Annotated in this window: 34 protein-coding genes and 4 pseudogenes; 18 read left to right on the plus strand and 20 right to left on the minus strand. The window is 42.5% G+C overall.

The genetic code is table 11. The features are described from left to right. The first annotated feature begins 171 nt into the window (after positions 1-171). Positions 172-615, plus strand: coding sequence for a hypothetical protein (locus tag AC5590_RS22690; RefSeq protein ID WP_169265667.1), 444 nt, complete (start codon positions 172-174; stop codon positions 613-615). Positions 616-855: 240 nt separating this feature from the next. Here AC5590_RS22690 and AC5590_RS22695 read toward each other — a convergent pair. Further along, positions 856-4578, minus strand: a pseudogene (locus AC5590_RS22695) (tetratricopeptide repeat protein). Between the two features lie 308 nt (positions 4579-4886). On the opposite strand from AC5590_RS22695, the gene AC5590_RS22700 reads away from it, so the two are divergent. Beyond that, on the plus strand, positions 4887-6647 hold the full coding sequence (locus AC5590_RS22700) for a serine/threonine-protein kinase (RefSeq protein ID WP_248277252.1): 1761 nt from the start codon (positions 4887-4889) through the stop codon (positions 6645-6647). A gap of 458 nt (positions 6648-7105) precedes the next feature. On the opposite strand, the gene AC5590_RS22705 is transcribed toward AC5590_RS22700, so the two are convergent. From AC5590_RS22705 to AC5590_RS22720, 4 genes are all read right to left on the minus strand, one after another. Next, complete coding sequence (locus AC5590_RS22705) at positions 7106-7306, minus strand: NblA/ycf18 family protein (RefSeq protein WP_169265668.1); 201 nt, start codon at positions 7304-7306, stop codon at positions 7106-7108. Between the two features lie 597 nt (positions 7307-7903). Continuing rightward, positions 7904-8569, minus strand: a complete 666-nt coding sequence (gene nblB, locus AC5590_RS22710; RefSeq protein ID WP_169265669.1) for a phycobilisome degradation protein NblB — start codon at positions 8567-8569, stop codon at positions 7904-7906. 103 nt (positions 8570-8672) lie between these two features. After that, positions 8673-9140, minus strand: a complete 468-nt coding sequence (locus tag AC5590_RS22715) for a CBS domain-containing protein (protein WP_169265670.1) — start codon at positions 9138-9140, stop codon at positions 8673-8675. A gap of 114 nt (positions 9141-9254) precedes the next feature. Continuing rightward, complete coding sequence (locus AC5590_RS22720) at positions 9255-10298, minus strand: M42 family metallopeptidase (protein ID WP_169265671.1); 1044 nt, start codon at positions 10296-10298, stop codon at positions 9255-9257. Between the two features lie 87 nt (positions 10299-10385). Between AC5590_RS22720 and AC5590_RS22725 the strand changes: the two genes are divergently transcribed. Next, positions 10386-10994 carry a pentapeptide repeat-containing protein gene (locus tag AC5590_RS22725; RefSeq protein WP_169265672.1) on the plus strand — a complete coding sequence of 203 codons (609 nt, stop codon included), beginning with the start codon at positions 10386-10388 and terminating at the stop codon, positions 10992-10994. Between the two features lie 137 nt (positions 10995-11131). Here AC5590_RS22725 and AC5590_RS22730 read toward each other — a convergent pair whose 3' ends face one another. Beyond that, positions 11132-11341 carry a hypothetical protein gene (locus AC5590_RS22730; RefSeq protein WP_169265673.1) on the minus strand — a complete coding sequence of 70 codons (210 nt, stop codon included), beginning with the start codon at positions 11339-11341 and terminating at the stop codon, positions 11132-11134. Positions 11342-11435: 94 nt separating this feature from the next. On the opposite strand from AC5590_RS22730, the gene AC5590_RS22735 reads away from it, so the two are divergent. From AC5590_RS22735 to AC5590_RS22755, 5 genes and pseudogenes are all read left to right on the plus strand, one after another. After that, a complete protein-coding gene (locus tag AC5590_RS22735; protein ID WP_169265674.1) occupies positions 11436-12206 on the plus strand; it encodes a pentapeptide repeat-containing protein in 771 nt (256 codons plus the stop codon). 124 nt (positions 12207-12330) lie between these two features. Next, on the plus strand, positions 12331-12954 hold the full coding sequence (locus tag AC5590_RS22740; protein ID WP_169265675.1) for a TenA family protein: 624 nt from the start codon (positions 12331-12333) through the stop codon (positions 12952-12954). 485 nt (positions 12955-13439) lie between these two features. Further along, positions 13440-13859 (plus strand): pentapeptide repeat-containing protein, encoded by a 420-nt coding sequence (locus AC5590_RS22745; RefSeq protein ID WP_169265697.1) that lies wholly within the window; start codon positions 13440-13442, stop codon positions 13857-13859. A 122-nt stretch (positions 13860-13981) separates the two neighbouring features. Further along, positions 13982-14328 (plus strand): annotated as a pseudogene (locus tag AC5590_RS22750) (dihydroxy-acid dehydratase domain-containing protein); the annotation flags it as partial. A 78-nt stretch (positions 14329-14406) separates the two neighbouring features. Next, positions 14407-14658 (plus strand): annotated as a pseudogene (locus AC5590_RS22755) (dihydroxy-acid dehydratase); the annotation flags it as partial. Positions 14659-14661: 3 nt separating this feature from the next. Here the strand turns inward: AC5590_RS22755 and AC5590_RS22760 are convergent. Further along, a complete protein-coding gene (locus AC5590_RS22760; RefSeq protein ID WP_169265676.1) occupies positions 14662-15900 on the minus strand; it encodes a hypothetical protein in 1239 nt (412 codons plus the stop codon). 110 nt (positions 15901-16010) lie between these two features. Then, entirely contained in the window at positions 16011-16673 is a 663-nt protein-coding gene (locus AC5590_RS22765; protein ID WP_169265677.1) for a hypothetical protein, read from the minus strand. A 754-nt stretch (positions 16674-17427) separates the two neighbouring features. On the opposite strand from AC5590_RS22765, the gene AC5590_RS22770 reads away from it, so the two are divergent. From AC5590_RS22770 to AC5590_RS22780, 3 genes are all read left to right on the plus strand, one after another. Next, complete coding sequence (locus tag AC5590_RS22770) at positions 17428-18171, plus strand: hypothetical protein (RefSeq protein ID WP_169265678.1); 744 nt, start codon at positions 17428-17430, stop codon at positions 18169-18171. A gap of 523 nt (positions 18172-18694) precedes the next feature. Then, positions 18695-20047 carry a S8 family serine peptidase gene (locus tag AC5590_RS22775; protein ID WP_211178484.1) on the plus strand — a complete coding sequence of 451 codons (1353 nt, stop codon included), beginning with the start codon at positions 18695-18697 and terminating at the stop codon, positions 20045-20047. Positions 20048-20068: 21 nt separating this feature from the next. Further along, positions 20069-20455: a hypothetical protein gene (locus tag AC5590_RS22780; RefSeq protein WP_169265679.1), complete on the plus strand. Its 387-nt coding sequence runs from the start codon at positions 20069-20071 to the stop codon at positions 20453-20455. Between the two features lie 83 nt (positions 20456-20538). Here the strand turns inward: AC5590_RS22780 and AC5590_RS22785 are convergent, their stop codons facing one another. From AC5590_RS22785 to AC5590_RS22795, 3 genes are all read right to left on the minus strand, one after another. Then, positions 20539-21699: an NAD(P)/FAD-dependent oxidoreductase gene (locus tag AC5590_RS22785; protein WP_169265680.1), complete on the minus strand. Its 1161-nt coding sequence runs from the start codon at positions 21697-21699 to the stop codon at positions 20539-20541. Between the two features lie 96 nt (positions 21700-21795). Beyond that, on the minus strand, positions 21796-22677 hold the full coding sequence (locus tag AC5590_RS22790; RefSeq protein ID WP_169265681.1) for a hypothetical protein: 882 nt from the start codon (positions 22675-22677) through the stop codon (positions 21796-21798). Between the two features lie 50 nt (positions 22678-22727). Next, entirely contained in the window at positions 22728-23591 is an 864-nt protein-coding gene (locus AC5590_RS22795; RefSeq protein ID WP_169265682.1) for a hypothetical protein, read from the minus strand. Positions 23592-24270: 679 nt separating this feature from the next. On the opposite strand from AC5590_RS22795, the gene AC5590_RS22800 reads away from it, so the two are divergent. Beyond that, positions 24271-26193, plus strand: coding sequence for an iron uptake porin (locus AC5590_RS22800; protein WP_169265683.1), 1923 nt, complete (start codon positions 24271-24273; stop codon positions 26191-26193). Positions 26194-27234: 1041 nt separating this feature from the next. Here AC5590_RS22800 and AC5590_RS22805 read toward each other — a convergent pair. After that, positions 27235-27609 carry a helix-turn-helix domain-containing protein gene (locus AC5590_RS22805; RefSeq protein WP_169265684.1) on the minus strand — a complete coding sequence of 125 codons (375 nt, stop codon included), beginning with the start codon at positions 27607-27609 and terminating at the stop codon, positions 27235-27237. 146 nt (positions 27610-27755) lie between these two features. Between AC5590_RS22805 and AC5590_RS22810 the strand changes: the two genes are divergently transcribed. Together AC5590_RS22810 and AC5590_RS22815 are read left to right on the plus strand one after the other, a co-directional pair. Next, on the plus strand, positions 27756-28031 hold the full coding sequence (locus tag AC5590_RS22810) for an O-methyltransferase (RefSeq protein WP_246163114.1): 276 nt from the start codon (positions 27756-27758) through the stop codon (positions 28029-28031). Positions 28032-28149: 118 nt separating this feature from the next. Next, the gene (locus AC5590_RS22815) at positions 28150-29529 is read left to right on the plus strand and encodes an ATP-grasp domain-containing protein (protein WP_169265686.1); all 1380 of its coding nucleotides are present in this window, start codon (positions 28150-28152) and stop codon (positions 29527-29529) included. Between the two features lie 502 nt (positions 29530-30031). On the opposite strand, the gene ilvD is transcribed toward AC5590_RS22815, so the two are convergent. Beyond that, complete coding sequence (gene ilvD, locus AC5590_RS22820; RefSeq protein ID WP_348982715.1) at positions 30032-31957, minus strand: dihydroxy-acid dehydratase; 1926 nt, start codon at positions 31955-31957, stop codon at positions 30032-30034. A gap of 147 nt (positions 31958-32104) precedes the next feature. Here ilvD and AC5590_RS22825 point away from each other — a divergent pair, with 147 nt between their 5' ends. Continuing rightward, positions 32105-33433: an ATP-grasp domain-containing protein gene (locus AC5590_RS22825; protein WP_169265687.1), complete on the plus strand. Its 1329-nt coding sequence runs from the start codon at positions 32105-32107 to the stop codon at positions 33431-33433. Between the two features lie 86 nt (positions 33434-33519). Here the strand turns inward: AC5590_RS22825 and AC5590_RS22830 are convergent, their stop codons facing one another. Then, the gene (locus AC5590_RS22830) at positions 33520-34437 is read right to left on the minus strand and encodes an isopenicillin N synthase family dioxygenase (protein ID WP_169265688.1); all 918 of its coding nucleotides are present in this window, start codon (positions 34435-34437) and stop codon (positions 33520-33522) included. A 377-nt stretch (positions 34438-34814) separates the two neighbouring features. Between AC5590_RS22830 and AC5590_RS22835 the strand changes: the two genes are divergently transcribed. Further along, the gene (locus tag AC5590_RS22835) at positions 34815-35609 is read left to right on the plus strand and encodes an aminoglycoside adenylyltransferase domain-containing protein (protein WP_169265689.1); all 795 of its coding nucleotides are present in this window, start codon (positions 34815-34817) and stop codon (positions 35607-35609) included. A 314-nt stretch (positions 35610-35923) separates the two neighbouring features. Here AC5590_RS22835 and ychF read toward each other — a convergent pair whose 3' ends face one another. After that, the gene (ychF, locus tag AC5590_RS22840) at positions 35924-37015 is read right to left on the minus strand and encodes a redox-regulated ATPase YchF (protein ID WP_169265690.1); all 1092 of its coding nucleotides are present in this window, start codon (positions 37013-37015) and stop codon (positions 35924-35926) included. A 66-nt stretch (positions 37016-37081) separates the two neighbouring features. Next, complete coding sequence (locus AC5590_RS22845; RefSeq protein WP_169265691.1) at positions 37082-37267, minus strand: hypothetical protein; 186 nt, start codon at positions 37265-37267, stop codon at positions 37082-37084. 173 nt (positions 37268-37440) lie between these two features. On the opposite strand from AC5590_RS22845, the gene AC5590_RS22850 reads away from it, so the two are divergent. Continuing rightward, a complete protein-coding gene (locus AC5590_RS22850; protein ID WP_169265692.1) occupies positions 37441-38922 on the plus strand; it encodes an aminotransferase class I/II-fold pyridoxal phosphate-dependent enzyme in 1482 nt (493 codons plus the stop codon). A 415-nt stretch (positions 38923-39337) separates the two neighbouring features. On the opposite strand, the gene AC5590_RS22855 is transcribed toward AC5590_RS22850, so the two are convergent. Then, positions 39338-39934 (minus strand): sugar O-acetyltransferase, encoded by a 597-nt coding sequence (locus AC5590_RS22855; RefSeq protein ID WP_169265693.1) that lies wholly within the window; start codon positions 39932-39934, stop codon positions 39338-39340. Between the two features lie 325 nt (positions 39935-40259). Between AC5590_RS22855 and AC5590_RS22860 the strand changes: the two are divergent. Continuing rightward, a pseudogene (locus AC5590_RS22860) lies at positions 40260-40772 on the plus strand (transposase); the annotation flags it as partial. Positions 40773-40890: 118 nt separating this feature from the next. On the opposite strand, the gene AC5590_RS22865 reads toward AC5590_RS22860, so the two are convergent. The 3 genes from AC5590_RS22865 to AC5590_RS22875 form a co-directional block, all read right to left on the minus strand. After that, positions 40891-41055, minus strand: a complete 165-nt coding sequence (locus AC5590_RS22865; protein WP_370460801.1) for a zinc ribbon domain-containing protein — start codon at positions 41053-41055, stop codon at positions 40891-40893. Between the two features lie 18 nt (positions 41056-41073). Then, a complete protein-coding gene (locus tag AC5590_RS22870) occupies positions 41074-42681 on the minus strand; it encodes a mucoidy inhibitor MuiA family protein (RefSeq protein WP_169265695.1) in 1608 nt (535 codons plus the stop codon). A 238-nt stretch (positions 42682-42919) separates the two neighbouring features. Beyond that, entirely contained in the window at positions 42920-43858 is a 939-nt protein-coding gene (locus AC5590_RS22875) for a LysR family transcriptional regulator (protein WP_169265696.1), read from the minus strand. Between the last annotated feature and the right edge of the window lie 256 nt (positions 43859-44114).

Here is a 44114-nt window from a genome sequence, read left to right on the forward strand (position 1 = left end):
AAATCTTTCCCTCTCCTTAATAAGGAGAGGGATGCCCGACAGGGCAGGGTGAGGTGTAAGTCATTAATGCAACGCGCATATCCGTTTGGCTAACTTTTTCCGTAATCTCAACCTCCGCCAATGTAATCTATATTTGTTTGTCCCTACAATCTTCAACAACCAAGGTTCAGCATGACTCAACTCTCTACCACTGAAATCGAGCAATATCGCGAAGTTTTGCCAAACGATGCATCTTTCCAGTCAGCGCTGACTCAGCTCGAACAACACAACGGCGACATTGACTCTTATTTAGATGAGATTTTGTTAGATAAATTCGGTGCGACGAGAGACTATCAAAAATCTCTGCGGGAAGTGACACTGAAGCGGTTGCGCAAAGAACTCTGCGGCGCTGATGATAGTTTCCGTACCAAAGTGCAGGAATACAAAAGAAATCCAGCAAGTGCGCCGTTACTCACAGGGTTGATTGTTTCTTTGCTAGGCATGACTGGATTGCCACTCGATCCGACTATTGCGACTGTTATTGTGTTGTACATTGTCCATGTCGGCATCGATATTTTTTGTGAGTATACCGAACCAGATGCTGATGCTTCGGGAAACCAACCACCAAAAAACTAATCCTGAACCACCTTATAGCTTTTCGCTCTGCAAAGCACAAAGCATAGCGTTTCTCGTTTTCTCGTTCCCTGGTTCAACCAGGGAATGCCTAGGATGAGGCTCTGCCTCATTAAACATCAGTACAATTATTGAATTTTGACTAGTGTGAGTGGAGGCAGAGCCTCTCTAATTACATTCCCACGCCGAGCATGGGAACGAGAAAGTCATTAATCTAATCGCATCATCAAGCCTGATTTCTAACTACTCTGGTAATCTCTCTAAATCCCGCCGTCCTACCTCTGCCATATATTCATCCTTATACTCAACACATATCTCCAAAGCTTTCTGCAAATTAGCCCTCGCCTCCGCGTAGTTTTCCTCTGCTTCTGCAAGCAATCCTAATTGCGCGTAAGTGTAAGCACACTTATAGCGATCGCCAAAATCGATATTGATTTGCAAAGCTTGTTGGTAATTGCGCCTTGTCTCCTCAAATTCTCGCAAATCTTGGGCTACCATTCCCAACTGGTGGTAGGTGCCTGCACAAGAGTAGCGATCGCCATATTCGATTTTGATTTGCAAAGCTTGTTGGTAATTGCGCCTTGCTTCTTCAAATTCTCGCAATTGTTGGGCTACCCTTCCCAACTGGTGGTAGGTGTTTGCACACTCGTAACGATCGCCATATTCGATTTTGATTTGCAAAGCTTGTTGGTAATTGCGCCTTGCCTCATCAAATTCTCGCAAATCTTGGGCTACCCTTCCCAACTGGTGGTAGATGCGAGCACAAGAGTAGCGATCACCAAAATCGATAGTGATTTGCAAAGCTTGTTGGTAATTGCGCCTTGCCTCCTCAAATTCTCGCAATTCTTGAGCGACTATTCCCAACTGGTGGTAGGTGCGAGCACAAGAGTAGCGATCGCCAAAATCGATAGTGATTTGCAAAGCTTGTTGATAATTGCGCCTTGCCTCATCAAATTCTCGCAATTCTTTGGCTAGGATTCCCAACTGGTGGTAGGTGCTTGCACACTCGTAGCGATCGCCAAAATCGATTTTGATTTGCAAAGCTTGTTGGTAATTGCGTCTTGCCTCTTCAAATTCTCGCAATTCTTGGGCAACTATTCCCAAGTTGTGGTACGTGACAGCTTTCCAAAGTTGTTTTTGTCTTTCTTCTTCACTGCCAAGTGCATCATTAATTTCCAAAGTCTTTTCGTAGGACTTTCTTGCTTGCTGGTACTGCTTTGTTTTCAGTTGACATGCGCCCAGTCTCTCAATTGCAAATGGTATCTGATAACCTAATTCTCCCTTGATGAATGCAGGTGGATACTTTTCCAAACGTTGACAAACCATTTCTGCCAACTTTAGCTTACTTTGGTTATCGTTAATCAACTCAAAGTATTTGTATAAACAAAAATATATGTTGATACTTTCTTGGTTATCTAAACATATTTGTAGCATATTGTAGAGATTTTCATACTCTAATTGACAGAAGAATATACCCAATGGCCGCTCTTGCACTTCCTTGGATTCCATCAACTCATTGTAAGAATCTGCCAAATCTTGATAGTGGTTTTTAAATCCCGATTGCAAAGCGGCACGAGTTTTCTCATCAAGAGTCTCTAACTTAGTTTTCAAAAAGTAGGGGAATATAGGTTGAATTGTCAGCAAGTCAGGTAAATTTGAATCTGAGGAAAGCAAACCCCAGTTAATTGCTTCTTGAATCGCCTCATCAAATTTCTCAAAATGATAATCTTTGAATGGTTCCAGTGCTTGTAATTTGTTGATATAGTTTGGAATAGTGCGGCGGAAAATAAACCCACTAAAAGGAGCCAAACACAACAGCAACTTTTGCGCATCTGGTGAAAGATTACTGTGGGAATATTCTACACATTTGAGAATACTTTTCGTCTTGTCCTCACTTCCCGTATCCAACTTCACATCAGCAAACTGCAACGCCAAAAGAATCTCCTTGGGCGATTGATTTTTCAAATTCGCCAGCACAACTTCCATCGCCAATGGATACCCCGCCAACAGTTGCATCAACTTCTGAAAATCTTCGTCTTGGCGAATAGCGGGAATACGTTTTTCAGTAACATGGCGTTGGAGAATTGCCTGTGCCAAGTCAGAACGTGCTTCTTTGTCTAGCCCTTGCAATTCATAAATATTGTTTTTAAAAGTCGTTGCTTGCAACCAATCTTCACGACTGCGGGAACCCAGAATCACCCGCGTTTTACCGCCTACTAAGCGCGTCAAAAAATCTTTGATTTGGTTGCGTTCTGTTTCTGGTAGAGTATTTTGAATCGCCAGGGGTTGCCCAGTCACCGACTCCAAATTATCCAGAATCAAAATATAAGATTCAGCCCGGAGTGTTTTCAGTAACTTTTGCTTTTTCGCTTCTGGCAGCATCCGATGAAAGTTGTCAAACCTATCATAAATTTTGTTGCCAATCTCCCAGATAATTTGCTCTAAATTCCACGCCTTCTCGTCATACCCAAAATAAAAGATATCTTTTGCAAAACACGTCCTCTGCCACCATTGGCGCAAATATCTTAGCAGAGTGCTTTTACCTGTTCCCCCCATTCCCTGCAACAACAAGATATTGTGTCGTAGCAATGACTTTTCAATTTTGAGAATCTCCAAATCTCGCCCGAAAAATCCATATTCTGGCGACGTGAAGCGATATCTTTCACCTTCAGTTTGCCAAAATCCCTCTTCTTCTTGTGGCGTGAACTGTCGCAGGTTCAACTTGACGGCTTGATTGCTGTAAACCACAGGTAGCAACCAATCTTCCAAATCAATGTGCTTGTTGAAATAAGCTTTGCGCTTCTTGTCATTAAAAAGTTCCAGCCTTCCCAGCCGTATCGCTTCGCTGATATCCTTATTATCAAATAGATGAGCATACACTTGCTGCATCATCAGCTTGGCAGCATCCACCATGACGGTATACCCCATCGCCACTACCATCTGCATCCCCGCAGCCATCAACTGACTTCCGAGACTGGTTTCTCTGTAATCTTCTGTTCCTGTTCCCCCGTTTTGAAGGGGGGATCTTGATTGTTCATTGTCGAGATCCCCCCCTTCCCCCCTTGCAAAGGTAGGTTTAATTTGTTTCCCCGACTGACAAGCATTGAGAAGACACACAGGAATTTCTTTACCCGTCAGCAGATTCGCCAACTCCGTCGCCTCCACCCGATCGGCATCGCCTTTGGTTTCTGCTTCCAAAAACACAAACGCCTTCACTCCCTCGTAGGGTTGCAAATCATTACGTCCCCATCTCAACTGATAAGCATAAGGATTTGCGGTTTCCTTTTGGATATCCTCATATTTCATCAGCGCACCGTGGGTGTCAAAGTGGATGATGTGATAAAACCCCGCGCCTTTTTCTTCCAGATGTCTTGCGAGTGCTTCATAAGTACCTGGGCGCAGTAACTCCACATTCACCGCCAATTGGCTATTTTCAATTGCGTCAATCAGTGGTCGCGAAATGGTACGATAACCAACATCTTGTTCTTCATTTGGTCGTGCTGTCACCACCAGCAAATTAATCACGGGTGACTGTGGAATGTTCGCTTGCCTTGCCCCACGTTTAACACTCTTACGCACCATCACACAGTCTACCGCCAATGGTCGCGGATAGCCAGGTTCCCAGTGCAGTGCTTGAAAGTCCGGAGTTTTCCCGACAATTTCTATCTGTAGGGGATTTTGCCCTTTGCGTAGCCGCTGATATTGACTGTAAGCATCTCTATCTCTAAAAATTTGGTTAAAGAAATTTTCCCCATACTTTTTAATACTGGCGGCTGCCCTCTCGGCTATGATCGTGTCGCTAAAGGGAAACTCCAACCACTCTTCAAAATACCACTCCAGTTCTGTTTATTCTTTAAAAGTGAATGGGTTAGTGATTGTAAGTGAATATTCTTCACCTTCAAATCTCAGAGTTACCTCAAAGCCGGTGTCGGTTTTCTCTTCTTCCCGAATCGTGATGACTGGCATGGTGTGACACTTTTAACACAAAAAGGATATTTAGTTATAGACTACACATTCGCTGTTTGCGTTTCCGTATAGCTGTATCATCTCCAGGGCAAGGCGGTTGGAAATTCTCTCTACTTAAGCTCACTCCTGGTTCGCACTATTTATTACACGTATAACGTAGATTTTTTGGTCTTTTTTGAGTATAATTTAATATAGATTAACTTTTTTATACTTTATTTTTTTGTGAAAACACTAGTAAATTTGTCTTTATTAACTTACAAGTTGTCAGCAAAGCTGGGTTCTCTACTATTAAACTTTGGAATCGATTTATGTCAGATCCCAACATTGGTCGTTTACTCGGCAAACGCTACGAACTCCAGGAGATAATTGGTACTGGAGCAATGGGTAGAGTCTATCGTGCTAAGGACATTTTGTTGGGTGGCGTACCTGTTGCTGTGAAGTTTCTAGCTCTATCGACCCAAAATCAAAATCTGCGAGTGCAAGAACGCTTTGAGCAAGAGGCAAAAACCTGTGCCATTCTTGGACAAAAAAGCATCCACATTGTCCGAGTCATGGACTATGGCGTAGACGAGAATAATACTCCGTTCTATGTTATGGAATACCTCCAAGGAACCAGCCTGAGCAATATCATTCGCCACCAACCACCCTGTTTACCAAGATTTTTGAATTTGGTGCGTCAAATTTGCTTGGGATTACAGTGCGCTCATAATGGTATCTTTGTAGAAGGCAAAATATGTCCAATTATTCACCGCGATATTAAGCCCAGTAATATAGTGGTCATTCAAGACCATAGTTTCGGCGAATTAGTCAAAGTTCTAGATTTTGGTATTGCCAAGTTACTACATGCCGATAGCAGCTATACTGACTACTATTTAGGCACTCTTGCTTATTCTTCTCCCGAACAGATAGATGGTCAGGAATTAGATAACCGTGCTGACATTTATAGTTTGGGAGTGATGATGTTTGAGATGCTTACAGGCAAAATTCCCCTAGTCGCATCAACCAACTCTTTTGGAGCATGGTACAAAGTACACCACTATCAACAACCACGATCATTCTCTGAAGTTGCACCCAATCTGCAACTACCACAGAGTGTGAAAAATTTGGTTATGAGTTGTTTAGCCAAGACACCAAGCTCACGTCCCCAAAGTATAAACGAAATTCTTCAGATTCTGCGATCTTTAGAACAGGGCGATGCTCCTCTCGCGCGGCCCCTTTCGGGCGATCGCGCAAGTGAAACTTTGCCAAATATAGATCAAGCTCCAACTGTCTGTGTCTTAATCAAAACAGATGTTGATACCAAGTTGCGTTCAGAAATAGCATTTAGAAATGGGGGAGGAACACAGACTCACAGACTCACAGAGTTAGGGAGTGTGGGAGTGTGGGAGTCTGAAAAAATATCCTTTCCTCGCTTTTTTGCTCCTTCCTCATCGTCATCCCACCTACTATCTTTGAATTCAACTCAGTATGACGACAACAGCCAAGCAGTGACGCTATCATCTGGATTGATACAGGAAATTGTACAGCAAGCTTGTTGGCCCTCGAATAAACCGATCGCCGATATCGTCTTTCCTAGTCCTCTGGGTTTGAATGGTAAGGAACTACCCGCCTTGTGGGTGATGCTACCGCATTTGGAAATTCAAAAGCGTTTGGTTTGTAAACGCTATAATCAATTTCTTTTTATAACTTCTCCTCACCCCATGCTGCTATGGATTACCCTGATCTACAACACTATGCATGGTGCAAAATGGCTAACATACTACCTTGATCTGAAGACAACTTTCGGGCAAAAAATCACTCGCCTACTCAGACAAACAGGTTACTACCCGATACTATTCTTTACTCGCGAGACACCAAATCGTTGTGTTGATGTATTACTCTCAAGTATTGCTTCTACACAACGCCTGTGGTTACATCACTGGGTAACGATGAGCAACAAGCTGGTTTCTTCTGCCGAACCACAATTTAGTAAAACTTTACTTAAAACTGAGTACGAAAAGATCAAACCCCATATTTTGGCAAAGATACAAGCAATGGATACAGATTCCTCGTTTGACCTTTTCGGCTGAAAGGAATATACTGCTCATCCATGTGATTTATACACCATCGTTCCATCCTTTTGTAAACTTTTTTTAAAAAAATATGTATACAATTATGAACAAAGTTATAAGAAATATAAATACAAAGAGGATGAATAATGCAATTTAGAGTAAACTAATGACTGGAGTTTACATGAGCTAGACGAGTTAAACGCTAGTTAATGGAAAACACGTGCAATGGCATTTATCCTCCAAACCTGCAATTTAGTAGCAGCGGAGTGTCGTAGATGCATAAAGCGAGTGTGGCCCAATGTTAAGCCAAACGATATACGTCACAAAGTGAAACTCACTTGCAAAAGATGAATGATCGTTGGTAAAATCTCTAATCGTAGTTGATCCTCTTAGTTGACGCCCCGGCATCCCCAGCTCATTTCCTCCTTGGAACTTAGCTAGAGAAGGAGGTCGCCTACTACGGCGGCGCTACTACTCTATGCGGCCCAGGTCGATCCCTCGTCTATTCCCCATTGGTGCTTAAGAAGCTGTTTATAAGTCGCTTCCCGAAGTACCATCTGCTCATAGAGCTTAACTAAAAAGTCTTTAGCTTGGTCATGGCTCATATGCTGCACCTGAGTGGCGAATGAGCGAATGTTGAATTGCTGTTCGAGGCTCAATTCGATTGGTTGATTCATGATGAACTCCTAAAAAGAAAAAGTAAAGGTGATATAGCCGTCGGCTGAACTAATAGGGTATATAGCTAAATTTTTATTTGTCCAAAATATTTTTACCTCCGTATTACGAACGATAACAATAGTTTGACAAATTGCCCATACCCTAATGGGTATTTTTTCGGTTGTGACACCTTGTTGTTAAGCCAACTGATATAGATCCCAAGTCTGGTGAGGCAGATTCCGGGAAAATATGGGTTTTTGAACCCTTTTTTTTGGAGAAACTGCCTTAGTTTTCCCTAGTTTGAGATTCGGGTTGTTTCAAAATGTAGAAATTTTTACATAACTACACTGATATGGACATAAGCTATTGCGCTCAAGTCCTGTGAAACCCTGTTTTTTTAAGGCATTTCAGGTAGGTAAGAATGAATTATATTCGCTCTACCTCATTGAGTGCAAGATGTCAATTACACAAAATAAGATAATTAGCCTCCTGAGTTAGAAACTTAAGAGGCTATAAGTATATGTATCAAACTGTAAACAGGAAAAAAGCTCAGTATGAACAAATTTTTAATGGTATGGAGCAATACGGTTCACTGAGTCATGCTAAAGACAGATGCTTCAAGCTTCGGGTAAAGATTTTTTGGCTTCAGTTGCAACAGCTTCTACCTCATCATTCGCCAAAGTTTCCAATATCGATTTTGCATCTGTACCGCCTAAACGATTTAAGGCTTGTACCAGCCTATAACGCACTTGCCAATCTGGATCTGTTGCATAGGGAGCCAACAAGGGAATAGCCTGCAAGTCTCCCAATTCGCCAAAAGAACTAATGGCTGCAGTTTTGACTAAATCATTTTCTGAAGAAAGTGCCGTTTTTAGCAACTCAAAACTTCTTGGATCGTTCAACTCTCCGAGTGTAGCGATGATGCTAAATTGTACAATCCACTCGTTGCTGGTTTGGTAAAGTTGTTGTAAATCGTCAAAAGCCTCACGCAGCCCAAGAGCACCCAAACAATCTGCTGCGGCTGCTTGAACATCAGCTTCGGGATCATTGAGCAAGCGATCGCGCAATATGTTTAGAGATAAATCTAAATCTTGTTTACCCAGCGTATCCAACTGACTCACAGCTGAGTACCGCACACGGGAATTGCTATCATTTACAGCATTTTGAACCAACTCAAAACCTAGCTTTGGCTCTAATTGACGAATTTGGTTGACTGCTCGCAAGCGATCGCCTAAATCTTGAGATTCCAGCAGTTGCTTGACAGATTCAGGAGTAATACTCATTTAATTATCCTAATTTTCAAAAATGTTTTCAAAAAATAGTTATCAGTTATCACTCATCAGCTCATTTTGGCTTGATAACTGTTTAGTGTTCACTGTTTAGTGTTCACTGATCTTGACTCGCTGCCATTGCTCGAATGATGTCACCACGAGTGAGGATACCAATAACTTGGCTCTCGCTATCAAGTACTGGTAGGCGGTGGACGTTGCGATCGTGCATGAGTTTAGCAGCTTCTGTGACAGTTTTGTCAGGAGTGATCGTGATCGGGTTTTTGCTCATGACTTCGCCAACAGTTTGCCCAAGTGCTTTGTGCAAGTCACGTTCGTAATGTCCAGGATTTTCCAAATAAATGACGCTATCAAGAAACATAATGTAAGCCGGAGGGGTTACACCAGTTTGTTGCCACATTAAGTCCGTTTCTGAGATAATACCGACTAACTTCCCAGCGTCGTTCACAACTGGTAGTCCACTAATGCGTCGTTCTGCCAGGATTTTTATCGCTTCCTGTAGAGGAGTTTCTAGTTGGACGACGATTGGATCACGGCTCATGATGTCGGCAACTGTTTTAGGCATTGGCTTGCTGTCACTTTGTTATTAATCTACCTGGTTTATTGTAAAGAATTGTGGGTGTTAAGCTTATCACGTTAATACATTGTTACTTATCGGGAAGTAGGGGAAGAAGAATAATTACTCAAATTCCGTCTCACAAAAGACTTGTAACAACTCAACACAGTTAGCAATTGCTCCTAAATGCGCAATTTCGTATCCGTGGGTGTTCTGTGTCGGAAATGCCAAACACGCAGCGCGAGCAACATGACCAAATTTCATCGCAATAGAAGCATCACTACCAAAACCACTGATTGTTGCTAGCTGTACTGACATATCTAGTTGCTTGGCGCAGTGACGCAGTTGTCCATTTAACGTTTCATCGTAAATTCCATATCCATCTTGAGAAAGTATCACAGGGCTTTCCCCGTCTTCAATGGGATATTCTGATGAGAGAGGACAAATTTCCAAAGCAATCAAAGCATCTAAGCGCTGGTTTTGAGTAAAGAAAAGTGCTCCAATTGCTCCCACTTCTTCTTTTGCTGATGCGACTAGATACACATCGACTGGTGGCTGTTTTACCTTTTCGGCAAGTGCTAATAAAATAGCAACTGAAGCTTTGTTATCCAAGGTGTAACTGGCTATGTAGTCGTTTAACCGTGTTGGACGTTTTCGATGCTTGCCAATAACCATTCTGGTACCTGGTCGAATACCAGCTGCTTCCAATTCGGTTGTGGTACATTTTGTCTCTATCCAGGCATTTTCCCATTTGACAGGAGTGTCTTCCTGCTGAACTTTTTGGGGTGATTCGTGGGAAACGTGACGGGAACCAAAACTGAGAATACCGCTGAGTGTTGCGTTATCTCCCAGTAAATCTACCACTCCTTCGCCATAAACCCACGGAAATGAGCCGCCTAGCCTGCGAACTTCGACTCGACCTTTTTCGCCAACTGTTTTCACAATTGCGCCTATTTCATCTTTGTGAGCAGTAATGGCAATCTGTCTAGTGGAATCTAGCCCTTGAATTTTAGCAATGATATTGTCAGCGCGATCGCACCATACTTCCACTCCTAGTGCCGCAAATTGCTGTATCAAGAATTGGTTAATTTCTGTTTCTGCACCACTGGGAGAATGATGCATGACTAATTCTTCAATTTTGTGAAATAAGCGATCGTAGTTGCACATCGTTATTTTAAATAGGTACTTTACTCAATTAAGAACTGCTATAAATAGTAGGCAAAAGCCCAAATTTATACAATTCAACCAGCACAAATGTATCACCAACAACGCCAAAGTTTGCTTTTCACTCTTTCGGCTATACTGACTGGAGCAACTCTTTTAGCTGGAGTTGGAATCTACGTAGTGCTCAAAGGCGTGGAAAGACCAATAGCAGTACCTAACCAAACAGCAAGCACAGAAGAAGACATTACACAAGCACCTGTCGATACATTAACTCCGCCTCCAGAAGACACATTGGTTTCATCACCACAAGACACACCAGTCGTAGCAATTCAAGAACAGCCAAACGAACTAGGAAAAAACCTAGGTGGTGTTGATTGGCAAGGAAAGGACTTACGCACCATGAAGCTACGTAATGCTAACTTAGGTGGTGCGAATCTTGCAAACACTACCTTGAGTGGTGTTGACTTGAGTGGAGCTACCTTGAGTGGTGCAAATCTTGCAAATGCTAATTTGAGTGGTGTGAATTTGAGCAGTGCTAATCTCAGTGGTGCAATTCTTGAAAATGCGAATCTGAGCAGTGCTAATCTCAGTCGCGCCGACTTGAGGGGTGCCAATCTTGATCATACTAACCTAGAGGGAGCTCTTTTGAGAGGAACTCTTCTAGAAGGTGTAAACCTGAGCAACACAATTATGCCTTAGGGAGTTGGCTCTAGGTAAGCGACTCACGTACATGATACTATGTAAGTGACGAGCATCACTTAAATAATTGATACTTATCACTTTCCCCAAATTTGTTTATCTCTTAGTTTGGGAGGGAAGACAAATCATTCTTGTATTTAGACTACAAGTACTGATTTCTTACTTGGCAGTTGTGAGGAATAACTTATGCGAGAAAAACTTTTACTAGCTGTTACTCTGACATTTGCCTTAAGTTTGTTTACAGAACTGAACTGGTTTTCTTCAGCCCGTACAGCCACAAACAGGACAAATTCTGATTTCTCAGCTTTCACTGTTACTTTACGTCGATAACAAGAATTATACGCCATAGCAACAGTGATATGACTAGGAAAATAAAAAAATATAAAAAGATATGTCTATGGAAACACTGAGCCTTCAGGCAAAGACATTGTGACGCCAATAATGAAAAGCCGAATTTTAGCCACCAGCGTATTTTTAACGCTTATCGGCTTAAATCAGGCAGTTCTAGCAGCAAATCTGGAACATGTCAGACAGTTACTAGCAAGCAAACAGTGTCAAAACTGTGATTTAGCCGGGGCTGGTTTGGTGATGGCTGATTTATCAGGAGCGGATTTAACTAAAGCCAATCTTGCAGGTGCGAATCTCAGCCGCGTTAACTTGAGTGGTGCTAACTTGAGGGGTGCAAACTTGAGTGGTGTTGGTTTATTTGGTGCTAACCTCACGGGAGCCAATCTTAGTGGGGCAAATTTGCAGAATGCTGATTTGCGACATGCCTATTTAGTTAACGCTCAATTAGATGGTGTGAATCTTAATGGGATTAATTTCCAAGGAGCAATCGGCATACCATCGCAAATTGCTACACATGAGAAATTTTATGCTTGGGGTGTTACCGAAGCACAAAAAGGCAATCAACAGCAAGCAATTGATTATTTCAATCAGGCTATTGTCATGAACCCTGATTATGCAGGTGCTTATCTAGCTCGTGGTGTTGCTCGTTACCAAATACTTGATCGACAAGGTGCATTTCAAGACGCTCAAGTTGCTGAAAAACTGTTTAGATCCCAAAACAATAGCAGTGGAATACAAACAGCACAAGCTTTTATCAAAGAACTGCAAACACCTTACGAAACTAAGGTAAAACCTGCCAAACCTGATTTCATTGATTTTGTAGGAAGTGTTGGCTCTCTACTACTCCAGTTTTTGCCATTTTAGTGATTAGTAGTCAGTGGATAGTAGTATTTGATCAAGTACCCGCAGTATCAGCTATCAGTTATTACTGTTAAGCGTTCCCTGTTGACTGCTCACTGTTTGAATGACAACTCATAACTTATGACTCATGAGTATTTCTAAAGAACTATGGCAAGCAAATCACGACATAGCCCAGGCTTGTCTTGAACATCCCTTTGTCCAAGGTATCGCTGATGGTACTCTTGAGCAGAAAAAATTTGCCTATTATGTCGGACAAGATGCTTTTTTCTTAGAAGCCTTTGCTCGTGCTTACAGCATAGCTGCAGCTAAAGCACCAGATTTCTCAGTCTTTACGACATTTCACTCCTTGGCTGATGGAGTTTTACAAGAACTGAAACTTCATGAGGGTTATGCAGCAAAGTGGGGAGTCAGTTTACATTCTGTAGAACCTGGAGTGACTACCCGTCGCTATACCGACTTTCTGTTAGCTACTGCTTGGAGTGCTGATGTAGGTTTAACTGCTGCAGCGATGTCTCCCTGTATGGGTTTATATGCTTTTTTAGGAAAACAATTAGCTGGTGATAACATTCCCAATCATCAATATGCGGATTGGATTCGTACTTATAGCGGCGCAGATTTTCAACCATTAACGCAACAATTAGAAGATTTGGTTGATTCGTATGCGAGTCGCACGACTTTGGTAGAGTCAACTTATCGTTATGCCATGTTATGTGAGCGAGACTTTTTTCAAGCAGCATGGGAATGTTTATAAATCGCCGCTTATGTTTGCTTCTCTGATTTGTGAAAATTACTTTTTCACTGAACTGCACCAGGCGCAGAGTACGCACCACCAGAAGAATAAAGAGAGATTTTCACGTCCCTTGTAGCGTACACGTAGGGCTTATGATTTAAGACTGCCATATCACATCTAGCTTCCTCTGTGAAGAATCAAGTTAACTGCGTCGTGGTTGGAATTATATATGAAGTGTAAGAGAACTACACTCATTAAGTCAAAAAACTTGACAAACAATAATGAACACAAATTGTCTAATATACAACTTTAATTGGTGGTAGTGTTTACGCCCTAACAAACTATTATTTGTGAGTTGTTTACCAATGACTTAGTTTGGATTATCATCATGATATTTTATCTATTAATGAGAGAATTTTTCACAACTCGACTTGATCACACAATTCACTCAACTTAGTCTGTTCTTTGAGGCACACTGCATGCAAGAAGTATTGTTAAATCGTGCAATGAGCGTTGATGATTTGTTGAAACGCTATCAGACAGGAGAAAGAAATTTCAAAGGTATAAACCTGATAGGTGGTTACCTAAATGGAGTCAATCTCAGCGGAGCAAGTTTAAAAGGAGCTTCTTTAAGTGAAGTTGATTTGAGTAAAGCTAATTTGGTTGGGGTTGACTTGACAGAAGCATCTTTAGTGAGAGCTAACCTTACGGGGGCTAACCTCACTGAAGCCAATCTGAGTGGAGCAAATCTTCATGAAGCAAAGCTCACAGGAGCTATCCTTGATGGAGCAGTCTTGAAAATGGCAGACTTGATAGATGCAGATTTCACCGCTGCAAATCTAGAGGGAGCTAATCTGTACGGGGCACACATGATGGGTACTCTGTTGCAGGGTGCGATTATGCCAGATGGTAAAATCAATAATTAGCTACGGTAGCTATCATATTTCGATAAACGCGTGAACATCAGCTCTAAAGTATCTGATTATGTTGAGATAATTACAAAGGAAATGTGCCAAGAGAAAGATGACGGCGCAAGGAAATTATCAAAATCTCAGAGAATTTAAGAAGCCAAGTTGTAACGCAAGGAGTGCAGCGATTGCCTACGGCAGAGCTACGCTTAACGCCTAAGTGATCAATGCTGCGTGCCGTTTGCCGTTGGTTTTTAAGATGAGGATTTCTCCAAAGCTATTGTTGGTATAGCCAATGGCTATAGTACTATTACCCCCTGCAATATGGGGATCAACAAATTAGCACTCCATAGCAGAAATTGGCGTCAAAAATGCCAAGGCAATGCCACAAATGTTCGGCACAATTACTATCAGCGATGGCGTTTCTATGGGAACTGAAGGGATGAAATATTCCTTGGTTTCACGGGAAGTCATCGCTGATTCAATATAAACCGCTTTTGTGCGATTTCAAACCTAGTGGTCGATATCTAGCTACAGATTTACACAAAGTGGGTGGTATCCCTCAAGTGTAGATCACGTTGCGCCAGAAGCAGCAGTTGGGGGCGCGGCGATCGCTCTTGTTAAAGAAGGCGATACCATCACCATTGATGCCCATGCTCGTTCACTACATTTACATATATCTGACGAAAAACTAGCCCATCGTCGTGCCAATTGCCAGCCACTTCCACCCCGTTACATCAGAGGTGTGCTGGTAAAGTATACCAAGTTGGTATCTTCCAGCAGTCTAAGTGCACTAACGGATTTTAATTTATTTTAATTTTTACATCCGTACACCGGGCTTGAGCCACTTTCTGTAGCTGAGGATGGACATGATCATTGTCAGCAACAAAAGAGGCGTTAAGGTTGATGACTCTGGTATACGCTGTACTGGAGGTGGTGGAGTTACACCGCCACCTGGAGGAGTTACACCGCCCCCTGGAGGAGTTACACCGCCGCCCGGAGGAGTTACACCGCCACCGCCAGGAGGAGTTTGAGCTACATTTCTTGAGGAATTATCATCTCCACCACCCAAAAGAAAAGGTAGAAGAATTAATGGAATACCAGCGAGTGCCCAGTATGGGAAACCCGCACCTCCGGCTCGTGTGACAACATCTGCTTCAGGAATAGGAGCAAATTCTTGACTAATCACGTCTCCCCCAGGCAATATTGGAACTCCCCCTGCAACGACGTCTCCTGGAACACCTTGCCCAGCAATCTGGTCAAACTCTGGAGGAATACCAGCATTTGGACGATTGAACGGACCTCCTTCTGGAGAGTATGGTGAGGAGAGGACATTAAGAAGCCTTCCTTCTAGTTGCTCCTCATTGCCACTATTGAGCGCACGCAACCCTTGAGAGACATTATTCACATAATATTGCTTGACCTCTGGTGGCAAATCTTGAGCCTGAATCTGCTGCTTCCAATTGGGAATTTTTGCGACCTCTTGCAACAGCAAACGCCCATAAGAGTATTTTAGGTTCAATAACCCACTGCGAGGATCAAGCGAGTTTCCAGATCCTTCGGGTGCCCAGTAAAAGTTCTTGGTAACCTGTCCCAAACCTGGTTGGGGTGTCCGACCAACTGTTTGCCCAAGAGTATACCGATACCCATCCATAATATAAGGACTGTCGTTTTGCCAGAATGAGGTATACGGTATCTTTTCAAGATTAGGATTATTTCCGTAGAAAGAGGCAAAATTTTGAAAGTTTTGCTGCCCTCCAGCGGCTCGGGTCAAGAGGTCATTGTAAGTAGGTCCGTTATTAGATTCCACTAATTGCTGTAGTACTGCTCCAGACTTATTACAAGCAGCACCAAATCCCACGTCACATCCAGGAATGACTCGCATTTTACTCAAATCCTGGCCGGAGAGTTGATACCGGAGATAATTTGACTCTAGTCCTGGCTGGACACCGTAATTGCCAATACTGAGCTGAGCCAAAGCCTGTTGAGGTCCACTCAGTATTGCCGCCATATAGGATGAGAACGCAATAAGACTTTTTGTAATACGAGATTTAAACAAGATGAACCTCCTGTTAATAAGGCAATAGGGGACTGAGAGAAAACCAATTTCTAATTCAAAAAGATTATTTGAGAGAGTTTTTTTAATTTCGTTTTGAATGTTGAATGTTTCTACACTCTCCCTCCATGGGATTTCGCCTGAGAAACCGGAGAAGAATCTAAATTTTGAGGCGAGTTGATGTTAATCGTGATTGCTGTGCCCTGAAGTTGTCCTGTAATGGGCTGATATAGCACAAATCCACGGCTTGCTACATCAAAAAGATACCCTCGACCTGACGCAGGCACTTTTCCTTGCTTGACGAGAGTTATAAAGGATTCTAAATACCTTTGGATACCTTGACGATCCCCTTGATTTGTATTCGTATAGTTTGAAATCAGGCTCATGAACAAGTCCAAGCTGCGAACATCCTGTCCCTCGCTCAGAGTGCCATTTTCTAGAAAGGAACTAGCCACAAGCGCTCCATTGACTTGTTGCACTTTGAACAAAGTGTAATAGCGCTTCTGTTTTGTTTGATCTTTGACATAACAAACCCAGGAACCATCTGGCTTCTGTGTAAAACCTGCCTTTGCAAGGTTATAAAATGGAGAAGGGCTTTGCTTATCTACTGCTGAAGGCGGTAATTTCTCGCCCCTATCGGAAGAACAAATATTTTGTTGTGTTGTTGTCTGTTTGGGAGTTGTTGGAGTTTCCAACGCTCCTGCAACAGATGGTATGGCTGCTAACGCAAACACAGACAGGCTGAATACACTCAGCGAACGGGTAATGACATTCATGGGGTTTGTGACAGTGTATAGCTCAAAAAAAGTGTTCCCTAGTTAAAAATAGGCAATATAAGACTTTTTGCTAAAGTGTCATACTCATAACATTTCAAATGCTAGGGTAGACAAGGTTGTAGATCTTCACATGGAAGACGATTATCTTAATTATCTGTGTAACAGTATGTTTTTATTATGTTAGTAAAGACAAAATTTACTAATTTGCATGAATTAGCAGAAATTGCTTATTAGCAGGTTAAAAGATTTTACTAAGGCATATGAGTTTGGTAAAAGACTGGGGTATGTGTTTCTTGTATTTTGACGTAAAAGCTAAGGTTGGTGTTCCCTAAAAAAAACTCCTCGCTTAAGTACATGGGTATTGTGTTTACAACCGCTTAACGCTTGCTATTTCAAATCATCTCTTCTTAATTTGTAACAAATAGTACTTGTTCTTAGCTTCTAACCTAGGAATGATAATTCATTATCATTAAAAAAAGAATTGTAATTTTTTTGTCTCAGTAGAGAATTCAATCTGTTTAAAGATATACTGCACTAATTCTTGAGACTACTCAATGATTTCACGAGACTGTGACAATAATCTTACGAGTAAAGATTAAGTACAAAGACAAACAGCTATTATCAATGCACTTCTATCTAGGGATAGAACACATTATCCCCTAAAGTTTACAATGAACCGGATAAATTTTTGCTTACATAGAATCAAGTTCATCAATTCATCATCTTGCTTTCAGTGTCCGTTGTGAAATACTCTATGACACTTCTAGTCGAACTCTATAAAGATATCAGTCTAGGCTTTCACCAGACGAAAGATTTTCTTAACCACAGCGTTAACTCTTTAACGACATCAGCACAACACATTGGCGAGTCTTGGCAGCAAAGAGCATCTCAAGCAACTAATCGCACTGTTGATACAGTGACGACAACCCTTGAGCAAGCTAAAGTTTCTGTTGAACAAACATTCCAATCAGCAGAGCAAGTCAAAAATACAACAACGGTGGCTGTTCAAACAGCTATTTCTTCTGCTATGAGTGATTGGTTTGAGCAACATCCTACACTTTTGCGGCTGGTTCAAATTCTTGGTTGGGCGGCTAACCACCCAATCATCAGTTTAGTGGTTCTGCTTTTTGCCCTTGCTGTTACTTGGAGCGTGATCAAAGCAATTGGTCGTATCGTTGAGTCAGCCAGTTTATCAGTTTTGCAAGTTCCTTTGAAATTACTCCAAGCTCTTGCAAAGCTCAGCTTTGTATCATTTACCAAACTTGGTAACTTGGCCTTTAAGCAACTGAGCGATAGGAAAACCACTGATATTATACCAACTGTACTACCTACAATCTCTCCACAAATTCACAAAGATAAGCAACAAAGATTGGTAGAGATTTCTACTCGACTAGAGGAAATTCAACAAGAACAAAATCACCTTTTACAAGAAGCCGCAGAGCTTTTGGCTTCAGAAAAAATTGATACAGAAGCACAAATGCAGCACTATATCAAATAAAGGGTGGCAAATAACAATTCAAAATGGACTGCTTGCTTGCACTCTACAAAATTTCAAATGAAAGATATTTTCAATTTGAAGATTTAAACCCCAAGTAAAACTGAGTAGCGACAGGGTGGGGTGAGGCAGCGCTGCCGGGGCATACCCTCAACACTTTTATACTGAAAATTTATAAATATATTTAAAAACTTGATTTTGGGAGAGCAAAATTAATTAGTTAATGAATAACACATTTTCGACACAAATCGGAAAAAATCGTCAAAAGTTCATAATATTTAAATTTTTGCTATTTTTATAAGCAGGTGAGAGACACATGGACGAGAATTTCGTCCATCTCCATAGTGGCTTTTTGGCAAAGCGGAGCTCTATTGGCAGAGAGTTTGCACATTTTTTCCTGCCAGTATACCTGAGCCGGGAAAAAATTTGTGAAAAAACAATACAGAAGATAGAGTCAAAATTCCGCAATCACACTATGGTAAAAAACTAAGCCGATGAAAATAAATTGAAGAAGAGGTAGATCGCAATGAATCCAGAAAATAAGATATCGCCAGCTTTCGAGCCATTTCTTGCCGAGATGGGGCGGGATGACAAGCGCGATGCGATTGTGATCTACAAAGCGCCACCAGTTGAAGGTTTGCCGCCACGAGGTCGTTTGCGTGAACTAAAAAATAGGTTGGTTGAGGTTCAAAAGCGGGCTGCTAATCAAGCAGCGGCAAAGCTTTTTGATGAGTACCACGAAGCAAGTCAAGACATGGGATATCAAAATGAACCTCTAGAGGTTTCTACTATCGGTTCTGGCGCAATGCCAATGGCGACAGTTGAAGTGACTGCCAAGACGCTAGAAGCCCTGGTGGAACAACCTAATGTGGTTGCTATTCTGCCAAATCAAAAAATTCATCTCATCCAACCCCGGAAAGTCGAGTATTCTGAGTTATTCACCGAGGAAAACAAAGATAACGTCACTTGGGGATTAAAACAGCTTGAAATTCCTAAATTATGGGAGACAACCACCGGCGAGAACATCAATGTGGCGGTACTAGATACAGGGGTGTATGCTGCCCATCCAGCACTCGAAAAACGAGTCAAAGAGTTTGTGGTCATTGATCCACTCGGTCGGCGGATTAGTGCCAAGCCAGCTTTTGACTCTGGACAGCATGGGACTCATGTTTGTGGGACGATAGCAGGAGGTAAAACCCCAAAAGGTCTCTCTATTGGCGTTGCGCCGCAAGCTAATTTGCTAGTTGGTGGTGTTCTGATCGGAGATACGACTTTACGAACCTTGTTGGAAGGTATTTCTTGGGCGATCGAAAAAGGGGCTGATATTATCAACATGTCCCTTGGTTTAAGTTATTACGAACCTTTGTTTGCTGAGGTACTTGACATATTGGTGATGCAGTATGGTATTTTACCTGTAGTCGCGATCGGCAACGAAAACCACGGTAACACTAGCTCACCTGGCAATGCTTATAATGCCTTCAGTGTGGGTGCAATAGAAAAACTGCCATTAGACAAGGTTGATGTCGCATTCTTTAGTAGCGGGGCGAGTCTGGTGTTTCCAGGAGACGCTCCAAACGTTTTGGTAACAAAGCCAGATGTTGTTGCCCCAGGTGCTCAAATCTACTCCTGCATACCGCCGACGAGAACACCTCACGGAACCTACGAATACAACTATATGGATGGTACTTCTATGGCAACTCCCCATGTTGCAGGCGTTGCGGCTTTACTGATGGCAGCTAAGCCAACAGCAACTGTAACAGATATCATGAATGTACTCAAGGAAACGGCAAAACATCCAGGGGGATCAGGTCGTCGTCCTGACAATAGGTGGGGTTGGGGTTTACTCCAACCTTGGGAAGCTTTGAGTGCTCTTAGTTGAGGACTATCAGGGAAGTGCATCATGTATCATAATGGCAAAAACAAGATTAGTTCTGAGTTTGCATGTCGGCTAAATAATCTAGCGCCTCAACAGAAGGTTAGCGTTATTGTATTTTTAAAGCTAGAAAATTTAGATAAGCCGATAAGCTTGCGGCAGTCACGTGCTGAACGCAAAGCAGCGATGGAAGGGATACGCAACTCAGCCAAGCAAGCTCTAGATTACATACGCAAAATTATACAGGACTTTGGAGGCACACAGTTAGCCGAAAGTCCTGATGTTTTAGGGACAATTCCTGTTGAAATTTCTGCGGCTGGTGTCGAAGCTCTTGCTGCGTCTGATGCAGTCAAAGCCGTGGTAGAGGAACAGGATCTTATCCCAGCAAACACTACCAACAGATTCTACATTTAAGGTTGTGAGTGTTATAAAAAGGAATTGCTGTTTTGCTGAGTACTTGTAGCAAGTGGCTTAAGCATTAGTTTTTATTATAAGCCCTAGGACAAGTTTTGAAAGCGAACAGGGGATAATTTGGTAATAATTTCGTCTTTCATTCCAAAGACCCAATTAGCAAAACGTTGTGCCAGAGGAGGCACAATCACAAGGGGATTGCTAAAACCAGAAAAAACGTGAACACTTTCGTGCTCTGGGATGAGGCCAATCAAGGGAAGTGCATCATTAGTGAATGACACCAAACAATGATGCCAAGTTCCCGGTAATTTGTTTAATTTTGGCAAAGTTTTTCCGATGCTTGCTCTTAACTCAGCTTCGCTTTGCTTGGAGTCAACATTGGTGTGAGGATCTGTGATGGCGCGGCTGATTTGACCAAGGCGAATACTACCATCTCGAAATTGAACTGCGCCTGCATCTAAGATAGGTGGTACTAGCTCAAGACCTGATTGGTTCCACAATTCGTCATTTTTAGTGGAATCTGCTTCTAATTGGAATCTTTTTAGATTTGCTGGCATGACTATGGTACGCAGTTGTATATCTACAGGCGGAGTTTCAATCATTTCTGCGTGAGTGAAATACAGCTTGATAGAAATGCCTGATGATTTAAGGAGTTCTCGGCTCAATCCACCAGCACACACTACTGTATTAGCAGTGTTGTATGTTTCTTTTGTTGTTGTCACTGCTTTTGGCAGTATTTTCACAACTTGGGTAATCGCCATTTCACCGCCTGCACGCAAAAAGGCGTTAATGTAAGCTTGGGTGGTTTTTCCAGGATGGATGTGACCGTGTTTGACAGTTAAAGCAGCCGCTATAGCCTCCTGATTCAACAGAGGTTCTAATTCACAGGCTTCCTTCAAACTAAGCAATTTGGGAGGGATCGCAAAACGAGTGTCGGACGCCGCTGCGCTTGCTGGATCTGTATCGGCAGAAATCGTCAACAATAAATCCAGTTCGCGGAACTCAGTATCAGCGTCCAACTCTTGTGAGAGAATGCGGTGACGTGCGATACCTTCGTCGCACAATTGGCGAGTGAGTGGAGTGGTACCAGACCAAAAAGCTAAACCACCATAACTATAACGAGTTGCATTGTGTGGTGTTGCATATTGTTCTAGTAAAAGCACTTTGCAACCTTTATTTACTAGTTCGTAGGCGAGTGCAGCACCCGTAATACCAGCACCAACAACAATCCAGTCGTAGGTTTTCATTAAATATCTTTATTAAGAGCCTTAAAAGATATTCTCTCTGTTTAGTGCTACTCCAACACCAAGCAATTTAATTATGAGATTATCATCCTACCGCAATTATTTTCCAACAGTAATCTTCATAGTCTTTCTATCTGAAGAACGATTTGAAGTCGCATCTTGACGTTTTGCTTGGGTAGGAACGCTCAGTAACTTAGGCTTCGTTGAGCTTAAAGTTAAGGTAGGTGAAGGTTCAGGTGCGGCGACTCTGGCTTGACCTTTTCTGAAAACTATTAAAGTGATATTTGCTTGATTCTTAAAAGAGCGTTTTACAGAACCACGAACAAACGTACTAGCAAATTTTTGACTTCCGGCAAAATTAGAATCTTTCAATTCAGAGGTGATTGTCACATTTTCGTTTTTCTTGCTTGTCAAAAAGTTATCATTCCCGGATGTGTTTAAACTTGCAGATAGAGAAAAGAACACTAAAGGTTTTTTTCCAATACTATCTGGGTTGGATAATAAATTGGCAAGATAGTCTGGAAGAGTTTGTTTCGGTATATCAGAAGTATCATATAAAAAGAAGGAAACTTCTCTAATAACGCTAACATTCTCTATATTTTGTGAAGCATTTATTAAGGTTTCTAAATCTAAGGCAGATGTAAAATTGAAAGAGAAAGTATTTCCTGCGTTTATCAAGAAATTACCAACAATAGTTGCATTAGTTTCTGCGAATCCAAAATAATCTCTATTTTCACCCGAAGCTGAACTAGTTGCAAAAGTCGATACTACTGTATCGTCAGTTTCTACGACTGCATTATTGTAAACAGTCGCTGTACCACCATCCGCATGAGCTGAGGTATCAGCCTGATTATTACTATTGACAGTGGAAAAGCTTTGACTCAAGTTTGTTAAAAAGAAATCTCCATAAGAAAGAGCAGAAGTCGCCGCCTGAGTAGGTGACACGGAGGGTTCAGAAGTAATTGTGTTTGGAGTAGCCATGAAAAAACCTCTTTGCAAATTTTTAGTATAGATCTTGACGTCATTTATATCTACAATTTAACCACTATTATTCCAGAAGAGTCCTTTAATTTTTTTGCTCGCGATCTACCTTTATGAACTATAGCTAGTAATCCCAAAAATAATAGTAAAGCTAAACTCGTTGAAGGTTCAGGTGCTGTCACTCTTGCCTGACTTCTCCTAGTCACAATCAAAGTAAGATTTGCTTGTTTTTCAAAATAGCGTTGGAAAAAGCCCTCATACTCAACTAAAGTGTGTTCTTCATTTCCTTCAACATCAGTTTTTTTATAATTTTCGGTTAAAGTAATATCTGAACTATTCTGATAGTTTAGATAATCATTTCCAAGAGTATTGATATTCCCACCAAGATGAAAGAAAGAAAGCGGAGTTTTCTTGATGCTGTCTGGATTGTCTAATAAATCAATAAGAAGATCAGAAAGAGTTTCTTCTGGTATGTCTGAAGTATCGAACAGATAAAAGGCAATATCCCCTTTTGCTTGAGCATTTTCTACTGGAGATGCATCTATTTGTGTCCCTAGATTTAGAAAAGAGGAGAAATTGAAAGAAAGGGTTTTACCAGCATCTATATCAAAATTAGCAACAATTTCCGAATCGCTTTGTACAAGTCCTGTGTAGTTTATACCTTCACCACTCACTGTACTAGCAACATCAGTAAATGCTCTTAGTGGAGAATTTGACGTTTCTACGGTTAGATAATTTTCCAAGCTTACAAAACTGTTCTTACCCATAGCAAGACCTTCAGTCTCACCATGATTGCGGCTGTTAAATTCTGTGGAAAGAATTCCATTGAAATCTGTCAAACTTAATTCTCCATCAGAAAAAGCAAAAGTAGCAGCTTGACAGGGTGAGGTGAAAAGCACAGAAGTCGCTACCAAGGGGGTAAACAGTAGCCTAAACCGCTTGGCAAATCTCAGATATTGCTTCATAAAATCCTCTTAATATTTAGTTTGCTTCTCTGTGTTGCGAGACTCTTGATAAGAGATACAAAAGGAGCGATCGCGATTCCGTAATTCTCAGGCTACTTTTACGAAAGCTACATAAAATCTATCTATGTATCAAAAAATGATACATAGATATTCACCCGATCCCTGTGCATGAAGCTTAAGTTATATCTTATACTCTGACTAGAGTAACTTTACTCATTTTTTTGTCAAAGATTTATCAACGCTTAATAAAAATTAACAATTTAACTCAAAAAAATACCGCAAATATACAGTAAAGTTTTGTCATAAGCAGGTGTTGTCATCTTTTGTATTTTGTAAGACAAAACATGAGACTGTGATAAATAAAGCAATACTTGGTGAAATGATTACTATAGAAATTACGAATAACAGCTTATTTGCATTATTGCTCTAAATAGATTTATCATAATTAAGCACTTGCGGTAATTACTCATAAAGTAATTAGCAAGTTCACTAAAAAAGACTCTTTTCATAAGGATTCATGAAAGCGAGGCAAGTAACATAGTGTTGCAAAGTTTGCCTTGATTTTATTTAATCTTTATTTTTCCATATCGCAGTCTAAATTTCTCTATTTAAGTGTGTGGGGGTTGCCATGAGAAGATTTTTACTAGCTTCTGTTAGCGGAGCCAGCTTTCTATGTTTAATTGCTAGACCATTATCTGCACAAGTAATACCGAATCCAGATATTGCTAATAACACATATATAATCAATGATGCAGCGGAACAATTACCAGATAATAACAGTACTTTCATTGAAGTTAAAAGTAAGATTCATTCTATAAAAAAACGTAGTCAGATTCAGGAAAAATTCATTGTATCTGCGGATAGCAAACAACAAAACTCATTTGCTTTGAATCAGAAGCAGGAAAGCAACGATTTAGGGCTAACTGCAAAATTTCCAAATCGAGTCCCCGCATCAAATGTGATAGCACAAGTGACATCCGTATCGCAATTATCTGATGTACAGCCTACGGACTGGGCGTTTCAAGCACTGCAATCCCTGGTTGAGCGTTACGGTTGTATTGCTGGGTATCCGAATGGTACTTATCGAGGCAATCGCGCGATGACTCGCTATGAATTTGCTGCTGGCTTAAATGCCTGTCTCAATCGAGTCAACGAACTTGTTGCCACAGCGACTGCTGATTTGGTAAAAAGAGAGGATTTAGCCACCTTGCAGAGACTGCAACAAGAATTCACAGCAGAACTTGCGACACTGCGAGGTCGGGTAGATGTTGTAGAAGCTCGCACAGCAGAGTTGCAGGCAAATCAGTTTTCCACAACAACTAAACTAAGTGGTGAAGCTATTATTGCAGCTATTGGTACTACAGGAGGCGCTCCTGGTAGGAATGATCCAAATATTATCCTGACAAATAGAGTGCGGTTGAATCTCAACACCAGTTTTACAGGCAAAGACTTACTGATTACTGGTTTGCAAGCTCATAACTTTTTAGGTGGTTTGGATGGTCGCGGTAGCCTTCAAGAATCTTTGGGATTAGCTCCGTCAGGATTTAGTGCCAGTAGCGCTCGTGTCAGTTTTGAACCGCAATTTCCTGGCGTCGATCCTAAAACTTTGTCGAGCACTGGTAGCAATGACGTTGAGCTTTACAAGCTGGTTTATATCTTTCCCATTGCTAAAAAATTAACTTTGTTTGCTGGAACTGCAGTGGAATCATCGGATGCCTTTGGTAGCATCATACCTTTTTATGGTGAAGGACAAGAAGCGATTTCTCGCTTTGCAGGTTTGAACCCCGTGGTGCGTGTCTCCGGTGGTACTTCGGGTACTGGTTTGGCATCGGCTGCAGGATTTATCTTTGACATATCAAAGCAGTTTGATGTAAGAGCTTTTTATGCGAGCGCAAATGCCAATATTCCTACTTCTGCTGCGGATGTTCCGGGTCTGCCGGGAGTTTCTAACACACCTTTGGGAGCAGGTGTGTTTGGAGGTAGTAGTATCGTGGCGACACAATTAACCTTTAGACCAAGTAGTTCCCTGGATATTGCTTTCAACTATGCCCACAGTTATCACGAAATCAACATCCTGGGTACAGGATTAAGCAGTAGTGATTTCGGTGCTTTGGCTGGTGTTTCATTGGGAACACCAGTTGAACTAAACTCTTTTGGCGGTACAGTAACTTGGCGTTTATCTCCAAAAGTTGCTTTATCTGGCTACGGTGCAGCAATGTTTGTTGATGATTCTTCGGGTCGTGTTGATGCTTCTACCACCTTCACAAGTTGGATGGCGGGATTGCACTTCAATGATTTATTCAAACCAGGAAACAATGCGGGGATTCTTTTTGGACAGCCACTTTATCGGACTTCTGCAGATGGTGATGCTAGACTGACTCCTGCTGGTGAGCGGCGGGCGGTTCCTTATCATTTAGAAGCTTACTATCGTTTTAAAGTCAGTGATAATATCAGCATTACTCCAGGAGCATTTGTCCTGTTTAATCCCGAAGGCAACAGTAGAAATGACACAACAACTGTAGGCGTACTCCGCACCACTTTCACCTTTTAACGCATTTGGACGGAATTCCCCATACAGGAGTGCGGTGGGCGAGGTTGCGCCCTCAATCAAGGGGACTCAATGTCCCTTTGATTGACAGTCTACAATGAGTGTACCTAACGTGGCAACGACGGATGAAACGGGAAGCCCTGAACACGAATAAGACCGTCCTTATGCTAGTTGGAAACGGGGGAAGCCCCATCTTCAACCGTTCGCGCAGCCTGCCGTCAGGCATAGGTAAGATGGGGTACTTCACAGGAATTCAGAACGCACAACTCATAATTAGAATTTCTTCTGAGTTGTGCGCTCTGTATGCCTTTAGCTTCTTCGCCGTAAGGGTTAGTAACTGTAACTAAAATGGAAGCTTGAATATAGCTCGTAAAGTAATCCCAAACTTTATGGATGGGATAGTGGGATTGCCGTTTATCCCTGTAGTTTTAGCACTTTGGACTAAGACTACAAACGTAAATGTCTATTTTTGACTACTTGTGAGTAGCTTTGTACAGATTTTTATGAGCGGTACGCAAATAATTTATCTGTACTTATAGCAGGGAACACTTCCATCCTGAGTCCTGTGTCCTCCGGACACGCTCCGCGAACGGACTGCGCTTGCGCTTACGATAAAGCTCAGGGCAACGCAAGCTCCCTGAGTCCTGTGTCCTCCGGACACGCTTCGCGAACGGACTGCGCTTGCGCTTACGACAAGCTCAGGGCGGCGCAGTGCATTGCGCTTAACGCTTAACGCTTAACTGATTAAAGGTTGAAGAAACCCAATAATGCTTAATCTACGACCACGACGCGTTGTTTGTTCTAGGCGCTTTTGCTCTCCTCGTTGGTAATAGGTATAACCAGGTTCGCTCCATGCACAAAACCCTGATTCATCCAAATACTTTACGTCTATTTCTCCAGTTGCAGCATATCTAAGTCTGCTTGCTTTATTTCTCTGATTTTTGGGTCTTGTTTCCCTTTATGACAATTTCAAACCTCTTTTCCAAATGATCCCCTTTTTTTAAGCACCCGTCTTAATCTGTCGGGACTCAATTTAATAGAGCGTTAAGCGTAGCTCTGCCGTAGGCAATCGCTTTCTAACTTTTGGGCTAACTGAAGACTGTTATATGTACGTGGTTCCCTTTTTAGGCATTCTTCCAAAAAAACTATGTCCTCTTCCTTGTACTTCGATTTCCCACCTCTACCTGGCAATTCCCAAAGTCCTTGTATACCAAGCTTTTTCCATTTGTGTAAAACGTCTCTAACTGTTTGTGTATCCCAGTTAAAGTGAGCAGCAATCTTTTCTACATAAGCGCCGTGTGCATTTAACCTGATTACGTCTGCTCGTTCTTTGACTTTGTGTGGTACATCCGCAGTTCTCAGATTTAACAGGGTTTTATCTTCCTCACGAGTTAGAAATACCCTTAAACGAGCGCCCATATCTCAATCACCTCGGTAGATGCATTCTCCGTATTTACTTATCTTTACATAGTTTGGTTTTTTCACGCCTACTTACTTATCTGTGGTTTGACTTTCATAAATTTGACTTTTGCAAGAAGTTTCTTCAACAACCGCTCAAGAGCTACTTGAATGTTCAACGTTTTGCTAACGCCCCTCACAGTGGCAAAATTCGTGTAGAATTGGCACCAGCATTAGAAACACTCTACAAGCTAGCAGCAGCAGAGCAGTCATTTGACTTGGTGTCCATTGATGCTAAAAAAACTGAATATGTGCAGTACTTTAAAATACTGATAGACGACAATTTGTTGTCTGCCAACAGATTGATCTGTGTGGACAACACGTTGCTTCAGGGCAAGTTTACTTGCGACCACAGGAGCAAGTCAAAAATGGGGAGGCGATGATCGCATTTCCCTTCAACTGCATCGTCGTCTAAACAAGGGAAGGAGCGCATCTGTTTGTCCGCTTAACCTCTGACTCGCCACCAGCTACTGGTTCCACTATCATGTCACAATTACAACTATGAGAGAGCAGATTTTTGCAATCTTCCGAAACTTGGGCACTCTTGCATTACTGGCGATCGCATTTCCCTTTAACTGCACCGTCGTACTCGCATCGCTGCTGTGGAATTTTTTCAGCCGACGGTTCAGCAAACAAGTGGTTTTGAACGAGAATCCGAGAAATATCTTGATCGGTGGTGGTAGAATGACCAAAACCCTTCAACTGGCGCGATCATTTCACGCTGCTGGGCATCGAGTTATTTTATTTGATCTCGACCAATACTGGTTCAGTGGTTATCGATTTTCCAACTCTGTGGCTGGCTTTTACACAGTTCCTGACTCGCAAGAAGACTTAGAAGCTTATACTCAAGCCGTGCGTGCGATCGCCAAAAAAGAAAACATAGACTTTTTTGTCCCGGTAGGCATTTTTGCTGCCAGCTACTTTGACTCCGAGCGTAAGCCAGTGTTATCAGGCTATTGCGAGAATTTCCACTTCGATGCTGATACAATGAGTATGCTGGATAACAAGTTTACGTTTGCCCAAAAAGCACGCTCACTCTCGCTATCTGTCCCGAAAACCTTCTTAATTACAGATCCCGAACAAGTTCTTAAATTCGACTTTTCTAACGAAAAGCGCAAATACATTCTCAAAAGTATTGTCTATGACTCTGTTTTACGCTTAGATCTAACTAAGCTACCAATGGATTCTCCCGAAAAAATGGCGCTTCATGTTAAAAGTAAGCCAATTAGTGAAGAGAACCCTTGGACATTGCAAGAGTTTATTCCCGGAACAGAATACTGTACTCACGATACCGTGAGAAACGGTGAATTAACAGTACACTGCTGCTGTGAATCATCTGCTTTTCAAGTCAATTACGAAAACGTTGAACACCCACAAATTCAAGAGTGGGTGAGTCATTTTGTCAAAGAATTACAACTGACTGGACAACTTTGTTTTGACTTCATTCAGGCGGAAGATGGGACGATTTATGCGATCGAGTGCAACGCTCGCGCTCACTCTGCGATTACAATGTATTACAACCATCCAGGTTTTGCGGATGCCTATCTTAGTAAAGTGCCTCCAGCTGAACCTCTCCAACCCCTGAGTGATAGTAAACCTACTTATTGGCTTTATCACGAACTTTGGAGACTTAATGAAATTAGATCGTTAAAGCAGTTGCAAATGTGGTTTAAAAATATTTGGCGAGGAAAGGATGCAATCTTTGAAGTTAACGACCCACTACCGTTCTTAATGGTACATCACTGGCACATTCCTTTACTATTACTTGATAGTTTGCGCTCCCTAAGAACTTGGGTGAGGATTGATTTCAACATCGGGAAACTCATACAGTTTGGAGAAGACGTAAGATATAAAACCTCTACCTCTGCAACCCCTAAGTGATAGTAAGCCTGTCTTGAAAATAAGGAGGGAAGGAGTGAACGCAGTTCATCACGATTGACTTGAAAATAGAACTTAGAGCTATCTCCTCCGGAGACGCTACGCGAACGACAAGGCTCAGCTACCAAACTCAGAACTCAGAAGAAAAGAGAAATTTTCATGTGTCCTGGTGAGGCAGTGCGTTGGGCGGGTTTCCCGACTTGAAGCAACTGCCGAACCCGGAGGGTGTACGCCCCTCATGATAGCTACTTATTGGCTTGATCACAAATGAATAAGATACTGGCATTGAATCAAACAATCACTCTCTGTCTACTTACCGTAGTTTGTGGTTCCATTACCTGAAAATGGCTATAACTGGTGTAGCTATAAATCGCTGATGTTCGGTTGATGGCAAAAATTTTACCCAAATCCAAAATAGGGTGGGGAGGCAAGGATAGGCTTTCCCACCTTACCATTGACCTGTTGCAAGTGACACAACCCCCGTTTTTCTGTCTTTTGTATTTCTCTACTCGAGCACTTCCAGGTTTCGTACCGCGCCTTGATCCGCGCTCGTCGCCAGCAGTGCATAAGCCTTGAGCGCGGGAGTCACCCGACGCTGCCGGGGTAGCTCCGGCTTCCAGGCATCTTTGCCCTTCGCTTCCATGGCAACACGACGGTTGGCTAATTCCTCCGCCGATAGATCCACATTGATGGTACGATTGGGGATGTCGATCACGATGCGATCGCCGCCCTTGACCAGAGCAATATTGCCGCCCGCCGCCGCCTCCGGAGAAACATGACCAATCGAGAGACCCGAAGTACCGCCTGAGAAGCGACCGTCGGTCAATAAGGCACAAGCCTTACCCAGACCCTTGGATTTAAGGTAACTGGTCGGATAGAGCATTTCCTGCATGCCAGGTCCACCACGCGGACCTTCATAGCGAATGATCACCACATCACCCGATTTCACTTCATCGCTGAGAATTCCTTTAACAGCGGCATCCTGACTTTCATAAATGCGCGCCCGACCTTCAAACACATGAATGCTTTCGTCTACGCCTGCCGTCTTAACAATACAACCGCGCTCAGCCAGGTTGCCGTATAGCACAGCAAGTCCGCCCTGAGTGCTGAAGGCGTTTTGGACGCTGCGGATACAGCCGTTTTCCCGATCCAGGTCGAGTGAGGGCCAACGGGTCGATTGACTGAACGCTTGCTGAGTTGGAATACCCGCAGGGCCTGCCTTGAAGAAGGTGTGGACGGCTTCGTCATCAGTACGCATGACATCCCAGTGATCGAGCGCTTCCAAGAGCGTCTTACTGTGAACCGTCGGCACCTCTGTGTGGAGTAGTCCGGCACGATCAAGTTCGCCGAGAATGCTGGGGATGCCGCCAGCACGGTGAACATCCTCGATATGATACTTGGGTGTATTAGGTGCCACCTTACAAAATTGTGGAACCTTACGCGACAGGCGGTCGATGTCGGTCAAGGTGAAATCAACACCAGCTTCATGGGCGGCGGCTAGTAAGTGCAGAATGGTGTTGGTTGAACCGCCCATGGCGATGTCCAGCATCATGGCATTTTCAAACGCTTTGAAACTGGCCACGGAGCGTGGCAGTATCGATTCATCGTCCTGCTCGTAGTAGCGACGGGTAATACTGACAATGGTTCGCGCGGCGTTGAGGAACAGATCCTTACGGTCGAAATGGGTTGCAAGCACAGTGCCGTTACCTGGCAAGGCAAGGCCAATCGCTTCGGTGAGACAGTTCATGGAGTTGGCGGTGAACATGCCAGAGCAGGAGCCACAGGTTGGGCAGGCGGAACGCTCATATTCCTCGGCAACCTCGTCGCTGATACTGTCGTCCGCAGCAACCACCATGGCGTCCACCAAGTCCAGTTTGTGCTCCGACAGCTTTGTCTTACCGGCTTCCATGGGACCGCCGGAGACGAATACTGCGGGAATGTTGAGACGTAGGGCTGCCATCAACATACCAGGGGTGATCTTGTCACAGTTGGAAATGCAGACCAGGGCATCGGCACAATGGGCGTTGACCATGTACTCGACCGAATCGGCAATGATCTCACGCGAGGGCAGACTGTAGAGCATCCCGTCATGCCCCATGGCGATGCCGTCGTCCACTGCGATGGTGTTGAATTCCTTGGCTACACCACCAGCAGCTTCAATCTCACGGCACACCAATTGGCCTAGATCCTTGAGGTGAACGTGACCGGGTACGAATTGGGTAAAAGAGTTGGCGACCGCAATGATTGGCTTCTCGAAATCCGCAGTGTGCATTCCGGTGGCGCGCCAGAGCGCACGGGCACCCGCCATATTGCGTCCCTGGGTGGAGGTTTTGGATCGATAGGTCGGCATGGCACATCCTATTCGTCTAAGGGTTTTTAATAGTTTAGACTTTTCAATCGCATCGTCAAAGATGATTCTCGATTTGAGCAAGTGTTATTACCAATTCGAGATGGCTTGACGATCATATATGCGAGTTTAGGAAAGCTAAGAAGCAAGGGCAGAACTGCATCTGCTTGTCCCGCTTGATTTTTCCAAGTGACCAACCACTGATTCCACTATCATGTCACAATTATAAGTATGAAGGAGCAGATTTTTGTAGTTTTCCAAAACTTAGGCACTCTTATATTACTGGCGATCGCATTTCCCTTAAACTGCATCGTCGTTTTGACTTCGCTATTGTGGAACTTTCTCAAGCAACCATTTGGCAAGTCAATTGTTGTCAACCCCAATTCCAAAAATATCTTGATCGCTGGCGCGAGAATGACGAAAACTCTTCAGCTAGCGCGTTCATTTCATGCTGCTGGGCATCGGGTGATTATAATTGACATCGAAAAATTCTGGCCAAGTGGTAATAAATATTCTAACTCTGTTGCAGGCTTTTATACCGTTCCCGATCCAAGCAAAGACTTAGAAGGCTACGTTGAAACCCTACACGCGATCGCCAAAAAAGAAAAGATCGACTTTTTTATCCCTGTAGCCATTTTTTCTGTCATCCACTACGATCACGGCAAGCGACCATTACCAGACGATGTAGAGTTTTTCCACTTCGATGCTGATGTCACGAAGATCCTGGATGACAAATTTGCCTTTGCCGAAACAGCGCGATCGTTCGGTTTATCAGTCCCCAAATCCTTCAAAATTACCGATCCCGAACAAGTCATCAACTTTGACTTTTCTCAGGAGAAGCGCAAATACATTATTAAAAGCATCCCCTACGATCAAATACGTCGCTTGAATCTCACCAAGCTACCTTGCGATGCACCAGCAGAAACAGCAGCATTTGTCAAGAGTCTGCCAATAAGTGAGGAAAACCCGTGGATTATGCAGGAATTCATCCCTGGAAAGGAATACTGCACTCACACTACCGCGCGAGATGGAGAGTCAAGAATGTACTGCTGCTGTGAGTCGTCCGCCTTTCAAGTCAACTACGAAAACGTTGATCAGCAAGAAATTATGCAATGGGCGAGTCACTTTACCAAAGAACTGGGAAAAACCGGGCAACTTTCCTTTGACTTCATCGAGGCAGAAGACGGAACTGTTTACGCGATTGAGTGTAACCCCCGTACTCACTCCGCCATTACTATGTTTTACAATCATCCAGGGGTAGCGGATGCCTATCTTGGTAAAGAACCTCTGGCTGAATCTTTGCAGCCTCTTGCTGATAGTAAGCCAACCTACTGGCTGTACCACGAAGTTTGGCGGCTGAATGAGATTAGATCGTTTAAGCAACTGCAAACTTGGGTAAGAAACATTTTGCGGGGGAAAGAAGCAATTTTTGAGGTAAGTGATCCCTTACCCTTTCTGCTCGTACATCACTGGCAGATTCCCTTACTGATTCTCGACAATTTACGAAGACTCAAAGGTTGGGTAAGAATAGATTTTAATATGGGCGAGCTGATAGAGTGAGAACGAAGAAATCCGGTATTCATTGGTTTTCCTCACCCAAGATCAAGGTAGACATTTTGTAGGTGGTAGGTTTATTCAAGAACCGTTTAATAAGTTGCCTGTAAACGGCTTAAAAGATATTCTCCTGCAAGAATAGGAGGATAAATAGGTGATTTGTCCCTTTGACAGCTTTCTAGACAAACAATTTCTGTATAGTCATTGGGATGACAGAAAAATGCCACAGAATATCTTGACTGGTTGAGTGTATCATCATTTTGAATCATCACTCGATGCTTAGTTGAGCAAAACACGTGATTTGTCCAGCGTTCCATTAAATCGCCAGTGTTGACGACGATGGTATCAGGAGTTGGTGCAGCTGCAATCCACTTTCCTGATGCTGTTCGTACTTCTAATCCCCCAACTTCATCTTGAAATAACAAGGTAATGCTGCCATAGTCGGAGTGTTCACCAGCGCGAACTTGTCGTAGTTTGGGTGGCTGGGATAAAGATGGATAGTGCAGCAGCCGCAAAGTATGATTTTGCTGGTTATGGTTTGTGGCAAAAAAATCTTCTGGTAATTTTAAAGCCAAAGCGATCGCTTGCAACACATTGTTAGCAAGTTCTGTACAAGCTTGGTAAAAGTTGATAATATGAGGGTTTTTTGCAGGAGAAGATAATTTATCTGTGAGAGCTATATCTGTTAACTTTTGTTTACCAATATTAAACGCTTCTTTCAAGTCTCCTGGGTTATTGGGGTTAAGACGTTCTCTTTCAAGACCAACATAACCTTGATTGCTAAATTCATCCGTCCAAGCTAACTGTTGCTTTACTGTTAAAGGTAAATCGAAGAAGTCTTTGCTTTGTTTAAGTACTTGGTGAATTAAGTCATTTGATATGTTTGTATTTTTTAAGTACATGAATCCTATTTGATGGCAAGCTTGATAGATTTGTTGAACGACAGTTTGCCTGTCTGTTGCATCACTACTAGTGAAGAGATGAAAATCAATGATTGGAATCATAACCATAATATTTTGTGATTTTTTGTTAGTTATTTGATAATGACTAATAAGTATCTTGAATTTGAAATTTTGAATTGATTGGCGGAGGAATTAAATTCGCTGAAGATTCTACAAGTAGAGGCAGAAGAACTAATAGAGAAATTTAGTTATAAAGACGAAGAGTTACCAACTACAGAAACAATTCGGCTTAAATTGAATGATGCGCGGTTATCGCCTCACACGGGTTGCGGGTGTAGGGAAAATGCTCACATTCCTCACTAGATCTACTACAAGGGGTATGGCAAGAGTTGCTGCGGTAGGAGTGCCAAGTTGCGCTCATACCTTGCTATGATTGGCTTTTAATTTTTACTGCCTTTGAACAACAAAAATTTACGGAGTGGAGTATGGATACTCGCATACCAGAATGTATTCGTCCAATATTAGCTGATTATTTGTTGTCATTACGAACCGAACTACCTGATCTTATAGATGCTTGCTATATTCATGGATCTATTGCACTTGGTGCGTTCAACCCACACTTGAGTGACATTGACTTCATTACTATCCTCACACGACGAGCTACAGCACAAGAGGTAGAGAATCTAAAAGCCGTCCATCAAGAGCTAGAACTGATCTATCCACAGTGGAAACTAGAAGGAAGTTATTTGCAATGGGAAGACCTTGGGCGCTCGCAACAAGAAATTGCTCCCTATCCCTACTACCATGATCGCGTCCTGCGTTCTGCTGGTTATCATGATGTGAACCTGGTCACCTGGTGGGTGTTAAAACATCGAGGCATTTCCATCATTGGACTTCCATCACAAATGCTTGCATTTGCAGTAGATTGGAATCTGTTGCAAATAAAGATGAAGGAAAATTTGAACAGCTATTGGGTGAGTTGGACACGATCACCAAGTAAAGTAGCATATTTACTAACGGATAGTGGTATTCAGTGGGCTGTGCTTGGCGTTGTGCGACTCTTTTACACTTTAAGAGAGCATGATATCACCTCAAAAACGGAGGCTGGCCGATATGCATTGGTGCATCTTCCAGCAAAGTGGCATCAGCTTATCCAAGAAGCAATCAATCTCCGCGAAATTCGGCACGGCTCCTCCTATCGCAGCAAAGTGAGTCGGGCTGTTGAGGCAGTACGCTTCTTACGCTATGTAATTAATGTATGTAACGAACAGGCATCTTAAAAAGAAAACGGCTAGTGGGCGTTATTGGTTGGGTTTTAAGAGATAGAAGTTCCCAGTTTTATTAGTGTCGGAACAATTTCAAAAATTTGGTGCTGAATTTTAGAACTTTCAAGCACTAAAACTCAATTATAAAGGGAAAAGTTCCGGCTCCAAAACTCTTTACAGAACTTCCGAATTAAACATGGCACCGCGTGTCAGCAACTCTTGCATTGGGCGTACAACCGGGGATTAAGAATAGCTATAGTTCTCAAGCCTAATTAAGAAACCCAGTTTCTTGAAGAAACCGGGTTTATAATTACTTCAATTTCACAAAATCACACATTAAAGCGGAACAACATCACATCGCCTTCTTGCACGACGTAATCTTTTCCTTCACTGCGAACTTGCCCTTTTTCTTTGGCACTATTCATTGAACCTGCTGTGGATAAATCCTTATAAGCAACAGTCTCTGCCCGAATGAATCCTCGTTCAAAGTCGCTGTGAATCACACCGGCTGCTTGTGGTGCTGACATTCCTGCTGTGATCGTCCAAGCACGGGTTTCTTTTTCTCCTGTTGTGAAGTAAGTACGCAAACCTAACAAAGTATAAGTAGCGCGAATTAAAGATTTTAAACCACCTTCTTCTACACCCAAAGATGCCAAGAATTCAGACCGTTCTTCTTCTGGCAATTCAACTAATTCCGATTCAACTTGGGCAGAAACGACGACAACTTGTGCATTTTCAGCTGATGCAATTTCTCGCACTTTTTCTACGTATTCATTACCCGTTGCCAATTCATCTTCAGACACATTGGCACCATAAATGATCGGTTTATTGGTGAGCAGTTCTAGTGGTTTAATAATCTCGGCTTCTTCTTCGGTCAAACTAACTTGCCGTACTGATTTCCCTTCATTTAATGCAGCAGCTAATTTTTCCAGCAAAGCTAATTCAATCTGTCCTTCTTTGCTAGTACGAGCTTGTTTACGGGTGCGTTCAATCCGTCGTTCAATTTGTGCCAAATCGGCTAAACCAAGCTCTAAATTGATGATTTCAATATCTCGTGCTGGCTCAACTGAACCAGCAACGTGAATGATATCATCATTCTCGAAACATCGCACGACATGAATAATTGCATCAACTTCCCGGATGTGGGAGAGAAATTGGTTACCCAGTCCCTCCCCCTGGCTAGCACCTTTGACCAAACCGGCAATATCTACAAACTCAACACGCGCCGGAACAATTTGTTTTGAGGAGGAAATCTTCGATAAAACATTTAACCGCTCATCCGGCACAGAGACAATGCCGACGTTCGGTTCTATAGTACAAAAAGGGAAGTTGGCTGCTTCTGCCTTGGCATTGGCAACCACGGCATTAAACAAAGTCGATTTTCCAACGTTGGGGAGTCCGACAATTCCGGCTCGTAGCATCTTAGATTTGAAATTTTGGATTTGGTACCAAACGCTATCTTAAAACAAAACTACTCGCAAGGAGTTTCAAATAGGTGCCGGTACAGGTTGGGGAATAGGTGCTGGAACTGGTTGGGGAATCGGAGCAGGAACTGGTTCTGGTACCGGTCCTGGTATGGGTTGTGGAATTCTTGGTTCCGGTGATGGTTCGGGATTTGGTAATGGAGGAGGAAGCTGTGGTTCAGGTAATTGTCCAGGATTGGGATAAATCATAGTATCTTTACTGAAATCATTCGACCTTACCAACCTAGATAACAACAGATGCTGCTGACATCTTCCAATATGACTATTTGCAACGGATGAAATAACTGATGTAACGGATAGATTATCTGTGAGACTTACAAAGTAACTCATCCACTACATCCGCGACAAAATCCGTTGCCAAAATGCTCAATCAAAACCAAATACCCTTATTAGACACCTTAAAAGCCAGTGCAGAACGTCCTCACGCTCCTTTTTACACCCCAGGGCACAAACGAGGACAAGGAATTTCCAAATCCTTAACTGATGTTTTTGGCAAAGCAGTGTTTCGTGCTGACTTGCCAGAATTAGCAGAATTAGACAACCTTTTTGCACCAAGTGGCGTTATTCAGCAGGCGCAGCAGCTAGCGGCTGAAGCTTTTGGCGCTTCACAGACTTGGTTTCTTGTCAATGGTTCTACCTGTGGAATTGAAGCGGCAATTCTTGCAACTTGCGGTACAGGAGATAAAATTATTCTGCCTCGGAATGTTCATTCTTCTGCGATCGCAGGTTTAATTCTCTGCGGCGCTATCCCAATTTTTATCAATCCAGAATATGACTCAGTTTTAGATATTGCTCACAGTATCACTCCCAGCGCTGTACAAGCTGCTTTAGAACAGCATCCTGATGCGAAAGCACTATTTATGGTTTACCCTACATACTACGGTGTTTGTGGAGATGTGAGGGCAATAGCCTCCCTCGCCCACCAACATAACATCCCCTTAATTGTGGATGAAGCACATGGTGCACACTTTGCCTTTCATCCCCAACTACCCACTCCAACTTTAGCCGCAGGTGCTGACATCAGCGTACAATCTATTCACAAAGTACTAGGTGCATTGACTCAAGCATCAATGCTGCATGTTCAAGGTAACAAGATAGATATTGACCGTGTGAGTAAAGCATTGCAACTGGTACAATCAACTAGTCCTAGTTATTTACTTTTAGCTTCTCTGGATGCAGCACGTCAGCAGATGGCGCTTGATGGTAAAGAGTTGATGTCTCGCACATTAGAACTAGCCCAACAAGCGAGAACTCGTATTAGTCAAATCCCTGGTTTATCCGTTTTGGAAATCCCTCTTCATGAGACATCACCTGGTTTTGTTGCTTTAGATAAAACCCGATTAACCGTCACTGTTTCTAGCTTAGGTTTGACTGGCTTTGAAGCTGAGGAAATTCTGAATGACAAGCTGGGCGTTACGGCTGAATTTTCATCACTACAACATCTGACTTTCATCATCAGTTTCGGTAACACCCAAAAGGATATTGAACAACTTGTCCAAGCTTTTCTTACCCTTAGTAAAGAGTATCGAAAAACTCCATCTCCTGCCTACTCCCTATTAATGAGGGAAGGAAAGGATTTGTTTAGCATCACAGGAAATTCCATACATCTTTCGCCCCGTGAAGCTTTTTTTTCTCCTACAGAAACCTTGCCATTTCAAGAAACCTCAGAACGCATTTGTGCGGAAATCATTTGTCCATATCCACCAGGAATTCCCATCTTGATGCCTGGAGAAGTTATTTCTCCATGTGCTTTAGAGTATTTACAACACATTCAAGAGTTGGGTGGATTTATTAGTGGTTGTGCTGATACAAGCTTAAGAACGTTAAAGGTTGTGAAAGTATGAAGAATTAGCTTTTCTTTACTAGAGCGATCTGCGCTACTCCAGTTAGGTAAAGAAAAGCGTGTGAAATGAGGAATCAAAAATAAACAGTTCCTCGCGGCGATGGATAACAACTATTTACTAAATGTTTTAGCGTTAGCTTCAAACAGTAGATCAAAACTTGAGTTAAGTATTTGACATTAAATGTTTCTTTATTCTCAGGGGAAATATGCTTTTATTTCCCCCTTAATTGAATATTTTTAGTATTATTGAATAGCCATTCAGATGAATATAAGCTTATTCACAGTTTGAGAAAAAAATTGAGTTGTTTTCTTTATCATTTCCTCAAATTTTACAATTATTTATGTCATTTTTAAATCTTTCTTAGTTTTTATTAGTAAATAAGATGCGTTTACCCTGGCTTCACAACGGCAGTGTCTCAATTTGAATTTTCGCTCATGGCTTCTGCCGGATGCTCCACTTCGCCAACCAAACGAATGACACGCGCCGGATTTCCTCCGATAAGGGCATTGGGGGGAACGTCCTTGGTGACTACCGAACCTGCAGCTACAACCGAGTTTTTGCCTATCGTCACCCCGCCGATAATTATTGCGCCTGTTGCGATCCAAACATTTCTCTCAATTACGATGGGCTTGCCGATTGTGACTTTGCGGCGCTGCGAAGGTTCAAGGGGATGACCTGTCGTGATGATGCTCACGTTCGGCCCGATCATTACATCGTCAGCAATGTCGAGGCCGCCAACGTCATAAAAAGTGCAGTTCTGATTTACGGAGACGTTACGCCCGACACGGATTTCGTCCCCGCCGAGAGTATAGAATGGCGGGAGCAGTAAAAAGTTCTCGTCTACTTTTTTGCCGATAAGTTCGCTGAACAAGGCTCGGATTTCGTCTACATCGTTGAACGTCAAACGGTTAAGCTTGGCGGTTATCGCCATCGCTCGTTTGACGTTCGCCAACATCGCCGCTGATTCTGGCGTTCCCCAGGAAATTATCTTGGTGCCATCGTCATTTACCATTCGTTATTTTCTTCCTCGACCTATAGTTGAGCGTGCGACTCAGCGCATGACAGCGGCACTGAGCTTCGCCAAGTATAGCAACAAAGCGGAAGGGTCGGAATCAACCGAATTTTGAAATTCAAACTGAGACACTACTATAGCAATCCTAAATGAGTTGTGAAAAAAATGAACCATACATAAATAGCTTCAGTAGACCGAAAAGTTTTCCAGAAGCTTTAAGCGTCCTTCATTCATTTTCCGGTAAAAATGCAAGGAGTCGAAATTAGCTTCTAATCTACCTTTCAAGCACCTCTGTTCTGGATGGACGCGCATAGCCATCGCGACCATAAGCGATCGCCAGCCTCCAAAACGACGGCTGAAATCCTTATTCTTTCGTCAACTTTCAAAAGTTTTCGGTCTACTGAAAGTTGGTAAAACTAGCTATTCTTACATTACTTCTGTCCTTGACCCACAAATTTTACCTCCTTATGTTGTGGCAGATTTATACCGCCGAAGATGGAGAGTTGAAGAAGCTTTCTACACAGTAAAACGCTTGCTGGGGCTATCTTATTTATGGACTGGTTCTATTAATGGTATCAAGCTACAAGTCTGGGGTACTTGGTTATGTTATGCTGTTTTGGTTGACTTGGGAGATGGGGTTGCTGACGAATTATCTCTACCGTTTGACCGCATTTCTTTGGAGATGATTTTTCGTGGTTTGTACCATTTTAGTGTCGCAAATGACAAAGGCAAAGTGGATGACCCGATTAAATACTTCGCTGCCCCAGAGAATCAAGACTTAGGTGTGGTTAAATATCTGCGAAAGCCAGTTTCCAAGCTAGATTTATCGCCTTTTCCTGCACCCTCGCAGACATTTGTGCAATTATCTTAACCTGCTACATAAAAGCTAGACAAGTCTAGACATTCTATTTCTTTCTTCATGGGGAGCATGGGAGCGGTTATCCCTCAGAAAGCATTCACGTTTTAGCCAAACGCGATACGCCACATGCCTCAAGCCGGGAAACCCTAGTCGAGCAGTGGCTCAAATTAATAGCTGCATTTAAGTCACGGTCGATCACAAAACCGCAACGACTACATTCAAACACTCGTTCTTTATACTTTTGGTTTGTGTCAGGCGTAATTGATCATACACAAGTTGGCTAAACATCCAAACCAACGACTGTTAACTCAGGTGGATGTTCAACAACAAACTGATAATATACCTCACGTTGTGCCTGCGGTGAAAGAGCTAAAGACCATTCCAATATTCCCATTTCACCAAGTTGAATTTGCGGATTACTACGGTTGAGACGGACTTTAATTTTTTCGTTGCGGCTGATTGGTAATTGTTCAATGACTTTTAAATTTGCTTCTTGATTTTGTAAGTTAGTTATAACTATCCGATAAGCATAAGTAATCCTGCAATTGTTGCCAATCAGTTTTTTCTCTACCTGACGTTCTACTAAATCACGTTCAATTTTTAAACCTTCATCAATTCCTAAGTTGAGCTTAAACTCTTGCCCTGGTGCAACATTTTCTAATTGAGTTGTTCCGACAAATGTATGATCTCGGAAAATATTCGCTTTTCCTGGTAATAAAGTGACACAATTAACAGTATTTTTTACATTTGCTTGTAGATAAGCAAAGCTAAACAAGCGTGGTATTGCCACATACTCAAAGCTACAAGGGAAATCGCCGTTAAAAATTGTCGTTTTATGAGGTGTGCCGTCACTGGGAATCTTTCCACTGCTGTTCACCTCAAAAGTGACTGTATTTCCTTGTTTAGAAACTTCTGCAACAACAGTTTCTCCAGTGACCAAATTTTCCTGAAATTGTTCGGTTTCTGATGTTGGATTATCTCCAGTAGGAGGAGTAGGCATAGCTGCTAGTCTTTGCATACGCAAAAACTCTGGTGGACGCAGTACGTCAATGTACCAAGGTTCCAGTAATGGTGGTAAAGTTCCCAACCCAGGTTTTGCGGTAGACAAAGTCAGAGATACGTTCGTCCAATCTTCACCTGTACTTTGGGTGACTTCAGCCAGATAGGTAAGATTGATGGAATTGCTGCTTGTATTGACTCGCAAGTCATACAGCGGAGTCCAACTAGCGTAATTGACTACATAACAGACTTCTAGCTCAAACTCTCCAGCACCCGCAGGCTCAATCCCCACACTCAAGGTAAAACTTTCCTTGGGTGATGGTGTTTGTAGTTGTTGCCACTGTTGACGCAGAACCTGTAGCTGCTTGTCTAATTCTTGCTGTTGGACTTTGCACTCCGTTGTCGCAATAGCATACTCGCTGTACTGGCTTCCTAGAAAGTTGAGAAAATCCAAAGTTTCACTCAAGCTAAGATTTTTCCGCGACAGACTTTGTGCAAAAGGTTCCTCTGTTTTCTCACGTAAACCTTCAATAAACTTTGACTGCAAAGCCAAAGCATCGATTTGTGCTTGCAAGAGGTTCCATTCTGCTTCTAATTGCTGGATTTGCCTTGTCAAATGGCTCAATCGTTCGGCAAAGGGTTCGCAAGAGAAGACTCGCTCTGTGCTGACTCCCAGTAGGTGTACTACAACTTCAGCTCTACCACTAACCCTGATGGACTCAGTTAACAGCGTAACTGGCAGTTGGAGAATTTCTAATTCTCGTTCTTGTCCGGTTAGTGCGATAAGCTGGAGGCTTGACGCTTCCTTGATCGCGCTTCGTCGTGTCACCAGGGCAATATCCGTATACACTATCACAGATACAATCTCGGTTCCTACTGTTTTTCGCACAGCCGATGCTTCCTTTACTAGTCACTGTCAGTTTTCTCTGATTGTGAATGCTTTTGCTGCTTATTTAATCGTATGGGTGAACTGTCCCTTAACTAACTGCTGCCTTTACCCAAACATCTCCTCCATTTTTGCTGAAAAGGGGCATTGCTAAATAGTTGATGATTTCAATCCAAAGACAGATTTTTTACTGCTTTGAAACTGTTATTGATATTAGTCTTATCAATAAATTTATACCTCTCTAACTATTTTTGTCTGCCTGAAAAAGACTAGAACTTAGTGTTTGATCTGCAAATTGCTTTGCAGCATCTAGTAGATACTCAAAATAGGTACGAGCAACGATAGACAGTTGCTTACCAGCTAAGTAAACCATGTACCAATTCCGTTGGATGGGAAAGTATTTTACATCCAGAATGGCTAAATCTTTATTATCTGTCACTAAAGTATGTCGAGACAAAACGGAAATTCCCAAGCCACCAGCAATTGCTTGCTTAATCGCCTCGTTGCTGCCCAGTTCCAGCTTAACCTTCACCATCACTTTCTGATGATCAAATAATTCTTGCACTGATCGCCTTGTTCCTGAACCTGGTTCGCGCATAATAAAAGGTTCATCAGCAAGACGTTCAATCGAAATATTTTTTTCCATTGCCAGAGGATGATTAGCTGGTGCTATAACGACCAAAGGGTTTTCTAAAAATGGCTGGTAATTGACATCTAAATGTTCTGGAACTTGGCTCATGATATACAAATCATCCATATTACTGCTCATACGTTCCAGAATGCCTTGATGATTTGTCACTTGCAGGGCGATATCAATTCCTGGGTAAAGTTGGCAAAATGGACCCAATAAACGTGGTATGAAGTACTTAGCTGTAGTAATGACTGCCAACCGCAATTGTCCTTGCTTTAACCCTTTTAAATCTGCCACTTTCATTTCAAGTTGGGCAATTGTGTCGAAAATCTGCCGACAAGTGGCAAATAGTTCCCGTCCCGCTTCTGTAAGATAGAGGCGCTTTCCTACCTGTTCAAACAACGGCAACCCAACTGATTTTGTGAGTTGCTTAATTTGCATGGAAACAGTGGGTTGAGTGAGAAAGAGTTCTTCAGCGGCACGAGTAAAGCTACTGTGACGCGCCGCAGCCTCGAACACCTTTAACTGGTGCAGCGTCGCTTGGTTCAAAAGCTATTCTCCTTTTATAGTGATTTTTATAGATATAAATCTAGTATCACTGAACACTTGAAATTGATATAGCTTTGCTCATCTAAAAGTTACAAGTGTTGACGCTCTGACTTTACCTAGCGGCTCTTGCTGGAGATAGTTACGTAAGTTGCTAGTTAGTGCGTGTAAACGGTATTAAAGAATACAAAAAATGACTGTTTCAGTATTGCTAAGTACTATAATTTGAGACTTTGTACTTAAAATTAGGCACTTTTTG

This window comes from Brasilonema octagenarum UFV-OR1 (genome assembly GCF_963888615.1).
Lineage (GTDB): Bacteria > Cyanobacteriota > Cyanobacteriia > Cyanobacteriales > Nostocaceae > Brasilonema > Brasilonema sennae.

Excerpts from the sequence above, each read along its gene's own strand:
- AC5590_RS22780 (WP_169265679.1), top strand. The coding sequence starts at position 20,069 with ATGTATCATAATGGCAAAAACAAGATTAGTTCTGAGTTTGCATGTCGG.
- AC5590_RS22815 (WP_169265686.1), top strand. The coding sequence starts at position 28,150 with ATGAGAGAGCAGATTTTTGCAATCTTCCGAAACTTGGGCACTCTTGCA.
- AC5590_RS22785 (WP_169265680.1), bottom strand. The coding sequence starts at position 21,699 with ATGAAAACCTACGACTGGATTGTTGTTGGTGCTGGTATTACGGGTGCT.
- AC5590_RS22805 (WP_169265684.1), bottom strand. The coding sequence starts at position 27,609 with ATGGGCGCTCGTTTAAGGGTATTTCTAACTCGTGAGGAAGATAAAACC.
- AC5590_RS22730 (WP_169265673.1), bottom strand. The coding sequence starts at position 11,341 with ATGGCGTATAATTCTTGTTATCGACGTAAAGTAACAGTGAAAGCTGAG.
- AC5590_RS22775 (WP_211178484.1), top strand. The coding sequence starts at position 18,695 with ATGAATCCAGAAAATAAGATATCGCCAGCTTTCGAGCCATTTCTTGCC.
- AC5590_RS22800 (WP_169265683.1), top strand. The coding sequence starts at position 24,271 with ATGAGAAGATTTTTACTAGCTTCTGTTAGCGGAGCCAGCTTTCTATGT.
- ychF (WP_169265690.1), bottom strand. The coding sequence starts at position 37,015 with ATGCTACGAGCCGGAATTGTCGGACTCCCCAACGTTGGAAAATCGACT.
- AC5590_RS22855 (WP_169265693.1), bottom strand. The coding sequence starts at position 39,934 with ATGGTAAATGACGATGGCACCAAGATAATTTCCTGGGGAACGCCAGAA.
- AC5590_RS22725 (WP_169265672.1), top strand. The coding sequence starts at position 10,386 with ATGTATCACCAACAACGCCAAAGTTTGCTTTTCACTCTTTCGGCTATA.
- AC5590_RS22830 (WP_169265688.1), bottom strand. The coding sequence starts at position 34,437 with ATGGTTATGATTCCAATCATTGATTTTCATCTCTTCACTAGTAGTGAT.
- AC5590_RS22740 (WP_169265675.1), top strand. The coding sequence starts at position 12,331 with ATGAGTATTTCTAAAGAACTATGGCAAGCAAATCACGACATAGCCCAG.
- AC5590_RS22845 (WP_169265691.1), bottom strand. The coding sequence starts at position 37,267 with ATGATTTATCCCAATCCTGGACAATTACCTGAACCACAGCTTCCTCCT.
- AC5590_RS22700 (WP_248277252.1), top strand. The coding sequence starts at position 4,887 with ATGTCAGATCCCAACATTGGTCGTTTACTCGGCAAACGCTACGAACTC.
- AC5590_RS22720 (WP_169265671.1), bottom strand. The coding sequence starts at position 10,298 with ATGTGCAACTACGATCGCTTATTTCACAAAATTGAAGAATTAGTCATG.
- AC5590_RS22790 (WP_169265681.1), bottom strand. The coding sequence starts at position 22,677 with ATGGCTACTCCAAACACAATTACTTCTGAACCCTCCGTGTCACCTACT.
- AC5590_RS22770 (WP_169265678.1), top strand. The coding sequence starts at position 17,428 with ATGACACTTCTAGTCGAACTCTATAAAGATATCAGTCTAGGCTTTCAC.
- AC5590_RS22825 (WP_169265687.1), top strand. The coding sequence starts at position 32,105 with ATGAAGGAGCAGATTTTTGTAGTTTTCCAAAACTTAGGCACTCTTATA.
- AC5590_RS22745 (WP_169265697.1), top strand. The coding sequence starts at position 13,440 with ATGAGCGTTGATGATTTGTTGAAACGCTATCAGACAGGAGAAAGAAAT.
- AC5590_RS22835 (WP_169265689.1), top strand. The coding sequence starts at position 34,815 with ATGGATACTCGCATACCAGAATGTATTCGTCCAATATTAGCTGATTAT.
- nblB (WP_169265669.1), bottom strand. The coding sequence starts at position 8,569 with ATGAGTATTACTCCTGAATCTGTCAAGCAACTGCTGGAATCTCAAGAT.
- AC5590_RS22765 (WP_169265677.1), bottom strand. The coding sequence starts at position 16,673 with ATGAATGTCATTACCCGTTCGCTGAGTGTATTCAGCCTGTCTGTGTTT.
- AC5590_RS22735 (WP_169265674.1), top strand. The coding sequence starts at position 11,436 with ATGAAAAGCCGAATTTTAGCCACCAGCGTATTTTTAACGCTTATCGGC.
- AC5590_RS22690 (WP_169265667.1), top strand. The coding sequence starts at position 172 with ATGACTCAACTCTCTACCACTGAAATCGAGCAATATCGCGAAGTTTTG.
- AC5590_RS22850 (WP_169265692.1), top strand. The coding sequence starts at position 37,441 with ATGCTCAATCAAAACCAAATACCCTTATTAGACACCTTAAAAGCCAGT.
- AC5590_RS22705 (WP_169265668.1), bottom strand. The coding sequence starts at position 7,306 with ATGAATCAACCAATCGAATTGAGCCTCGAACAGCAATTCAACATTCGC.
- AC5590_RS22715 (WP_169265670.1), bottom strand. The coding sequence starts at position 9,140 with ATGCCTAAAACAGTTGCCGACATCATGAGCCGTGATCCAATCGTCGTC.